Source organism: Massilia sp. DD77 (assembly GCF_036961685.1).
Classification (GTDB): domain Bacteria; phylum Pseudomonadota; class Gammaproteobacteria; order Burkholderiales; family Burkholderiaceae_D; genus Telluria.
In genome coordinates this window covers 1-55,270 of the sequence record NZ_JBAMDH010000039.1, presented here as the reverse complement: position 1 = coordinate 55,270, position 55,270 = coordinate 1, and the positions used below count along the sequence as shown (strand labels likewise).

Sequence of the window (55,270 nt, the reverse complement as noted above, 5' to 3'; positions counted from 1 at the left end):
GCGGTGGCGCCAGCGGAAGCTGGTGTTGCGGTGCACCTCGACCGCCTTCGCGCTTGTCCGTACGCTCTTGGCGTCGAGCATGCTGCCGAGGTAGCCGAGCCACTTGGCGCGGTGGCGCAGCCGCGACAAGGGCGTGCCGCTCAGGGTGTAGGCGGGTCACGGTGCGATGCATGAGCATCTGATTGGACGCGTCGGCAGGAGACCTGCCGACCCTACGATGGTGCGGCTGCGCATGTGCTGCTCACAAGGGCAGGAAGGCGACTTACATGAAACTGTGCACGGGCAAGGCCCCCGCCTCCTTCACGATCTCGTAGCAGGCGCAGGACGCCGCCGCCAGGCCCTTCGGATCGAGGATCTCGATATTCCCCCGGCTGTAGTCGATCAGCCCCTGCTGCTGCAGCGCGCTGGCGGCCTTGGTCACGCCCACCCGCCGCACACCCAGCGCGTGCGCCAGGAACTCGTGGGTCAGGTGGAAGCGGTCGGATTGCAGGCGGTCGCGGGTCACCAGCAGCGAGCGCGCCAGGCGGGCTTCGAGCACGTGGAAGCGGCTGCACACGGCGATCTGGATCGCCTGCGCCAGCAGCTGGTCGGTGTAGCGGTACAGCACCCGCTGCAGGGCAGGATTGCGCGCCACCTCCTCGCGGAAGTGGGCGCTGTCCATGCGGCTGGCGCTGCCGGCGCGCTGCACGATGGCGCGCACCTGGGTGGTGTCGTGGCCCAGCGCGACGGTGGCGCCGAGCATGCCTTCACGTCCCACCTGCCCCACTTCGAGCGTCATGCGGCCCTCGGCCACGCCCAGCAGCGAAATCAGGCAGTCGTGCGGAAAATAGATGTGCCGGATCGGGTCGCCCGCCTCGCACAGCACTTCGCCAACCTCGACCTTGACCGGGTCAAGGGAAGGCAGCATCTGCGCCAGGTCCTGGGGCGGCAAGGCGGCAAGCAGAAGGTTGCTGTGGTGCCCTGCGACCTGCGGGGGCACAGCAAAATTCATCGTGTCCTCGTGATGGGATTTCATGGGCTGGCTGGCACCGGTGTCGGATACATTTGCAAACAATTTAGGCCAGCGTAACGGCCCATCCCGAGCGAGTATGTACGGTGACGCACGGAAGTGCAGTTCGTTCCTAGAGACAATGTTTGCTCGAATAGGCGAGCCGCGCCCCGCCCTCCCGGCGGCGCCGTCTTCTAGATCCATGGAAAGGACAAGACATGAACAACACACCGACCACCCCGGGCGCTCCGGGCTCACCCCTGCGAGGCCGCCACCATCCGCTGATGATCCTGGCCGCGCTCGCTGTCCTGCTGTTCTGCCTGGTCGGCACGGCCGCGATCATGGGCTGGATTCCCTCGTCGGTGGGCGGCACCGCCAACCGCCAGCTGAGCGAGGCGGACCGCATCGCCCTGGCCGCCAGCCTGCCGCAAGGCGCGCCGCAACCGGCGCCGGGCGTGGTGCCGATGGCGCCGGCCCAGCAGGCCGCAGGCGTGGCGCCCCAGCCTGCGCCACAGTATGCGCAAGGCTACGCGCCAGAGACCGGCGCGCTCACTCCGGCCCAGCCCGCGCCGCAAGCCTATGTCCAGCCCCAGCAGGCGCCAACCGTGATCCATCCTGAACCGGTGAGCAAGCCGGCCAGGAAAGCCACCCAGGTGGCCGCCGCGGACAATGGCCGCGAGTGGTGCTCGAATTGCGGCAACGTCGAATCGGTGCGCGCCATCAAGCAGCGCGCCGAAGGCAGTGGCCTGGGCGCAGCCGGCGGCGCCGTGCTGGGCGGCCTGCTCGGCAACCAGGTCGGCAGCGGCAGCGGCCGCCAGATCGCCACGGTGGCCGGCGCGGTCGGCGGCGCGGTGGTCGGCAACCAGGTCGAAGGCAATATGAAGGCCACCACCAGCTACGAGATCCGGGTGCGCCTGGACGACGGCAGCTTGCGCACCTTCCGCCAGACCAGCGCGCCGCAGTGGCGCAGCGGCGACCGCGTGCGCATCGTGAAAGGCCGCCTGCGCTCGGTCGCCTGACACGCCACGGTCATTGACCGCCCCGCGCGCGACCCAGCCCGCATGGCTAGCACATGGCCGGATCTCCGCAAGGAATTCGGCCAAATATTTTCTTAACTGCAATGTGCGGCAGCGCACGGAAGAACTGCTGAGCTACCCCGAAAATGGATCCACGCTGAAACAAAGTGGCGGTGCGGAAACAAAAACAACGGGGAGAGAGCATGAACAGCCTGGCGTGGATCGGCATCATCATTTGGGGAATCGTATTGACCGGCTTCGGCCTCCTGACGGCGACACCGCCGTCCGAGACCGGCGGCCCGGTCCAGGCGCACGATGTGGTGTTCCTGGTCGCGGGCGGCCTGCTGACCTGCCTGATCGGCATTACCGGCCTGATGGGTCTGATGGGATGGATCCCTGGCTTGCGCGAGGAAAAAAGTTGCGTTTAATGTACGCCATCGAACGGTGCTCAAGCACGGCGGCAAGCATACTGGAATCACAGCGCGCACAGCGCAAGACTCTCAGCCGAGGAGGCCATTATGCTTTACACCATTGCCGTTATTCTCATCGTTCTCTGGCTGCTGGGCCTGGTGACTTCGTACACCATCGGCGGCTTCATTCACATCCTGCTGGTGGTCGCGGTCATCATGATCCTGGTTCGCCTGATCAGCGGGCGCGGCATATAGCGCAGCTATAACGCATGCCCGTTTACGCATGCCCGTTTTTGTTAGACCAATCCGTTTCGCGGTCGCGCCTGGAACGGGCGCGACTCCGAAACGGATTTTTATTTGAGGAGACTTCTATGCATACTACCCTGACCAAATCGGCCGTCGCCGCAGCCCTCGTGGCCCTGACCGCTACCGGCTGCGCCGACATGAGCGCCACCCAGCGCGGCACCGCGACCGGCGCCGGCATCGGCGCGGGCCTGGGCGCCATCATCGGCGGCACCACCAGCGGCGGCGGCAGCGGCCGCGCGACCCGCGGCGCCGTCATCGGCGGCGCTGCCGGCGCGGTGATCGGCAACATCTGGTCCAAGCGCATGGAAGCGCAAAAGCAGCAGATGGAACAGGCGACCCGCGGCACCGGCGTGCAGGTGACCCAGACCCAGGACAACCGCCTGAAACTGGAAATCCCGAGCGACGTGTCCTTCGACACCGGCCGCTCCGACATCAAGTCGAACTTCCAGCCGGTGCTGGAGCGTTTCGCCCAGACCCTGCAGGAAAACCCGGCCACCACCGTGACCATCATCGGCCACACGGACAGCACCGGCACGCCGGACATCAACCAGCCGCTGTCGGTGGACCGCGCGGCGCGCACCCGCGACTACCTGGCGGCGCGTGGCGTGAACCCGAACCGGATCACGATCGAAGGCCGTGGCGAGCGCGAGCCGATTGCGTCGAACAACGACAATTCGGGTCGGGCGCGGAATCGCCGCGTGGAGATTTATGTGGCGGAGCGGGCGCAGGGCTGATTGGCCTGTTCGCACCTTCGTTGCATCGGAAGCCGCCGGGTGGAACCGGCGGCTTTTTTATTTCCACCGGCCCCAAAACCGTCGTCGGCGCCAGTGGCGCGTATGACGGTTTCGAGGTTAACGACCGGCGAATGATGGACCTGTGCGCGGTCATCCGGCACGTATCGGTATCCTGATCTGAACGAATCCAGGAGTCCCCCATGCCCGACGATCCCATCCGAATCATCCAGGAAACCACCCTCTCCGATCACCACTTCCCCCTCAAGCAGCTCACCTACGAACAGCGCCGCCGCGACGGCAGCTGGCAGCGCGAGACGCGCGAGGTGTATCTCAACGCCTCGGGCGTGGCCGTGCTGCTGTACGACCCGGAGCGCCGCACGGTGCTGCTGACGCGCCAGTTCCGGCCCGGCGTACGCATGGCGGGCGACGACGGCTTCCTGGTCGAAGTCCCGGCCGGCATGCTCGACGACGCCGACCCCGAAGCGCGCATCCGCGCCGAGCTGATGGAGGAAACGGGCTTCGAGGCGCGCAAGCTGCGCAGAATCATGACCCTGTACGCCAGCCCCGGCACGCTGACCGAGCAGGTCCACTACTTCCTGGGCGAATACGGCCAGGCCGACAAGAAGGAACAAGGCGGCGGAGAGGAAGAGGAAGGCGAGGACATCGAAGTCCTCGAGATGGATGTCGGCGAGGCGCTGCGGCAGGCCGGCACGGGCGGCATCCGCGATGCCAAGACCGTGATCCTGCTGCAGGCCCTGCGCGAAGAACTCAGGACGCTTCGGTGAACGCCAGGTAGAGCTCGCGCGCACGGCGCGCCACCGGGCCCGCTTCGAGCGTGCGGCCCTCGTAGCGGGTGCATGGCGTCACCTTGCCGTAGTTGCCGGTGCTGAAGATCTCGCGTGCGGTCGCCAGTTCCTGTGGCGCGACGATGCGCTCTTCCACTTCCACGCCTTCCTGCGCCAGCAAGGCGATCACGCGGGCGCGGGTGATGCCCGCCAGGAAGGTGCCGTTCAGGGCCGGTGTCACCACCTTGCCGTCCTCGGTGACGATGAACAGGTTCGAGGACGCGAATTCGGCCACGTTGCCGGCCGCGTCCAGCATGATCGCCTGGTCGAAGCCGCGCTCCTTGGCTTCGCGCATGGCGCGCGTCGAGTTGGCGTACAGGGCCGAGGCCTTGGCGTCGGTCGGCGCCATGGTCGGCTGCGGACGGTGCAGGGTCGACAGGCAGCTTGAAAAGCCGGCGAAGGGCGGCAGCGGCGCGTCGAACAGGGTCAGGGCGAACTGGCTCTTCTCCGGCACCGGGATCAGGAAGCCCTCGGAACCGAAGACCAGGGGGCGGATGTAGAGCTCGGCATCGGCCGGGAACTTCGCCACGCCTTCGCGTACCAGCGCCTCCATCTCGTCCACGCTCAGCGGGCAGCGCAGGCCCAGCTTCTCGCTCGATGCGATCACGCGCTCCAGGTGCGGACGCAGGTCCGGCAGCTTGCCGCGGATGGCGCGCGCGCCGTCGAACACCGAAGAGCCCAGCCACAGACTGTGGTCCATCGCGCCGTACAGGGGAGTGTTGCCTTCGGCCCATTGGCCGTTGAAGTAGGTGAGGTACATGTGCTTCCCGCTAAGTAACAAAATCAGCCCAGTGTATCGGCTTCGCGCCCCGTCCGTCCAGTCGGGCCTGGCCGTCAATACTGTTCAGCCGGCTTACTGTTCGTTGCCGAACCATGTCGACCGCCACCCTCGCGTACACTGGGGCTTTCCAACAATGTTGTCTTCCATGCTAGCCATTCTCGAACGGATCGATCCCGACAGCGGAGACATCGGCCTGCTGGTCCAGCTGGTCGAGCGGCTGCGGCCGCGCTCGCGCTGGCTATGGCAGCAGCCGGACGATCCCGTCCAGAACGTCCGCACCCTGACCCAGCTGCTCAAGGGGAATCCGGCCCAGGCCTGGGCCCTGCGGCGCTATGTCACGACCCTGCTCGAACGGCGCCGGCATACCAGCCTGTACAGCGACATCGGCATCCTGTCGAACGACGGTTTCGTCACCGAGCTCAAGCGGCGCGTGACCTACCGCTTCCTGCCGCCCGCGCTCGACGACCTTTACTTGTCGGATGCGCTCGACCAGGTGCTGTACCGCGAAGACGATTACGAATGGATTCGCGAGGTGCCCACCGCCGACTGGCTGGAACTGTTCGACGTGGTGGCTGACGCCCCGCCGCCACACGATGCGGCGCCCGACCGGGCGCGCGAGCTTACCCTGATGGGCCTGCTCGACGCGATCCGCACCCTGTCCTGCCGCATCTGCGCGCTGGGCCTGGAGCCGCGCCTGGTGCACAGCTACAGCCAGATCGAGGACTTCGACTCGCCCTTCCTGATGCAGAACATCGAGGTCAACCGCTACCTCGACGAATACGGCCGCTACCTGGACGGCCAGATCGGGCAGCCCGAGGACGCGCGCCACCTGCTGGTGATGCTGGACCAGTGCGAGGAAGTGGTGCTCAAGATCCGCCGCGGCGCCCTGTCGTCCGGCACCAGCGTCGCCCTCACCTACCTGCTGGTGGCGCTCCAGCAAAGCCTGGACCGCCTGCACAAGCTGCTCTACCTGGTGGACCTCAGCGGCGAGCTGCCCTCGGCCTCCACCATCGACCTCGATGCCCTCGCCACGAATGCGGCACGCCCGGCGGAACCGGTGGTCAGCGACCGCCGCCTGGCCGCGGTCGACCTGGCCCAGGAACTGATCGAAGCCCACAACACCAAGTACCGCATCCGCGGCCTGCTGCGCGACAACATCGACCTGCTGGCGCGCAACGTGACCGAGAACGCCAGCCGCACCGGCGAGCACTACATCGCCGAGAATCGCCGCGAGCTGCGCCAGATGCTCAATGCCGCCGCCGGCGCCGGCTTCATCATCGCCACCATGGCGATGATCAAGATCCTGCTGGGCGGCCTGCACAGCCCGCCGCTGGTCCAGGCCTTCCTGTTCAGCATGAACTATTCGCTCGGCTTCGTGCTGGTGCACATCCTCCACCTGACCATCGCCACCAAGCAGCCGGCCATGACGGCCCAGCGCATCGCGGCTTCGCTGCACCGGGCCGAGAACGGGCGCGGGGTCGACGTCGAGCGCCTGGCCGAACTCGTCAACAAGGTCTTCCGCACCCAGGTCGTCGCGGTGATCGGCAATGTGATCGTGGTCTTCCCGATGGCCCTGGCGATCGCCGAGGCCTGGGTTTACATGACCGGCCATCACCTGGTCGATCCTGCCAAGGCCCGCTTCATGCTGCACGAGGTGGATCCGATCCACAGCCCGGCCGTGTTCTATGCGGCGATCGCCGGCGTGTGGCTGTTCGTGGCCGGCCTGATCTCGGGCTACTACGACAACAAGGCCTTGTACACCCGCATGGGCCAGCGCGTGCGCCAGCTGCGCGGGTTGCGCCGGCTGCTGGGCGCCGAGCGCCAGGCGCGCTTCGCCCAGTATGTCGAGGACAATCTTGGCGGCCTGATGGGTAATTTCTTCTTCGGGATCCTGCTCGGCACTACCGGCACCGTCGGCTACCTGCTGGGCCTGCCCCTCGACATCCGCCACATCACCTTCTCCACCGCCAACGTGGGCATCGCCCTGGTGGGCCTGGGCTACGAGCTGACGCCGGCCCAGCTGGGCAATGCGGCCCTGGGCATCTTCTTGATCGGCACCGCCAACTTGCTGGTGAGCTTCGGCCTGGCGCTGTCGGTGGCGCTCAGGGCGCGCAAGATCCGTTTCAAGCGCGGCATCCTGTTGTTGCAAGCCCTTGGCCGGCGCTTCGCCTATTCGCCTGTCGAGTTTTTCATCGGCCCCAAGTTCCAGACGCTGCCGCCACCCGATCCGCTGACCCTGAGGGGACCGAAATGAACACCACCCGTTTTTCCGCATTGTTCGCCTGCCTCGCCCTCGTCGGCGTCATCGCTTCCTGCAAGAGCCTGCCGGATGCCGAACGCCTGCCCGACCAGCCCGGCAAAACGACCCCGACCGTGGCCACGCCACGCGGCTCCCTCGACAAGAACAAGGCCGCGGCCCTGCTGGCGCGGCGCTGGGCCAATGCCACGTCCGACCTCAAGCAGCTGGCCGTGCTCGAGGAACAGGCGACCGGCGTGCCCCTCATCGCCGGCAACAAGGTCGACCTGCTGTTCGACGGCCCGGCCACCATCCGCGCCATGATGGATGCGGCGCGCACGGCCACCAGCTCGATCAACCTGGAAACCTATATCTTCGACCAGGACCCGGTGGGGCTCGAATTCGCCGACCTCCTGATCGAGAAACGGCGCCAGGGCGTGGTGGTGAACATCATCGCCGACGGCGTCGGCACCCTGGCCACCCCCGGCGAATTCTGGGACAAGCTGCGCGCGGGCGGCCTCAACGTGCTGATCTTCAATCCCGTGAATCCCACCCAGCGCCCCGGCAAATGGCAGCTGAACAACCGCGACCACCGCAAGATCATGGTGGTCGACGGCAAGGTGGCTTTCACGGGCGGCATCAACATCAGCGAGACCTATGCCAACAGCTCGCTGTTCCGCTCGCGCATGAAGGCCAGCACCGCCAATCCCGACAAGGTGGGCTGGCGCGACACGCATATCCGCATCGAGGGTCCTGCGGTGGCGGCCCTGCAGTACGCCTTCATCGACAACTGGGTCAGCCAGGAAGCCGGCGAGCTGCCCAAGGTCGACTACTTCCCGCGCCTGGCGCCGGCCGGCCCCAAGGTGGTGCGGGTGCTGGCCACCACGCCGGACCGCGATTCCGAGATCTACAAGGCGCTGCTGCTGGCCATTAACGAAGCGAAGAAGTCGGTCCACATCACGGCCGCCTATTTCGTGCCGGACCAGCAGACCGTGGACGCCTTGACGAGCGCCGCCAAGCGGGGCGTGGACGTGAAGCTGGTGCTGCCCGGCGTGTCGGACCACGACTTCATCAAGTATGCCGGCCAGTCCTTCTACGACCAGCTGCTCAAGGGCGGCGTGCGCATCTACCAGCTGCAGGTGGCGGTGCTGCACGCGAAGACGGCCGTGATCGACGGCGTGTGGTCGACCATCGGCTCGGCCAATATCGACCGCCGCAGCTTCATCCACAACTACGAAGTCAACGTGGTCGTGCTCGACCCGGCCTTCGGGCGCGACATGGAAGCCGCCTTCAACGAAGACCTGCGCGATTCCAAGGAGGTCACGCTCGAGCAATGGCGCCGCCGGCCGTGGACCGACCGCATCCGCGAAATGCTGTCGCGGCTGACGGAGTACTGGATCTAGGGCCCCTTCGGTCTTGGAGCGCTTGACAAAACCTTCAGGGCAAGGGAGGCCGCCCTCCGACGCGGAGTCGAAGACAGCACGACTGTACGGCGAGACGACGCAACGCAGCCATGGAGGTGTCGTTACGCGCTCTTAGCGCGGATAGACGAAACCGGTGCGGATATCGGTCGGCAGCAGGCGCTGGCCGTCGCGCACCATCAAGCGCTGGGGCGGCTCCTCGCCGGCCAGCGCACGCCATATGACGGGGAGCCCTTCGCCCTTGCGCACCAGCTCGTCGCTCCTTTCGAATACGTTGACGCAGCCGGTCGCCGCCAACAGCGCCTGCACGATGCTCACCTTCCACAGGTCGACGCCGGCGGCGTTGAACTGGCACACCAGGTAGCCGGCCGTCCCGCCGTAGCTGTGCACCAGGAGGCCGGGCAGGCCGTCCTTGTCGCCATCGATCACCAGGGCCAGGGCTTGCGGATCGGCGCCGCGCACCGCGGGGGCACGCCGCGCGACCGCCGCCTGTACGCGCCGCTTCATCATCGCGTGGTCGACCGGCTCGTCCTCGCGCAGGGTCCAGACACGCGCTGCGATCTGCGACCTGGCGTTATAGGCCGCGCGCGCCAGGAACTGGCGCGACGAGGACTGCACGAGCGCGGTCGCGCCGGGCTTGTTGCGCTCCTGTGGCCGGCCTTCGACCCTGTCGATGGCGGAGAGATAGATCCAGGGATCGCCGGACAGCAGGCTTTTTTCCTTGCCTTGTTTGATGGTAATGATGAGCATATGCAGGCTTCGTTTTCAGGAGCCGAATGATACAGCACGGATTTGCCGCCCCGGCCCACCCGGGCTTCGTCCGTCCCCGTTCAGAGTCCCGCGGCCAGCATGCCGTCGATGTGCGGGGTCCAGACGCTCCCGTTGCGCATGAACTTCTCCGTGTTCACCACGTGAAAATCCTTGTGCACGACGTCCCAGCCGTAACGGTCGATTTCGACTTTCTGCGGTTCGACCCGGATCACGTTGAAGGAATTCACTTCGCCGCGTCCGCGGGTCGAGGTCGCGGTGCCGGCCTGGACCACCAGGGCCGCGTATTCGCTGATCTGGTAACGCTCGGCCGTGCTGCCGGCGTGGCTGGCGTGCATGTGCCCGGCCAGCAGGATGTCCACGCCCGATTCCGCGAACACCTTCATCGCCATCGGCGCGCGGTCGACCAGGTCGCGCTCTTCGAAATGATCGGGCAGATCAAAAGGATGGTGGGTCACGACGATGCGCGTGATGCCGGGGTCCAGCCCCGATAGGCACTTTCGGATGCCCTCGATCTGGCGATGGCTGACCCGTCCATCCTTGATGGTCAGCGAGCGCGCCGTGTTCACGCCCAGCACCGCGATCTCGTCGTCGATGAAGACCGGGTCGAGGTCGTCCGTGATGTAGCGCTTGTAGCGGGCCAGCGGCAGCACGAAGCGGCGGAACACGTTGTACAGCGAGATGTCGTGGTTGCCCGGCACGATGATCTGCGGTCCCGGCAAGGTGTCGAGGTAGGCGCGCGCCTCCTCGAACTGCGCGGGCCGCGCGCGCTGGGTCAGGTCGCCGGACACCACCAGCACGTCCGGAGCGATGCGCTCGATCAGCTCGCGCAGCGGCGCCAGCAGCGCGTGATCGACACGGCCGAAATGCAGGTCGGACAGGTGGACGAGGGTGCGCATCGGTTCTCCTTGTTCAAATCTCCTGGGGCGGCGCGCCGCCTTCCAGGCGCCGCCGGCGCGCGGCCCCGCGCCGGTTGAAGGTGGCCGCGGCGCTGATGCAGATCGCCAGCCAGCCGCAGCCCTCGGCCGCGGCCGCCAGCACGTCGGACAGGTAGTGCGCGCCCAGGTACATGCGCGAAAAAGCCACCGTGCAGATCATCATCGCGGCCAGCACGAAGGGCAGCACCCTCCCCGGCCAGCCGCGCGCGTGGCGCGCCGCGTAGCAGGCCAGCAGGCCATACAGGCAGGTGGCGGCCATCGCATGGCCGCTGGGGAAGCTGTAGGTGCTGAGGGTGAGGATGGGCTCGGCGAAGTGCGGCCTGGCGCGCTCGAAGGTGTGTTTCAGCGCCACGTTGAGCAGCATGCCCCCGGGGACGGTGGCCACCAGGGCCACGATCCAGTAGCGGTGGCCGCGCCGGTACAGCCAGAGGCCCGTGATCGCCACCAGCGCGAGCATGCCGGGCGTGCTGTGGACATGGGTGACCAGCATCAGCGCATCGCGCACGAAGCCGCCCTCGCGCGCATGGGCGTGCAGCCAGTTGGCGACCTCGAGGTCGAGCTGGGTGATGGGGGCGCCGGCGACCACCGCGCCGGCCAGGCGGGCGAACATGGCCATCGCGGCCAGCAGCATGGCCACCCCGACGGTGAGGTGGAGGCCGAACTCGCCTTCCGGCGAGAAGCGCGCGGCGGCGAAACGGTGCAGACGGGGGGCGATGTTGTTCAGCATGCTGCGCGATATGGGGCCTATTGGCGAAAAAACCACAAAAATATTTTTTTACTGTATGCCCACACAGTACTGTGGACACATACAGTAGTTGTTGCTATTCTTCACTCATCAACAACACGCAATAAAAAGGAAAAACGCCATGACCACTCTGAACAGCTCCTTCGGCCTGGAATACGCACCTGTCCCTTTTATGGTCCGCCTCGGCCGCCGCGAGATCCTCGTCACCCGTGACTTCCGCAAGCGCTTCTACGCGGTGAACCCGATCATCGAGTGCGACACCGGCATCGAAGCCGGCCACGTCGAGATCCTGCTGTTCCGCCGCTGGCTGCTGATCCTGTCGAAGGCGCACTAAGCAGGCTCTAAGCGGGCATTCGGCACCACACGGTGCCAGATCGCGCCGCCAGGCGGCGCGTATGAAAAAACGCATATTGTTAGGCGAAACTATTCGTTCTCTTCAGGCAGGCCGGGACTCTACTCTAGCGTTTCCGAACCCACCGAAAGACAGAACATGTTTCGCAAAACAATGATCCGCTTGCTGGCAGTCCTGACGCTGCTGGTCCAGCCGGCAGCCTTCGCGGCCGATGTTACCCTGCTCAACGTGTCGTACGACCCGACGCGCGAACTCTACCAGGACTTCGACAGCGCCTTCTCCCGCCACTGGAAGGCGAAGACGGGCGACAGCGTGACGGTCAAGCAGTCGCACGGCGGCTCGGGCAAGCAGGCGCGCGCCGTGATCGACGGCCTGCAGGCCGATGTCGTCACCCTGGCGCTGGCCTATGACATCGATGCTATCAGCGAACGTGGGCTGGTCGCGCCCGGTTGGGAAAAGCGCCTCGCCTACCGCAGCGCGCCCTACACCTCGACCATCGTGTTCCTGGTCCGCAAAGGCAACCCGAAACAGATCCGCGACTGGGGCGACCTGGTCAAGCCGGGCGTGTCGGTGATCACCCCGAACCCGAAGACCTCGGGTGGCGCGCGCTGGAACCACCTGGCGGCCTACGGCTACGCACTGCGCCAGCCGGGCGGCTCCCCGCAGACCGCGCGCGACTACCTGGCCAAGCTGTACAAGAACGTGCCGGTCCTCGACTCGGGCGCCCGCGGCGCCACCACCACCTTCGTCGAGCGCGGTATCGGCGACGTGCTGCTGGCCTGGGAAAACGAAGCCCTGCTGGCCCTGCGCGAGCTGGGTCCGGACAAGTTCGAGATCGTCGCCCCGTCGATCAGCATCCTGGCCGAGCCGCCAGTGGCCGTGATCGACAAGAACGTCGACAAGAAAGGCACGCGCAAGGTCGCCCAGGCCTACCTGGAATACCTGTACAGCGACGAAGGCCAGGAAATCATCGCCAAGAACTACTACCGCCCGTCCGTGGACCGCTTCGCCAAGAAGTACGCGACCCAGTTCCCGAACATCAAGCTGTTCCAGATCGCCGAACTCGGTGGCTGGATGCAGGCCCAGAAGGCGCACTTCGCGGATGGCGGGGTGTTTGACCAGATTTACCAGCCGGGGCGGTGATTTGCTCTGCAACTCTGCGGCTTAAGCTCAACCTGCCAACTAAAAACCGTCGATAAACAGAACGGTAACCCATCGGCCGGACAGGTCGAATCGCGCTCGCCCCCACCAAAGTAAACCTTGAAATCCCCCCATCGGCCACGAAGTGACTAGTTCGTCAACTCATGGCCTGCCCCGCCCACGGCGCCGCGGCAGTCCTTCCACCCCGCAAGGAAAGGATTCCGTCATGTCAGTCAAACTCCGCAAGCTCAACGAACAGGTCATGGTCATCACCGGCGCCACCAGCGGCATCGGCCTGACCACGGCGCGCATGGCCGCCAGCCAGGGCGCCCGGCTGGTGCTGGCCGCGCGCGCCGCCGATGCCCTCGACGAACTGGCAAGCGAACTGCGCGCGCGCGGCAGCGAGGTCGTCACCGTGGCCGCCGACGTCGGCAGCCCAAGTGACGTCGAACGCATCGGCCAGGCCGCGATGGAACGCTTCGGCCGCATCGACACCTGGGTCAACAACGCCGGGATCTCGGTCTTCGGCCGCCTCGAAGAGGTCGCGCCCGAAGACCATCACCGCCTGTTCCAGACGAATTTCTGGGGCGTGGTGAACGGCTCGCTGGAAGCGGTCAAGCGCATGAAGACGCGCGGGGGCGGCGCCATCATCAATGTCGGCAGCGAAGTGTCCGACCGCGCGATCCCGATGCAGGGCATGTACTCGGCCTCCAAGCATGCGGTGAAGGGATTCACCGAGTCGCTGCGCATGGAACTGGAAAAGGAAAACGCCCCGCTGTCGGTCACCCTGATCAAGCCGGCGGCGATCGACACCATGTTCGCGGTGCACGCGAGGAACTACATGGACAAGGAACCCGCCCTGCCGCCGCCGATCTACGCGCCCGAAGTCGTGGCCGAGGCCATCCTGCATGCGGCCCAGCACCCGAAGCGCGACGTGTTCGCGGGCGGCGCCTCGGCGATGATCTCGGCCGGCTCGCGCGCCATGCCGCGCCTGTTCGACCGCTACCTGCGCGCCACCATGTTCAAGCAGCAGAAATCAAGCGTCCCGACCCAGCCGGGCCGGCGCGACTCCCTGCATTCCCCGAACCCGGCGCACGAGCTGCGCCAGCGCCAGGGCATGCCGGGCCACGTCCATGAACGCAGCCTCTACACCTCCGCGAGCATGCACAAGAAGCCGCTGCTCACCGCCCTGCTGGGCGGTGGCGCGCTGTTCGCCGCCTGGTCACTTTCGCGGCGGCTGGCTCGATAGGAAGTCGGTGTCCTCCTCGGTCAGCGGCAGGTCGGGGATGGACTCGATGTGGTCGGTGTCGATGTCGGCGCCGTCCTTGACCACCGTGTCGCGGCCGGCTGCCGCGCGTTCGCCGGTGCCGCCCACGTCGCTGTCGCCCGAGAAATTGGCGTCGCCGACGTCGGGACCGGCGGTGTCGCCGGCGTGGCTCGCTTCCATGTCGGAGGTCGTGCCGCCGTCGAAGTCGAGGATCTGCTCAGGATCGAGATTGCTCGCGAAGCCGGGGCCGCCCACCACGTCGCTGCCGGTGTCGGAAATGTCGCTCGGCCCGAGCGCGTCGATGCCATGGCCCTTGCCCAGGCTGCGGTCTGGGCGTTCCGGGAAGTTGTCCGGATCAAGTGTGCTAGTACCAGTCATGATGCCTCCAGTAGATGATCGTTGAACCATGGAGACAGCGTACTGAAATTCGCACGACAGCGGCGCAGCGCAGGCAAGGGCCGCACATCTGCTGCCCAAGTGAAACGAACGCCTCAGAATGCGCGCCGCATGCCCACGTTGACGGCTATCCCGCTGCCCGCACGCAGGCCGGGCGCCGGCCCGTTCAGGTGCTGGATGCGCGAACACGCGGCATAGAAATCCATCCGGCGCGACACCGCATAGCTGGCTCCCACGGCGATCTGGCGCGCGTCGTTGTTGGCCAGGTCGCGGTCATTCTTGCGGATATAGGAGGCGAGCAAGGTGGTGGCATGGCCGATTGGCACGGCCACGCCGGCCAGCACGTCGCGGCTATTGGTCGAGGGCGTGGTCGCGATGCCGGCGCCGTAGGGATTGTCCGGGTTGAACAGCGGCGAGCTGCCCCAGCCGCGGCTGGCGCTGTAGGCGGCGTAGGCGGTGCCCCAGCCGAAGCGCATGTTGGCGGCAACGATGGAATTCTTGGCGGCCATGCTGATGCCGACCTGGTCGTAGCGCGTGACCTTGGCCACGTTGCGGTTCTGGTGGGCGGCGCGGATGGTCAGCGGACCGGCGCGGAAGCCCAGCGACATGCCCCAGGCCCGGCCCGAGGGCGAACCGTCGATGTCGCCCTTGCCCCAGGAGGAGCCGGTCGACAGGCCGGCGAAGCGGCCCTGGTAGCTCATGCTGTCGTCGGCGCGCGGGCCGACGGGAATGGCGGCGGCGCCGGCCAGGCCCCCATGGAAGGGATCGCCGACGTCGTTGAGCGTCGTGAAGTCGATGCCGTACTGGCGGCCGACGCTGAGCGCCCCGCCCGCGTCCCCATCCTTGCGCGCAGTCGCGCGCTCGTCCGCGGTTTCCACCGTGAAGATCGCCGGCGCGTCCTGGGCCGCACGGGCCTCAGGGCGCACGCCCTCCCTGCACTTGTCGGTGCAGACGTATTCCTTGATCGCCTTGGCGCCGGCAGTTCCCGGGGGAACCACATCACTCTGCGCCGCGGCGCAGGCCGCGCTCCCTCCGAGCACGGCACATGCGACGATTGACATTTTCATGGCGTCATCCCTCTCTGACGTTACTTTCCGTCTGTTTGGCGAGCCGATCTGTCTAATACCTCACATAAAACACAGAATACGCCGAATGGTCCGGACTGGCCAGTTGTCGCGCCCAACTATCAAGCTTGATGTACGTTCGGCACCGTACAATGGGCTGGCGAAAAACCACCACGACAAGGACATCCATGAGAAACGCCGGCCCGCTTTCCCTCCTGATCCCGACCCTGGCCCGGACCCTGACCCTGGCACTGGCCCTGGGCGCCGGGTTCGCGCCGCTCCAGGCGTCGGCCCAGCAGGCGGCCAGCCCGGCCGCGGCCGAGCACGTGGCCTGGTCGCGCAATGCGAATATCTACGAGGTCAACATCCGCCAGTACACGAAGGAAGGGACCTTCCATGCCTTCGCTGCCCACTTGCCGCGCCTGCGCAAGATGGGCGTCGACATCCTGTGGCTGATGCCGGTGCATCCGATCGGCGTGACGAACCGCAAGGGCACGCTCGGCAGCTATTACGCGGTGCGCGACTACAAGGACGTCAATCCCGACTACGGCAGCATGGACGACTTCAAGCGCCTGGTGAAGCAGGCCCACGGCCTGGGCATGCGCGTGATCATCGACTGGGTCGCCAACCACACGGCCTTCGACCACCCCTGGACCGTCGAGCATGCCGACTGGTACCTCAAGAACGAGAAAGGCGAGATCTACCCGGTCACCTACCTGGAAGGCGCCGAACCCGAGTACTGGACCGACGTGACCGGCCTCGACTGGAAGCAGCCGGGCCTGTGGAAAGGCATGGCGGACGCGATGGCCTTCTGGGTGCGCGAGGCCGACATCGACGGCTTCCGCGCCGACGTCTCGGCCAAGGTGCCGCTGGCCTTCTGGGTGCAGGCGCGCGCCGAGCTGGAGAAGATCAAGCCGGTGTTCATGCTGGCCGAGGCCTGGCAGCCGGACCAGCACCAGGCCTTCGACATGACCTACGGCTGGGACACCCTGGGGCTGTTCAAGGACATCGCCAAGGGCAAGGCCGACGCCAGGGCGCTCAAGGACTTCCTGGCCCGGCCGAAGGTGGCCTACCCGGACCATGCTTACCGCATGCGCTTCACCAGCAACCACGACGAGAATTCCTGGCACGGCAGCGATACCGAGCATTACGGCCCGGCCTTCAAGGCGATGGCGGTGCTGGCGGCGACCCTGCCGGGCATGCCGCTGATCTATGGCGGACAGGAGGCGGGGCTCGGCAAGCGCCTTGAATTCTTCGAGAAGGATCCGATCGACTGGAAGAATTATCCGCATGCGGACTTCTATGCCGGGCTGCTGAAACTCAAGCACGGGAACCGGGCGCTGTGGAACGGGCAGTACGGCGGCGGGGTGGAGGTGCTGGAGACGGGGAACGACAAGGTGTTCGCGTTCCGGCGCGAGAAGGACGGGAATGTGGTGGGGGTGACGGTCAACCTGAGTGGGGTGAGGCAGCAGTACAGCTTGCCCGGCAGCGCGGGCAAGCTGGCGCTGGCGGCGTGGGCTTACAAGATCGCCGCGCCGAAGCAATGACGCGTAGGGTTGGCGGCTCTGCCGCCAACCCTACCGGCGCAGCCGGCTGAACGCCACCGGCTCCCATTCCCGCAGCGCCAGCAACAACCCGGTCCCTTTGCGCTGCGCCAGCGGCGCCGCCAGGCTCTCCTCGTGCAACTGGGCGAAGCGCGTCCGCAACTGCCGCAGCTCGGCGCGCAGCTTGGCCTGGGCGCTCTCGGTCAGCATCCCGTGCGCGAAATCGAGCGGCTCCCCCGCCTCCCCGAAGGCCGCGTCGAGGAAGTCCGGCATCCCCTGCTCGCGGAAATAACGCCGGATCGGCCCCTCCGCCAGCCAGTCGAAGTCGCGCGCGACGTTCAGGCGGATACGGTTCCCCGGCAGCAGGGTGATCAGCCGCAGCCGGTCCAGGCGCAGCAGGTATTGCACGCATTCCGCCTCGCTCAGGCGGTACACGGCCTGCATCTCGGCCATGCTCCAGTGGTTCAGCGCGCACACCGACACCAGGAGCAGCTTGGGGTCCGATACCAGCTCGCCCTCCTGCTCGGCGCTCAGGGTGCGCAGGCGGCGCTGGCCGTCCTGGGCTTCCTGGGCCAGCTCGGCCAGGGTAAAACCGAGCAGGTTGCAGACCTCGACCACGCGCTCGAGCGTGAACTGCTCGGTGGCGAACAGGCGCTTGACGCTGGGCTCGGACAGGCTGAGGGCGGCGGCGACGTCGCGGTAGGTCATGCCCTGCAGCTTGAGCTGGCGCTTCAGGGTCTGGACGAGCAGGCTGATTTCGGACATGGGAGCCGCCGCCGGCGGTGGTGGAATCGATGCCAGGATGGTAACAGTCCTGTTTACCCGCCGGCAAGCTGGCGGTTCAGACAGGTACCGCCGCCAGCGCCACCTTGTTCTTGCCCGCGCGCTTGGCCGCGTACATCGCATGGTCGGCGCGCGCCAGCCAGGCGTCCAGATCGGGCTTGTCCTGCGGCTGGTGGATCGCCACGCCGATGCTGGCGCCCACCCGCACCGTGGCCGAGCGCAGGCGGAAGCTTTCCTGCACCCGCTCGAGCAGCTTGCGCGCCGTGTCTTCGGCGTGGGCGGCGTCGGTCAGCATCTCCAGCACCACGACGAATTCGTCGCCCGCCAGGCGCGCCACCATGTCGGTCTTGCGCACGGCCTTGGACAGGCGCGCGCCGAACTGGCGCAGCAGCTCGTCGCCTTCCTCATGGCCGTGGGTGTCGTTGACCGCCTTGAAGCCGTCCATGTCGATGAACAGCAGCGCCGCCGGACGCGTGACGCGCTGGGCGCGCGCCATCGCTTCGGGCAGGGCTTCGAGCAGGGCGCGGCGGTTCGGCAGGCCGGTCAGCACATCACGTAGCAGCAGCGCCTGCAGTTCGGCGGTGCGCTCGGCCACCGCGGTCTCCAGGCTTTCGTTCATGGCCAGCAGCGCGCGCCGGCTGTCGGCTTCGCTGCGCACCAGGTCGCGCAGGGTCGAGGACAGCACCTCCGCTTCGTGGAAGCCGCCGACCAGCGGAATCGGCGGCGCTTCCACACCCTTGGCCGTGGCCTCGGTGGCGCGCTCGATCGCGCGCCCCAGCTCGTCCATGGGCCGGCTCAGGCGGCGCGCCAGCAGGCCGGCCGAGACGGCCAGCGCCAGGGCCAGGGCCGCGCTCCACATCAGCATGCGGCGCTGCAGGTCCTTGGCGCCTTCCATCGCCTTGTCCTCGACCTGGCGCACCAGCACCGACCAGCGCAGCGAGGCCGGATCGTCCAGGTCGCCGGTGCGGCTATAGCCCGTCACATAGGCGCGCCCGTCGGGCCAGGTCTCGCGCAGCGAGCCGGTCCGGCCCTGGCGCGCGGCGTGCAGGCTGTTGGTTTCGAGTTTCTGCTCCACCAGTTCCTGGGGGCCGAGCAGCACGGTGCCGTCGTCGCGCACGACGAGGATCTCGGCGCCGTAGGCGCGCAGGGCCGGCGTGAGCAGCTCGCGCGCGTGGCGGCGCGCCCACTCCCAGCTCAGGTGCATGCCGAGCACGCCCTGCAGCCTGCCGTCGGCGCCGTAGACGGGACCGGACAAGTCGATGAAGCGCCAGGGGTCGGCGCCGGCCGGCAGCAGCTTGTCGAGCAGCTTGGCCGGATGGTAGTCGGTGGCGCGCACGCCGTGCTGGCCGGCCTGGAACCAGGGCCGCGCACTGACGTTGGCGCCTTCGAGCAAGGCCTTGGTGGAGACGGCGACCGTCCCGTCCGGCGCGGCGATGCCGATCCAGGCATAGTCGGGGAAAGTGCGCTGCAGGCTTTCCAAGGCCCCACGGGTGGTCGCCGGGTCCTGCCCCTGCCTGACCGACGACAGCTCGGCCAGCAGGCGGGCGTCGCCGGCGGCCTGCTCCACGATGCGGTTGAGCGAATCGCGCATTTGCCAGGACAGCTGCTGCAGGCGCAGCTCGGCTTCCTGCCCGGCATGGCTGACGGCAAAGTGATTGACCAGCGCGAGCTGCAGCGCGACCGTCAAGGCGACGGTGGCGCACACGGCGAGGGTCATCAGGCTGGACAGCCGCAACTTGGAAAACTTGCCCTGCATAGTATCGGTAAACACGGAGGAAGGGCCCGATCATACCTGCGAACCAGGACAGAAAAGTCATGCAGATCGGAATCTTTTATTACTGAAGAGTTATTTTGGCGCAAAAGCAACACTCTCACCAATATTCACATGGCGAGGATATGCGTTTCCGCCGCTGTGCTAGGCGGGGCAGGCGCGCTCATTGCGGTTCATACAGGATCGATCATTAATCGACATAAAATAATGATACATTAAGCGGGTACATTATTGATGCGACGGGAATAATATGAGCACCCACATGGACCGCTTCCAGGAGATGCACATCTTCGTCCGCATCGTCGAGCGGCGCAGTTTCAGCGCGGCGGCGGAAGATCTGCAGCTGCCGCGCGCCACGGTGACGAACGCCATCAAGCGCCTGGAAAAGCGGCTTGGCGCCCGCCTGCTCGACCGCACCACCCGGGTGGTCGCGCCCACCCTCGACGGCCAAGCCTATTATGAGCGCTGCGTGCGCCTGCTGGGCGATCTGGCCGAGATGGAAAGCGTGTTCTCGCGGGCCGCGCCGGCGGGCCTGCTGCGCGTGAGCGTGCAGTCGACCCTGGCGCGCCACGTGGTCGCGCCCGCCCTGCCCGGTTTCCTGGCGCGCTACCCGGCGGTCGAGCTGCGCATCAGCGAGGGCGACCGCCTGGTCGACCTGGTCCGCGAAGGCATCGACTGCGTACTGCGTGTCGGCAACCTGCAGGATTCCTCGATGGTGGGACAGGCGCTCGCCCAGCTGGACCAGGTGACCTGCGCCAGCCCCGATTACCTGGCCCGCTCCGGCCGTCCCCAGGCGCTGGAAGACCTCGACCGCCACGAAGCGGTGAACTTCGTCTCATCGGCCACCGGCCGTCCCTATCCGCTGGAATTCATGCAGGGCGGCGAACTGCGCCAGCGCACCCTGCCCGGTTCGGTCACCGTGACGGGCGCCGATATGGTCACGGCCTGCGCCGTCGCCGGGCTGGGCATCGTCCAGGTGCCGCGCTACCGGATCGAGGCCGAGCTGCGCTCCGGCGGCCTGGAGGTGCTGCTGCCCGAACTGCCGCCGCCCACCCTGCCGGTCTCGGTGCTGTATCCGCAGAACCGCCAGCTGTCGCCACGCGTGCGCGTCTTCGTCGATTGGCTCAAGACGGTGTTCGCCGGCTTCGACCCGGCCAAGGCTCCGGCGGCAGGCCACCCGCGCCGGCGCCAAGATTTCCATTGACGAGCAGGCAAGCCCTCTTTACGATCCAGCCATCCCCCGCAGACCAAGGACAGGAGACATCCGATGCCCCGACACCGCACCGCGCCCCTTACGATGTTAGCGGTCACAGCCGCGTTCGCCCTGCCCCAGATGGCCCAGGCCGCCAGCGGCCCGGTGGTCGTGATCGACACCGGCAAGCTGGCGGGCGCGGTGCAGGACGGCGTGGCCAGCTGGAAGGGCATTCCTTTCGCCGCGCCCCCGGTCGGCGCCCTGCGCTGGCGCGCGCCCCAGCCGGCCGCGTCCTGGGAAGGCGTGCGCCAGGCGACCGGCTACGGCGCCGACTGCATGCAGCTGCCCTTCTCCAGCGACGCCGCCCCGCTCGGCACCGCGCCCAGCGAGGACTGCCTGTATGCGAACGTGTGGAAGCCTGCCAAGGCAAAAGGGAAACGCCTGCCCGTGATCGTCTGGATCTATGGCGGCGGCTTCGTCAACGGCGGGTCCTCGCCTCCAACCTATGCCGGCGCGGCGCTGGCCAGGCAGGGCGTGGTGCTGGTGAGCTTCAACTACCGCCTGGGCCGCTTCGGCTTCTTCGCCCATCCGCAGCTCACCCGCGAGAACGGCGATGCCCTCCTCGGCAACTACGGCTTCATGGACCAGCTGGCGGCGCTGCGCTGGGTCAAGCGCAACGTGGGCGCCTTCGGCGGCGACGCGGCGAACGTCACCATCATCGGCGAATCGGCCGGCGGCATGGCGGTCAACGCCCTGCTCACCTCGCCGATGTCCGAAGGGCTGTTCGCCAAGGCGGTGGTGATGTCCGGCGGCGAAGGCAAGACCGCCGACCCGGGCCTGGCGAATGTCGAAAAGATCGGCGTGAACTTCGCCGCGGCCAAGGGCATCGCCGCGGACGATCCGCAGGCGCTGGACAAACTGCGCGCCCTGCCCGCCGAGGCGGTGGTCGATGGCCTCAACCTGGCCAACCGTGGGGTTGCGGGCGCGCCGACCTATCACGGGCCTTTCGCCGACGGCAAGCTGGCGGTCGAATCCGGCGCCGCCTTCGCGGCCGGGCGCTTCCACAAGCTGCCGGTGATGATCGGCGCCACCAGCGCCGACATCGGCGGCAAGACCGGCTTCATGGTGGCCGGCGCACGCAGCCTGGCGGCCACCCTGGCCGGACAGGGCGTGCCGGTCTATGCCTACCGCTTCTCGTATGTGGCGGACGCGATCGGCAAGCCGGGCGCGGCGCATGCGACCGACATTCCCTATTTCTTCGACACGGTGGCGGTGAAATACGGCGAGCAAAGCACGCAGAAGGACGTCGGCATGGGCAAGGCGGTCAGCGCCTACCTGGTGAATTTCGCGAAGAAGGGCGATCCCAATGGCCCCCGCCTGCCGGCCTGGCCGCGCTACCGGCCTGACGCCGACCACATCATGGATTTCGCCGAGAGCGGCCAGCCGGAGCCGAAAAAAGATCCGTGGGGCGAAGAGATCGAGGCCGCGAAGCTGGCCTCGGCCGGCAAGGCTCAGCTGCCGAAATAGCGTCCCGCACGGTGCCAGGCCATGACCATGCTGCTCATGGCCACCGCGCTCAGGGCCGACCAGCCCACGCGCTCAGGCTCGACCATTGTCAGCGCTACCATGAGGATCACGCTGTCGATCATCACCTGGGTGCGGCCCGCATTGATCGCGTAGCGCTTCTGCAGCCACAGGGTGACGATGCCGGTGCCGCCAAGGCCTGCGCCATGGCGCGCCAGGGCCAGGATACCCATGCCGCAGAACGTGCCGCCGCCCAGCGCCGCCACCATCGGATCGACGTGGCCGATCACCAGGCCGTTCGGGATCAGCTTGAGCAAGGCCATGATCATGGCGCTGCCGACCAGCGACTTGGCGGTAAAGCGCGCGCCCATGAACAGGTAGCCGAACAGGAAGAAAGGTACGTTGATGAGCAGGAACAGCAGGCCGACCGACTGTTCCGTCATATAGGACCCCAGCAGCGCGATGCCGGCCACGCCGCCCGTGATCAGGCCGGCCGCCTGCAGCAGCAGGACGCCGGTGGCGGCGAACAGCACGCCGACGCAGATGCCATAGACGTCGTCCAGCAGCGAGTGCGGCTTGACCTCGAGACCGCGGCCAGCCGGCGCCGCCTGCGAACGCATCACGCCCTGCGTCATCGCGCCACCTCGGCGCGGACGATCGGGAAACTGCAGCGGCGGACAGTGCGCCCGGCCATGGGCCAGGCAGGCATGAAAGCGTGGATCATGGATTGTACGATGGTCAAAGCGGGAGGCGAGCTCCCAGGCAGTCAAAGCCGTGACAATAAAATACGGGAATCCAAACCGTACGACGGCCAACGGCCCGTATTATCGCTCATGTTGCACTGCAATGTAAGTGCGGAAACCCACAGTTACAACAGCGCCCCCATGCCAGGCGTGCCAGGGCGCCGCCAGCCTAGCTGCGCAGCAGTCTCAGGATGGTCGCGATGTTGTAGGGCTTGGGAGCGAACAGGTAGCGCTTGCGGCGCTCCGCCAGCAGTTCGGGAATCGTGAACCCCGAGGTCAGCACCACCTTGATGTGGGGATAGCTGACATCGATGTGATCGGCGAGATCCAGGCCATTCATACCCGGCATCATGACGTCCGAGAACACCGCATCGATGTCGGGGTGCGCTTCCAGCGCCCGCAGCGCTTCATCGGCCGAATAGGCGACCACCACTTCCAGGCCGTGCGAGCGCAACAGGGCTTCGGCCAGGTCGGCCAGGTCGCGCTGGTCGTCCACCACCAGCACCTTGTGCACCTGTGCGCCCGGTTCGGAATCGAAGGCGTCAGGACGGGCCGCCATGCCGGGCGGTGGGAATTGGTGGTCGTCCGTACTGAAGCGGCGCCGGACTGGGGTGCGAAACACGACTTCTCCTCGATGACATCGGCGTTGTCATTATCGCTCTGATGACCGCGTCTCCACGCACGATTGGACGCGGGGGCTGCGGCGCTTCAGGCGGGCCTATGCAAAGGCACCCGGACAATGAATTCGCTGCCCTTGCCCACCCCTTCGCTGCGCACCTCGACCGTACCCTGGTGCAAGGAAACGATCTCCTTGACCACCGCCAGCCCGATGCCCAGTCCTTCGCCGCGCTGCGCACCGGTGTTCTCCGCCTGGGTGAAGACATCGAAGATCTTCGGCTGCAGTTCCGGCGGGATGCCCTTGCCGTTGTCCTTCAGGTAGCACACGAAGTGGGTCTGGTCCGCCGTCGCCGTCAGCCAGACGTCGCCGCCGGGGTGGTTGTACTTGATCGCGTTGTTGATCAGGTTGACGAAGACCTGGTTGATGCGCCGGCTGTCCACCTCGACCTCGATCGGCACGGCGGGAAAGGACAGGTGGAAGCTGATCTGGTGCGCCTGCGCGGCGGCGCGGCAGCTGTCGACGGCCTCGCTCAGCAGCACCTGCAGGTGGGTCTTTTCGTAGCTGATGCTCAACTTGCCGCTTTGCACCCGGGTCAGGTCGACCAGGTCTTCGATCAGCTTTTCCAGGAAACCCAGCTGGCGGTCCATGACGGCCAGGGGCTGGCGGCTGCGTTCGGCGTCGCCGGAGAACATCTGCAGCAGCTGCTGGGCCGAGCGCAGGGGCGACAGCGGATTGCGCATCTCGTGCGCGATGGTGCCGATGAACACGTCGCGCTCGGCCTGGCGCGTCACGTTGTCTTTCAGCTCGTTCTCGAGGAAGCGCGTGCGGGCGCGCAGATGGGTGGCGTCGCGGAAGATCTTGACGAAGCCGGTGACCTGCCCGTTCTCGTCCCTGTGCAGGGGCACGCTGACCCCGCTGGCCCAGAAGCGGGAGCCGTCGCTACGCAGGTGCCAGCGCTCGTCCTCGCCCACGCCCACCAGGGCCGCCGTGCGCGCCTCGTGCTCGTCGAGCTTGCGCTCGCAGTCTTCCGGGACGAACAGGATGCCGGTCGGCTTGCCCAGGACCTGGTCGGCGGTCCAGCCGGTGATGAAGGCCGCGCCCTGGTTCCAGCCGGTGATGCGCAGCGCGGTGTCGTAGAACATCACGCCGTATTGCCGCGTCTTGACGAGCATGAGCTCGGCGAACGCATCGGCGTCGCGCTGGGTCCAGAAAGTGTCTTTGCGTGTCGAATCGGTGGGCATGAGGTCGCTTGGAACGTCAATCCGCCGCGCGCCGCGGCGGCCCGCCCTGCCCACGGGTAAGGCTTACCCGAATCGGGTGCATGGCCGTACGATTATATTTTTAGAAACAAACTGTCAGCGCACGGGTGAACCGGGCGGGCCGGCTCCCGCCCGCCATGCGCAGGGACGGCCCCGGCCTTCGCCGGGGCGGCGAGTCTCCTACTTGTACAGCACCTCCGGCAGCCACAGGCCGATCGCCGGGAAGGTGTACAACAGCACGATCCCCAGCACCTGCAGCCCCATGAAGGGCAGCATGCCGAGGAAGATCTGGTTCAGGGTCACGTGCGGCGGCGAGACGCCCTTCAGGTAGAACGCCGACATCGCCACCGGCGGCGACAGGAAGGCGGTCTGCAGGTTCATCGCCACCAGCAGCCCGAAGAACAGCGGGTCGATGTTGAAGTGGGCCAGCAGCGGGATGAAGATCGGCATGAAGATAACGATGATCTCGGTCCACTCCAGCGGCCAGCCGAGCAGGAAGATGACCACCTGGGCCAGGATCATGAACTGCACCGGCGTCAGGTCCATGCCCAGCACCCAGGTGTTGATGATCTCCTGCCCGCCCAGCAGGGCGAAGGCGGCCGAGAAGATGCTGGACCCGACGAACAGCCAGCACACCATGGCCGTGGTCTTGGTCGCCAGGTGGGCCGATTCGCGCAGCATGCCGATGTTGAAGCGGCGGTAGGCGATCGCCAGGATCAGGCCGCCCAAGGCCCCCATCGCCGCCGCCTCGGTCGGCGTGGCCAGCCCGAACACGATGCTGCCCAGCACGGCGAGGATCATGATCGCCAGCGGGAACAGGGAGCCGAGCAGCATCTTGAAGATCTCCAGCCGCGCGAAGCTGAAGAACAGGTAGAAGATCAGCAGCGCGACCGCGGCGCCGCCCCACCCCATCCAGAAATTCTTCGATGCCGGCTTGGCTGCGGGTTCCGCCGCTTGCGCGGGCGCGGCGCTCGACTGCGCAGCGGCGGCGGGCGCCGGCGTGGCGGCCGGCGCCTCGGTTGCGCCGCCTTCGACCGGCGGTTCTTCCAGGCCGCCCTCGACCGGCGGCTCTTCCAGGCCGCCCTCGACCGGCGGCTCTTCCAGCCCGCCGCTGTTGTTGCTGGAATCGCTGCTGGACGAGGCATCAAAGTCGTTCTGCGCGCCCATCTCGACCAGCTCGGTGGGGGCGGCGTCCGGCGCCGTGACGACCCTGTAGCTGACGCCCATCAGCGCCGCGAAGACCAGCGCGGGCAGCAGGGCCACGAACAGGTTCGAGACCAGGGTGCGGCTCGGCACCTGCACGGCGCGCTCGCCCTTGAGCGCGCGCACCAAGCCGGACACCGCCATCTTGCTGTAGGCGTTCGGGATCGCCTGGGTGTAGGCCGGCAGCGCGACCACGCGCTCTTCGGGCGGCAGCGGCGGCGCGACGGAAGGCTTGAACTTGGCGAGGATCAGCACATAGCCCACGTACAGGCCGGCCAGCATGATCCCCGGGAAGAAGGCGCCCGCATACAGCTTGACCACCGAGACCCCGGCCGTCGCGCCATACACGATCAGGAGCACCGAAGGCGGAATCAGGATGCCCAGGCAGCCGCCCGCCGTGATGCAGCCGGCCGACAGCTGGGTGCTGTAGCCGGCCTTGAGCATGGCCGGCAGCGCCAGCAGGCCCATCAGCGTGACGACCGCGCCCACGATGCCGGTGGCGGTGGCGAAGATGGCGCAGGTGACGATGGTGGCCACCGCCAGCGATCCCGGCACGCGCGCCATGGCGATGTGCAGGCTCTTGAACAGGCGCTCGATCAGGTTGGCGCGCTCCACCAGGTAGCCCATGAAGATGAACAGCGGGATCGAAATCAGGACGTCGTTGGCCATGACCGAATAGGCGCGCTGCACCATCAGGTCCAGCGTGAGCTGGACCGCCTGGTCGGGGTCCTGGCTGTGAAAGGCGAACCAGGCGAACAGCACCCCCATCCCCATCAGGGTGAATGCGGTGGGGAAGCCGAGCATGATGGCGACCACCACCAGCGCCAGCATCAGCAGGCCCAGGTGGCCGTTGGTCATGTCGGACGGCGCCGGCATCAGGGCGAACAGGGCGATGACGATCGCCACCAGGATCGATAGGCCGAACCATATTTCTTTTCTCATGGCGCTTTCCCTTCGTCGGCCTGGACCGATGCCTTCAGTTTGTCGACGTCGACTTCCTCGACGTCGGCCTCGCGCGCGGGCCATGCGCCGTCGCGCAGGCAGATCACGCAGCGCACGATCTCCACGCAGCCCTGCAGCAGCAGCAAGGCGCCGGCGAAGGGAATCACCATCTTGAAGGGATATAAGGGCGGACCGTTGGCGGTGAGGGTCGAATGCTCGCGGATGGCGAAGGATTCGGCGGCGTAGGTATAGCCGGCCCAGACCAGGGCCACCACGCCGGGGATGAAGAAGACGAAGTACAGGATCAGGTCCAGGCCGGCCTGCAGGCGCGGCGGAAAGAAGGTGTACAGCACGTCGCCGCGCACATGGCCGTTCTTGGCCAGGGTATAGGCGCCGGCCATCATGAAGGCGGCGCCGTACATCATGATCATCAGGTCGAATGCCCAGGGGTTGGGCGTGTTGAGGGCGTAGCGCGCGAACACTTCCCAGGAAATGAGAAAGGTGAGCACCACGATCAGCCAGGAAAACGCCTGTCCTACCCAGCTGCTGACCCGGTCGACGAAAAACAAAACGCTCTGCATGAAACTGCTCCCGGTCGCGACGAATAGCCACCCTGCGAATGCGGGGTGGCGCACAAGGCACTGCTACGGAGGTCGTGAACGACAGTGAACCTATGCCCGTCGTTCCGGCCTGCGCCGGAACGACGGTTTTGAGGCTAACTAATCTTCGTCACCGCCGCGCTGTCTACGCTTTTTTCGCCGCGGGAGCCTTGCGGCCAAAGTAGTGGTTGTAGGCCATGCGGCGCGGATTGTTGGTGTCCATGTCCCACTTCATCGCGCGTTCCGCAAAGGCGCGCATCGATGCCTCGACTTTCTTGAACAGCGGATTGTCGGCGCCCTTCTTGGCCACCACCTCGTCCCACACCGCCAGCTGCGCCTGCAGCAGCGCGTCCGGGGTCTTGTAGAACTTGACCCCGTCCTTGGCCTGCATTTCGCGATAGTCCTTGGAATAGCGGTCGACCGCCTTCCACGACATGTCGGCCGACGCCGCCTCGACGGCGTTCTCGATGATGGCCTTGAGCTTGGCCGGCAGCGCGTCGTACTTGGTCTTGTTGAAGGTGACCTCGAAGGTCTCCGAGCTCTGGTGGAAGCTCTGCAGCATGCAGATCTTGGAGACGTCGGGGAAGCCGAGCAGGCGGTCGGAGCTGGCGTTGTTGAATTCGGCGCCGTCCAGCAGGCCGCGGTCCATGGCGGGCACGATCTCGCCGCCCGGCAGTGCGTTCACCGCCGCGCCCATGGCCGTGAACAGGTCGATGGCCAGGCCGTTGGTGCGGAATTTCAGGCCCTTCAGGTCTTCTTTCTTGGTGACCGGTTTCTTGAACCAGCCCAGCGGCTGGGTCGGCATCGGGCCGGTAAGGAAGGAAACGATGTTGGCGCCGATCCCTTTATACAGTTCGACCAGCAGCTCCTTGCCGCCGCCGTACTTGTGCCAGGCGAGCACCATGTTGGCGTCCATGCCGAAGGCCGGGCCCGAGGTCCACAGGGCGATCGCCGCCTGCTTGCCGTAGTTGTAGCCCATCACCCCGTGGCCGCCGTCGAGCGTGCCCTTGGACACGGCGTCGAGCAGGCCGAAGGCGGGCACCACGGCGCCGGCCGGCAGCACTTCGATCTTCAGTTCGCCGCCGGTCATGTCGTTGACCTTCTTGGCGAAGTCCAGCGCGTATTCGTGGAAGATGTCCTTGCTCGGCCAGGTGCTCTGGAAGCGCATCTGCTTCGGTGTCTGTGCGGTCGCGATACTCGGGAATGCCAGTGCGGCGGCGCCGGTGCCGGCGGCTGCGCTGCCCAGGAATTTCCTGCGGGTTGCTACGGTCTGCTTCGAATCCTTGTCGTCCTTCTTCATCGTATGTCTCCTGTCTAATTATTGATTACGGACTGATACATGAAACGGAAATGCCTGGGACTGAATCGCTCACACACAAATTTGGCCGTCGGGATGCCTCCTGATAAAAAACTGACACTATTTTCTAGAATTCACGCATTTCCTTACAGATTCCTTACTGCAAGGCCACGCAGCGATCTTACCGCTTTGTTGCATTTTGGACCAGCTTGCTCGTATGCATGAGGTTGGGCTCACCGGGCCAGCAGGTGGGGGCCGATCTCCGCGACCGACTTCACGCCCGTAAGGACCATGGTGGTGCGCAAGTCCTTTTCCATGATGGCCAGCAGCTGCTCGACCCCGGCCTGCCCCCCCACCGCCAGCGCATAGACGAAGGCGCGCCCGATCAGCACGCCATCCGCCCCCAGGGCCAGCATGCGGAACACGTCGGCGCCGGTGCGCACCCCGCCGTCGGCGAAGATCGCCAGTTTTCCCTTCACCGCCTCGGCAATGGCCGGCAGCGCCTGCGCCGTCGACATCGCACCGTCCAGCTGGCGGCCGCCATGATTGGACACCACGATGCCGTCTGCGCCGAAGTCCACGGCGGCGCGCGCATCGTCGGCTTCCAGGATGCCCTTGAGGATCAGTTTGCCCTGCCACTCGTCGCGGATCCACTGCAGGTCTTGCCAGCTGATGTCGGGGTCGAAGTTCTCGCCCAGCCAGCCGATGTAGTCGGCCAGGCCGGTGGCGTGGCCGCGGTAGGCGGAGATGTTGCCGAGGTCGTGGGGACGGCCATGCAGGCCGACGTCCCAGGCCCAGCGCGGACACAGCATCGACTGCAGTACCCGGCGCAGCGGGCCCTTGGCGCCGCTCATGCCGCTGTGGGCATCGCGGTAGCGGGCGCCGGGGACCGGCATGTCGACCGTGAACACCAGGTTGCGCGCACCCAGGTCCCAGGCGCGGCGCATCACGTCGCGCATGAAGGCGCGGTCCTTCAGCACATAGAGCTGGAACCACAGCGGGCGCGAGGCCTGGGCGGCCACTTCGGACAGGGAACAGACCGACACCGTGGACTGGATGAAGGGGATGTGCCGCTGGCAGGCCGCCCTCGCCGCCTGCACCTCGCCGCGGCGGGCGTACATGCCGGCCAGGCCGATCGGGGCCAGCGCAATCGGGAGGCTGTAGCGCTCGCCGAACCAGTCGCAGGCCAGGTCGAGCCGGGCGGAGCCGCGCAGGACCCGCTGGCGCAGCTTCACCAGCTGCAAATCATCGACATTGGCGCGCAGGGTCTGCTCGGCGCCGGCGCCGCCGTCGAGATAATGAAACAGGAAGGGCGGCAGCTTGCGCCGCGCCGCTTCGCGAAAATCGGTGGCTGAGGAAATGATCATGAAGGTCGCGCTGGATGAAGCCTCATTTCAATGAGCAGAAAATTCAGCTTGAGTTTGCCGCATTTCCAAGAAACAATCTAAATTATTTATGACGGCTCTTTCCGATGAGGTCGGTGGCGATCACTTTGTAGTTTTTGGAAGCGCCCAGGTGTGGCGCTTAAGCCAAAAGTATTTTTATCGCTGATTTTTGCGTGAAAAGAGACTAGGATATTCTTATTCAGACGATGGAAAGCGACGAAAGGAGGCCCAACTGGTGCGCAGCCTATCGGAGTTCATCCTTGCTTTCTTGTTTGACGGATAGAAGGCGTTCACGGCCATTCCTATCCCAGTGCTGCTTTCCAGTTAGCGGTATGCGCTGTCGAGATCAACGGCAGCCAGTCTCCTTTGTATTGTTGCAGTCTCGGACGATGATGTCGCGCCCACCGGGCTGGATGATCCTGAGCTTCAGGCCAATAACAAACACTGGGGAGCACAATCATGCCGTCACATCCTGCCGCCGGCGCGCGGTCACGCACATCCTCCGTCACCATTCCCCCGCCCGGCGCCCTCAAGGCGAAAAAGAAAGTAACGCGAGAGAGCAAGGCGCCGGACAAAAAGCCGGCGAAATCGCTGCGCAGCGAAGGCAGGCCAAAGGGGAATGGCTCGGCCGAAGCCGATATCGAGCTATCCGGCAAGGCGCAAATCATGCGTCCCAAAGCGGGCGCAGAATACCGCTGCAATGCGCGCGCCGACACCCTCGATTTTCGCGACCGCATGTACGAGCCCACCTTGATCGAGGTGCCGTCGACGATCCCGTTGGAACAGTACCTGGATTATCGAGTCCCGGTGCTCGACCAGGGAAAGGAAGGCGCTTGCACCGGTTTCGGCCTGGCGACGGTGGCCAATTGCCTCCTGATGCGGCGCAAGCAAAAGCCGGACACGACGCCGGTGAGCGCGCGCATGTTCTACGAACTGGCGCGCCGTTACGACGAATGGCCCGGCGAGGACTACGAAGGTTCGAGCGCGCGCGGAGCGATGAAAGGCTGGCACAAGCACGGGGTGTGCGCGGACGAGGACTGGCCCTATAAGGTGACCGACAACGATTACGGCTTCACCGACGCCCGCATGTGCGCCGCGCGCGCGCGCCCTCTTGGCTCCTACTTCCGGGTGAATCACAAGGACCTGATCTCGATGCACGCGGCCATCGCCGAAGTGGGCGTGCTGTATGCGACCTGCGCGGTCCACACCGGCTGGCAAGAGGTCGGCGAGGACGGGATCATCCGCCAGTCGGACAGCATGATCGGCGGCCACGCGTTCGCGATCGTCGCCTACGACCGGGACGGGCTGTGGATCCAGAACTCGTGGGGCGACGACTGGGGCAAGGAAGGCATGTGCCACTTGTCCTACGACGACTGGCTCGCGAACGGCACCGACGTCTGGGTGGCGCGCCTGGGCGCCCCGGTGAACATCGACAAGCCGCTCTCCTTCGCCACGGCGCACGCGAGCACCTCCGGGCACTCCGTGGCCTACGCCTACGCCAACCTGCGGCCGCACGTCATCAGCGTCGGCAATGACGGCAGGCTCCAGCCCGGGGGCGACTACGGGACCAGCGAGCGCGAGGTGAAGGCCATCTTCGAGGCCGACCTCGAGCCCAAGGTCAAGGCCGGGCAGATCACGCGCCTGGTGCTGTACGCCCACGGCGGCCTGGTGGGCGAAGACGCCGCGGTGCAGCGCGTGGCGGAATACCGCGGCTCGCTGCTCGACGCCGGCGCCTATCCGCTGGCCTTCATCTGGCACAGCGACTATTGGACGACGATTACCAACATCCTGCAGGATGCGATCCGTCGCCGTCGTCCGGAGGGCGTGCTGGACAAGGCGAAAGACTTCATGCTGGACCGGCTGGACGATGGTCTCGAACCGGTCGCCCGGCTGCTGTCCGGTAAGGCGGCCTGGGACGAGATGAAGGAAAACGCACTGCGCGCCAGTGCGACGGGCGGCGCGGCGGACGTGGTGGTCAAGTACATCGCCAAGCTCAAGAGCCTGCATCCGCAGCTCGAAGTCCACCTGGTGGGGCATAGCGCGGGGTCGATCTTCCTCGCTCCGCTGGCCCAGCTGCTCGCCACCAAGGGCAAGATCGTGGGCGGCCCCATTGCTGGACGCAGCGGCGCCAACCTCGGCATCGCAAGCATGACGCTGTGGGCGCCGGCATGCACGGTGGACCTGTTCAACGCCTGCTACCGGCCGCTCATCGACGCCGGCGCGATTGCGCGCAGCGCCATGTTCTACCTGACCGACAAGGCGGAACAGGACGACAATTGCGCCAGGATCTATAACAAGTCCCTGCTCTACCTGGTCGCGCATGCGTTCGAAGCGCGGCCCCGTATCCCGGTCGTGTTCAACGAAGGGGTTCCGATACTCGGCATGGACAGAACGCTGAGGCACGATCCGGATCTGGCGCAGTGGATACGCGGCGGCAAGATGGATCTGGTTCCCTCACCCAATGATGTGGCAGTCGGGACGCAAGCGGCGGCGAGGGCTACCCACCACGGGGATTTCGACGACGACATCGCGACGGTGAGCGCGACCTTCTTGCGGATTCTGGCAGCGTCGGCCGGCAAAGCACCCGCGAAGTCTGCGCGGGCCGAGGCGAAGCCCAAGCCGCCTGTACCGGGCCAAGTGGACAAGGACCTGGATAAGGAGCGGATGCCAGCCGCCGTCCGCAATCTCGTGTTCGAGAAATCGGCCAGCCGCTTGCGTGGCCGAAGGCTGGAAATCGATGCCCAGACAAAAGTCGGTGCTTAGAACCTATCCCGGTAGGCGGGAGGAAGCTCATGGCGATGCATGGGAAGTGCAGGCAAGGCGCGAGGAGGCAGTGTGGCTGGCCACACAAGGACGAGCAACGCCGGCTGCGCTTGCCAGGCGCGCCAGGAGCGACTCTTGCCTACTGGGATAGGTTCTTAGTCCAGGCTGCCTCCAGCATGCGGTAATGATGTTCGGTTGGCGATGTTCAGTTAGCTGAAACACCGTCACCCCGGCGAAGGCCGGGGTCCAAGCTGAGCGTCTCGACAGCTCATGCAAACTTGGGCTCCGGCGGGGCCGCCCGGGCCTCCGCCGGAGCGACGCGCGGAGGCTGTCGGTCGGACTTGTCTAACCTTATTGCTTACGGCGACGGCGGGACGCGGCGACGCCGAGCACGCCAAGTCCCAGCAGTGCGAGGGAAGCAGGTTCCGGCACCTTGGCGATCGGTGCATCGACGTATTCGATGTAGACGAGACCGTTGGCGCCGTTGCCGCCCGCGAAGCGGGTGGAATAGTCGACAGTGAAGTTGTAGCCCCCTGCTCCGCCACCAGCGCCGTAGCCGATGCCGCCCTTGCCGCTGAAGCTCTGGCTGCCGTTGCCAGCCGCCGCGCCGGCGCCATTGATCAGGATTCCGCCGGCGCCGCCGCCGCCCGCATGCGAACCGCTACCGCCCGCACCGCCAGCGCCGGCAGTGATCTGGTTCTGGGTGAACAGCGCCAGCAAGGCGGCGTAGCTGCCCTGGCCATTACCGATCGGCATGGCGCCCCAACCGAGGCAAGCCGTGCCATCGCTACCGCCCGAACCACCTGCGCCGCCCTGGGAACCGGCGTTGCACGCGCCACCGCCGCCGGAGCTGCCGTGCTGGCCGGATGCGTTGACGCCGGAGACGACACCGCCGCCGTTCGCGCTCAGGTAGTTGCCAAACATGGACATGCCGCCTGCCGTCAGGCCGGTGATGTCGTTATCCGGACGGCCGAGTGCACCGGAGCCGCCGGCGCCGACTTTCACGAGAATGGTGTCGCCGCCGGTGACCGAGACGGTGCCGGCGGTGAGATAGCCCGCGCCGCCGCCGCCCTGGTGGCCATTCGCACCGCCGCCGCCGCCGCCCATGACCAGGACGTTGATGGCGCTGACGTGGACTGGCACGACGAAGGAATAGGCGGCAGCCGGGTCGGTGAAGCTGATGAAGGCGGCGTTGGCGTTACTGACGGTGACGGTGGCGAGGGCGGCGAGCGCCAGGGCGGTACGGAGCATGGGATTTCCCTAGTTGTAATTTGAACTAAATTACAATAAGCAACTTCCGGACCAGGAAACATTGTCTTTTGAAAACAGATATTTACAAGAGTCAACCACTCAAAACTTTATGCGCTGTAAATTTTTCCGACAGGCTCCAGAAAGTACTTCATAGAAAGTCTGGGTGGGGATGTAGTGGCTCATCCATGCGATGTGGGGCGATTCGATCTAAAAGGTCTCGCTCTGCCTACAACGCACGTGATTCGTGTACCTCGTAGCGACCAGTAAGACATGCTCTGTTGACCAGTCTCACTTTCGAGCTTGATCGCTGCCGGCCATCCGAGCGGTAGAACGCCGGACAATTGCTCCCTCCCCTACCGCGAATGTAAAGCGTCCCTTAAACGCAGACATTCCCCGGGCTTCTCTAATCATGAGGAAATCAATGAGGGATTCCGTTTCACTGCTTGCGGCGGGCGCTCTGCTTGCTGTTTTCGGATGGGCCTTTTGGCACTATCTGGGGGCCGACGCACCGTGCGCGCTCGTTACCGTGGCGCTCGTCGCTACGACGGCAGACAATGCTCGCCTTCGCCGGCAACTGCACAAGAAGAATAACGGGTAATCGGTGCGGCGCGTCCACGCCCTAAGCCAAGTGCGGGTCCCGGCTTAATGCAGCGGTACGTGGATGAGGAAATGGCCAGGACGAATACTGGCGGAAGCGGTGAGATTCGAACTCACGAACGGGTTCCCCCGTCGGCAGTTTTCAAGACTGCTGCCTTCAACCACTCGGCCACGCTTCCTGTGAGGAACCGGCATTATACATAAATCATCGGTGCTGGGCAGGCTCGTTGGCTACGCCCGCTGGTACGCGGCGAACTTGGGCCCCGGCCTTCGCCGGGGTGACGGTCTTGAGGGTGGTGGCCATCAACGCCGCTTAGGTATGCGACGAACTTGGGCGCCGGCCTTCCCCGGGCGACGGTCTTTAGGGTGGTGGCCATCAACGCCGCTTAGTACGCGGCGAACTTCGGCCCCGGCCTTCGCCGGGGTGACGGTCTTGAGGGTGGTGGCTATCGGCGCCAGACAGGCCAGGCTGCTCAGGCGATCAGCAACCAGTTGTCCCGCAAGCTCCGCTCGAAATCATGCGCCGGCAGCGGCTTGCTGTATAAGTAGCCCTGCACCTCATCGCAGCCCGACGCGCGCAGGAAATCCAGCTGGTCCACGGTCTCCACCCCTTCCGCAATCACGCGCAGTCCCAGCTGGCGGGCCATGCTGATGATGGTCCCCGCAATCGCGCAGTCGCTGGCATCGGCCGGAATCCCGGTCGTGAACGAGCGGTCGATCTTCAAGGTATGGATCGGGAAGCGCTTCAGGTAGGACAAGCTCGAATACCCGGTCCCGAAATCGTCCAACGACAAGGCCACGCCCAGCGCGGTGAGGCGGTCCATAATCCCCGTCACCCGCCCGATGTCGTGCATCAGCGTGCTCTCGGTGATCTCCAGCTCCAGCCACGAGGGATCGAGCTGGTAGCGCCGCAGCGTGTCCGCCACGCGCGCCGGCAGCGACTGGGTGAATTCGCGCGCCGATACGTTCACGGCCAGGCGGAACGGCGGCAGCCCGGCCTTTTGCCAGACGGCCGCCTGTGCGCAGGCCTGCTCCAGCACCCACTCGCCGACCTGCACGATCAGGCCCGTGCTCTCGGCCAGCGGAATGAAGTCGCCCGGCGGCACCAGGCCGCGCTGCGGATGGATCCAGCGCACCAGCGCTTCGGCGCCGACGATGCGGTCGCTGCCGATCTCGAACTTCGGCTGGTAGTACAAGGTCAGTTCGCCGTTGCCCAGCGCATGGCGCAGGCCGGTCTCGATGCGCATGCGTTCCTGCATGCCCTGGTTCATGTCGTCGCTGTAGAAGGCGACGCTGCGGTCCGGGTTGGCGTCGTCCTTCTTGGCACGCTCCATCGCGATGTCGGCCAGGCCCAGCAGGGTCTCGGCGTCGTTGCCGTTCTGCGGATAGACGCTGATGCCGATACTGGCGCCCACGCGCAGGTCGTGGCCGGCGATGTAGAACGGCGCGTCCAGCACGTTCTGCAGCTTCTGCGCCACCGTGGTCGCCTCGAAGTGCTGGCGGATGTCGAACAGGCCGACCGCGAATTCGTCGCCGGACAGGCGCGCCACCACGTCTTCGTCGCGCAGGGTGTCGCGGAAGCGCTGGGCCACCTGGCGCAGCAGTTCGTCGCCAATGCGGCGGCCCAGGGTGTCGTTGATGCGCTTGAAGCGGTTCAAATCGATGAACAGCAGGCAGCCGTGGGCCTCGTTGCGCTGGGCGACCATCAGGGCCTGGTCGACCAGGCGCGCGAACAGGGTGCGGTTCGGCAGGCCGGTCAGCTCGTCGTAATAGGCCAGGTGGTGCAGCTGTTCCTCGGCCTGCTTGCGCTCGGTGATGTCGGTCAGGTAGGCGATCAGGCCGATCGGGCGTTCCGCCAGGTCGCGCAGCGGCGACAGCGACAGGCTGGCCCAGAATACTTCGCCGGACTTCTTGCGGCGCCGGACTTCCATCATGCGCCCGCCCTGCTCCGCGAACACGTCGTGGAAGCCTTCTTCCTCGTCGGCGTACAGGAACAGGATGTTGCGGCCGATGGCTTCCAGCGCGGAATAGCCGAACAGCTCCTCGGCGCCGCGGTTCCAGCTGGTGATGTAGCCCATCTGGTCCATGGTCAGCACCGACTCGTGGATCTGGTCCAGGATCTGCGACTGGTGCGCCAGCTGCGCTTCCATCTGCGCATAGGCGTGGGTGGAGCGCTGGGCCAGCGCCTGCATCTGCATCAGGTTGGCGGTCAGCTGCGCCAGCGCGGCCAGCTGGCGGTAGTCGCTGTCGAAGTAGCCGCGGCCCGCCACTTCGTAGTAGCCGAACTGCTCGGTGCCGGCGAAGACCGGATGGCGCAGCGCGCCGCCGATGATGCCGGTCTCGAAGCTGCCCGCGCCCTGCACGAAGCGTCCCGTCGGGCTGCTCATCAGTTCGCGCGCGACCCGGCCCAGTTCGTGGGCCAGGGCCTCGCCGCGCAGGCGCATGACGGCTTCGCACACGGCGCTCGTGCCGCCGACGAAGTCCACCGCGATCACTTCCTGCAGTTCAGACATTGCGGCCCACCTGGATCGCCCAGTGATAGGCGTTCAGCTGGCTGCTCCACCAGATTCCGGGGTCGACCTCGGCCTCTTCCAGGTCCTGCCCGGTGGGCGCGGTCTCGGTCAGGCGCAGCCAGGCGCCCAGCCTGCCTGCGCGCTCCAGCAGCGCGCCCGCCACGTGCTCGGGCAGGCAGAGGTCGGCGGCGATGTCGCGCATCGGCATGCGCAGCAGGCGGTCGAGCAGCGAGAACACGCCGGTCATGAAGGCCAGGTCCTGCTCGTCGCGGTCGCCGCCGGCCTCCTTGCAGAGGGCTTCGAGCTGGGCGCCGCGCCGTGCCGCCAGCGGCAGCAGCAGGTTCGGCGGGCCGTCCGGCTGCTGGCGCGCGTACAGCAGCAGCTGCAGCCAGCGCTGCAGCTGGCGCCGGCCCAGCAGGTTGATCGCCTGGTTGAAGCTGGTGATCTGGGTGCTCACCGCGAAGGCGGCCGAGTTGACCAGCTTGAGCAGGTGGTAGGACAGGGTCGGATCCTGCTTGAGCTGCAGTTCCAGCTCGCGCGAATCGGCGTCGCGCGCCAGCAGGCCCAATAAGGTCAGCAGGCGGCGGCGCGAGCTGCCGTCGTCGCTGGCCGACGGGAAGCTGGCCGGGTCGAGCGGATAGTCGCCGCTGAACCAGTCGAAGCCGGCGTTCTCGCATTCGGAAAAACGCAGCGCGCTGTTCACGCCACGCGCCAGGTGGGGGCCGAACAGCGCGGCCAGGCGGCCGGGCGGCGGAACGTCCTGGCTGCAGTCGCGCGCCACCGAACGCAGTGCGGCCGGGGCCTTGACGCCTTCCGGGGCCTGGCCGTCGAGCCAGACGCGGTAGCCGAATTCATGCAGCTCGGCCAGGCGGCGCGGCGCGCCCTCCTCCTCCAATGCCGCGGCCGAGACCACGAAGCCGATGCGGTTGGCCGGCAGCAGGGCCAGCACGGGCGGCGTCAGGGCGGCGGGAGAATCGAGCATGAGCAGGCCGTCGAGCGGCGCGATCGCTGCCAGCAGGTCGGGCGTGCCGAACACGGCTTGCAGGCGCGCCGGCAGGTCCTCGCCGGGCTGCAGGCGCAGGCATAGCGCCACCCACTCGTTCTGCGCATTGGCGACCGGGTCGAATGCAACGGGCGGGATGATCACGGGTTCCTGCGCAGCCATGTAATGTTTCAAAGGAGATATTCAGATGATCTTAGTGCACGGATTATCAGAAAGCAACACCCCTTGTTTCCATACAGATACATATCTGCATGCGCGGCGGGTTAATTACAGATTTATGACAAATTTTTTATGGGTTTTCTTCGAATCCGGCGCGTTGTACCGCAAAACGGATCAATTCGGCCTGCCCTTCGATGCCCAGCTTGCGCTTGATGTTCAGGCGGTGGGTTTCCACGGTCCGCACCGACAGGTCGAGGTCGCGGGCGATCTGCTTGTTCGACTGCCCGGCGGCGATGTGGCGCAGCACTTCCTGCTCGCGCGAGGTCAGCTGGTTGTCGGCCGCGTGCGGGCTGGCCAGCTGGCGCGCCAGCGCGGCGCTGTAGTAGATGCCGCCGCCCATCACGGTCTCGATGGCAAGCACGATGTCCTTGCCCGGCGCGTCCTTGAGCACATAGCCGCGCGCGCCGGCCTGCATGGCCTGGCTCACGTATTCGGGCTTGTCGTGCATCGACAGGATCAGCACCGCGATGCCGGGATAGCGCGCCGTCAGCTGGGCGGTGGCCTCGATGCCGCTGCCGCCGCGCATGTTCACGTCCATCAGCACCAGGTCGGGCTGGCAGCGGCCGGCCTGCTCCAGCGCTTCCTGGCTCGATCCGGCCTCGCCCACCACGCGCAGGTGCGGGGCCGCTTCGAGGCGCGCGCGCAGGCCGTCGCGCACCAGGGGGTGGTCGTCCACCAGCAGGATCTTGACGTCGTCTTGGCTCATGCCCGTTCCTCCAGGTCGATGCTGGCCACCACGCGGGTGCCCAGCGGCGAGGAATCGATCGCGAGCCTTCCGCCGATCGCTTCCATCCTTTCCATCATGTTGCGCAGGCCGATGCCGCGCTGCGGGTGCACGGCCACGCCGTCGGCGTCGAAGCCGGTGCCGTCGTCCTCGACCGCCAGGGTCAAGCAACGCCCCGCCCGCACCAGGGCGATGTCGATGCGGGTGGCGCCCGCGTGGCGCTCGACATTGGTCAGGGCTTCCTGGGCCACGCGGAACAGCACCGTGCCCACCATGTCGGGCAGGCCGTCAAGCGGGCCTTCGCTGCGGAAGCGCACCGGCATGCCGGCATGCTCGCCGAATTCGCTGGCCAGGTGGTCGAGCGCGGGCGCCAGGCCCAGGTCGTCCAGCAGGGTCGGACGCAGGTCGTGCGAGATGCGGCGCACTTCGCCCAGCACCGACTTCACCTGTTCCACCGTACGCTCCAGGCCCGCCTTGGCCTGCCGGCGCTGGGCCTCGTCGCCGCCCAGGCGGATGATGCCGGCCTCGAGCTGCAGTTTCACCGACACCAGGGCCTGGCTGATGCCGTCGTGCAGGTCGCGCGACAGGCGCGCCCGTTCTTCTTCCTGCGAGTCGACCACGCGCTGGGCCAGGGCCTTCAATTTGGCGTCGGCCACGCGGTGCTCGCTGATGTTCAGGGCCAGGCCGCCCATGGCCACCGTCAGCGCCGCCAGAATCGCCAGGCCCGCGATCCACAGCAGGGTCGCTTCGATGTTGCGCGACTGCTGGGCGTCGATCTGCGCCAGCGCGGCCTCGACGTCGTCGAGGTAGATGCCGGTGCCCATCATCCAGCCCCAGTGCGGCACCGGCACCACATAGCCCAGCTTGGGCGCCTGCTGGTTCGACGAGGGCTTGACCCAGCGGTAGCGCTGGAAGCCGCCGCCGGCCTTGGCGCGCCCGATCAGTCGCTGGATAGTGGGCTCGCCCAGGTCGTCGCGCCACTCCCACATGTCGGTGCCCACCAGCTCGGGCTGGCGCGGGTGCATCAGGTTCCTGCCCTGCATGTCGTACAGGAAGAAGTAGCCGTCGTCGCCGTAGCTGAGCGAGGCCAGGATGCGCTTGGCTTCCGCCAGGGTGGCGGGGTCGCTGCGGCCGGACCTGGTGAGGTGGGCGATCGAGCGCGTGGCCAGCGCCACGTAATGGCGCAGCTCCGCTTCCTTGCTGTCGAGGTAGGCGCGCTGGATGGTGGCGCGCTGCTGCTGCGCCAGGGTCACGGCCTGCTGGCGCACGAACAGCGCGATCGCCACCATGGCCACGATCAGCGGTGCGATCGCCAGGACGATGACTTTTTGCCTCAGCTGCATGGAGCGCTCGCATTAGAAAATTGCATGCGCGCATTCTACGCCCGCAGCCCGGCCGTGGCCTACGTAGTAGTGCGTAGCGCCTGCGTAATCATGCGCTTGCGACGCTATGAAGAGTGCAAGATACTCGCCGGTAGCAGTGAATAAGAGCGCCGGTTCCCGCCGGCGCATAAAGCACCAATTCCTTACCGGAGGAGTCACAATGAATCGTTCATCGGCAAGTCCAGCGAGCAAGCTCGGCTGGATTGCGCTATCGCTCCTGGGCGCGTTTTCGCTCGGGGTCGTCGCGGTCAAGCGCGGCGAAACCATCAACGCCATCTGGGTCGTCGCGGCGGCAGTCTGCGTCTACCTGATCGCCTACCGCTTCTACTCGCTCTTCATCGCCAGCAAGGTGATGCAGCTCGACCCCAAGCGCCAGACCCCGGCCTACAAGTACAACGACGGCCTGGACTACGTCCCGACCAACAAGTACGTGCTGTTCGGCCACCACTTCGCCGCGATCGCCGGCGCCGGCCCCCTGGTCGGCCCCGTGCTGGCGGCCCAGATGGGCTACCTTCCCAGCATGATGTGGATCCTGGCCGGCGTCGTGTTCGCCGGCGCGGTGCAGGACTTCCTGGTGCTGTTCCTGTCCACCCGCCGCGACGGCCGCTCGCTGGGCGACCTGATCAAGTCGGAGATGGGCGAGGTCCCGGGCATGATCGCCCTGCTCGGCACCTTCATGATCATGGTGATCATCCTGGCGGTGCTGGCCCTGATCGTGGTGAAGGCGCTGACCGGTTCCCCATGGGGCACCTTCACCGTGATGGCGACGATCCCGATCGCGCTGTTCATGGGCCTGTATACGCGCTACGTGCGCGTGGGCCGCATCGGTGAAGTCTCCCTGATCGGCTTCGTGCTGCTGATGCTGGCCATTATCGGCGGCCAGTGGGTGCACGATTCGCCGGTCCTGGGCCCGATGTTCACCTTCACCGGCACCGAGCTGACCTGGATGCTGATCGGCTACGGCTTCGTCGCCGCCGTGATCCCCGTGTGGCTGCTGCTGGCGCCGCGCGACTACCTGTCGACCTTCCTGAAGATCGGCACCATCGTCGGCCTGGCGATCGGCATCCTGGTGGTGGCGCCGGACCTGCGCATGCCGGCCGTGACCAAGTTCATCGACGGCACCGGCCCGGTGTGGTCGGGCAACCTGTTCCCCTTCCTGTTCATCACCATCGCCTGCGGCGCGGTGTCGGGCTTCCACGCCCTGATCTCGTCGGGCACCACACCGAAGATGATCGAGAACGAATCGCACGCCCGCTTCATCGGCTACGGCGGCATGCTGATGGAATCGTTTGTGGCCATCATGGCCCTGGTGGCCGCGGCGACCATCGACCCGGGCGTCTACTTCGCGATGAACAGCCCGGCCGCGGTGCTGGGCACGACGGCGCAGTCGGCCGCGGCCGCGGTGACGAACATGGGCTTCGTGATCACGCCTGAAGCGCTGGAGCAGATGGCCAAGGACGTCGGCGAGCACACCATCATCTCGCGTGCCGGTGGCGCGCCGACCCTGGCGGTGGGCATGGCCCACATCCTGTCGAACGTGATCGGCGGCCAGGCCATGATGGCATTCTGGTACCACTTCGCGATCCTGTTCGAAGCCTTGTTCATCCTGACCGCGGTGGACGCCGGCACCCGCGCCGGCCGCTTCATGCTGCAAGACCTGCTGGGCGCCTTCGCACCGTCGCTCAAGCGCACCGAGTCGCTGCCGGCCAACCTGCTGGCGACCGGCCTGTGCGTGGCGGCCTGGGGCTACTTCCTGTACCAGGGCGTGGTCGATCCGCTGGGCGGCATCAACACCCTGTGGCCGCTGTTCGGCATCGCCAACCAGATGCTGGCCGGTATCGCGCTGATGCTGGGCACCTGCGTGCTGTTCAAGATGAAGCGCGCGCAGTACGCCTGGGTCACCATCGTGCCGACCCTGTGGCTGCTGGCCTGCACCCTGACCGCCGGCTGGCAGAAGATCTTCGACGCCAACCCGAAGGTCGGCTTCATCGCCCACGCCAACAAGTTCCAGGCCGCGCACGACGCCGGCCAGGTGCTGGCCCCGGCCAAGTCGGTGGAGCAGATGGAACGCATCATCTTCAACGACTATGTCGATGCGACCCTGGCGGGCTTCTTCATGTTCGTGGTGGTGGCGGTGCTGTTCTACGGCGTGCGCACCGTGCTGGCGGCCCGTTCGGCCGGCGGCCCGACCGCGAAGGAGACCGCGTACGTCGCCATGCCCAACCCGCAGGTGCAATGATGTTCGGCTCGCTGGCACAGGCAGGCAAGTACCTCGGACAGAGTCTGCGCCTGATGGTCGGCCTGCCCGAGTACGACACCTACCTGGCGCACATGGAGCGTACCCATCCGGACCAGACGCCGATGAGCTACGAGGAGTTCTTCCGTGAGCGGCAGGAGGCGAGGTATAACGGGTCGAGGGCCGGCTGCTGTTGAGAAGTGACGGAGGGGACGCGAAAGCGTCCCCTTCTTTTTTGTTTCACACCTTCCGCCAATCCGCTCACCACCAGCCATAAGGCCGTCATCCCCGCGCAGGCGGGGACCCAAGTTTGCCTGCGTACATCCTACGGCACACTCGGCCGGTGCGCGACGAACTTGGCCCCTCCTTCGCGGGGATGACGTATTGAGGTGCGTAACCATCCTCGACACTAAAAGCTAATCGGCGCTTCACCCGTACCCACCCCATTGCGTTCCCTCAAAGTCCCCTCCCCCCGCTAACCGTATATTTTTTTCTTGCGGGAATTTGCATTCCGCAAAGGAGGACCAGCTACGTCCCTTGCCGGTCCGCTTCGCCGTCCGCCTGCGGGAACCGCAATGCCGAACTTCGAGCGCTCGAGCCTGAACCAGAAGCTGACCATCATCTCGCTGCTCTCCACGGCGACCGCCCTCCTGTTCGTGTTCGCCGCCTTCGCCGTGACCTCGGTCATCAACCACCGCCAGCACGAAGCGATGCAGCTGGCCTCCTTCGCGCGCGTGATCGGGGCGGCCAGCGCCAGCGACCTGCTGCTGGTCGACCGCGACCAGGCCCGGGCCACCCTGGCCGCCCTCGAAGCCCAGCGCGGGATCTCGGCCGCGGTGCTGTTCGATCGCCTGGGCCGGCCGCTGGCGCGCTACCAGGCCGCCGGCCGCCTCGACGCCGGGCTGGAGGAACTCGATGGGGTCGACGCCGCCACCCTGGCCCAGGCCAACCAGGACGGCCGCGCCCTGCTGTCGCGCCACATGCGCCACTACCACGAGGTGCGCCTTGGCCAGATGGCGGTCGGCGTCGTCATGGTCGAAGCCGACCTGCTGCCGATGTGGCTCGACATCCTCGCCAGCCTGGCCGTGATCGGCCTGGCCATGGGCGCCTCGCTGCCCGTGGCCCTGGTGCTGGCCGGACGCTTCAAGCGCAGCATCCTGGAGCCGGTCACCAAGCTGATCCAGGCTGCGCAGAAGGTCTCCACCAGCCAGAACTACGGCCTGCGCATCAGCCACGGCCGCAGCGACGAACTGGGCGCCCTGATCGACAGCTTCAACACCATGATGGCCCAGATCGAGGACCGCGGCGCCGCGCTGCTGCACCACCGCGACGAGCTGGAACGCCAGGTCGGCGTGCGCACCGAGCAGCTGGAAAAAGCGAAGAACGCGGCCGAAGCGGCCAGCCGCGCCAAGAGCGCCTTCCTCGCCACCATGAGCCACGAGATCCGCACGCCCATGAACGGGGTGCTGGGCATGACCGAGATGCTGCTGGCCACCCAGCTCACCGAAGCCCAGCGCAGCTACACCACCCTGGTCAAGCGCTCGGGCGAGCACCTCCTGGTGATCATCAACGACATCCTCGACTTTTCGAAGATCGAGGCCGGCAAGCTGACCATCGAATACATCAACTTCAATCTCTGGGACCTGCTGGACGACATCCACAACGTCTACACCCCGCAGGCCGCCGCCAAGGGCATCGGCTTCGACTTCGACATCGCCAACGACATCCCGGTGGCGATCTGCGGCGATCCGAACCGGCTGCGCCAGATCATGGCCAACCTGCTCGGCAACGCGATCAAGTTCACCGAGCAGGGCCGCATCCTGGCGCGCGTGCGCGTCGCCGGCGAGGACACGCAGCAGGTACAGCTGCGCTTCGAGGTGCACGATACCGGTATCGGCATCTCGCGCGAGGCGCGCGCCCGCATTTTCAACGCCTTCTCCCAGGCCGACGATTCCACCACCCGCAAGTACGGCGGCACCGGGCTGGGGCTGGCGATCTCGAAGCAGCTGGTGGAGCTGATGGGTGGGACGATCGGCGTCGACAACGCGGCCCAGCGCGGTTCGATCTTCTGGTTCACGGTCGGCTTCGACAAGCGCCGCGTCGATCCGGACGCTCCCGGCCACCGCCAGCACACCCTGGAGAACCTGCGCGTGCTGGTGATCGACGAGCAGGACGAGAGCCGCGAAGACCTGGTGCAGCAGCTCGTGGCCTGGCGCGCCAGCTGCGAGGGCGCGGCCAGCGCGGCGGCCGGCTACGAACGTTTGCTGGGCGCGGCCCGTGCCGGCCGTCCCTTCGATGCCGCGGTGCTCGACATGGAACTGGCGCAAACCAGCGGCCTGGCGCTGGCCGCGGCGATCCACGCCGAGCCGGCGGCGCGCGCCACCCAGCTGGTGCTGCTCAGTCCCGAACGGCAGGCGGCCGACCCGGTGCAGCGGCGCGAGGCCGGCGTGGCCTACCAGCTCGTCAAGCCGGCGCGCGCGGCCGACCTGTATGCCTGCCTGGCCGCACGCGCGGCGCGGCTGCATGGGGCGCCGGCCGACACCAAGGCCCAGCATCACGCCGCGCACGCCGGCCTGCCGATCGCGCCGGCCGCGCGCCCGTCCTCGGGACGGCGCGCGCGCCGCGTGCTGCTGGCCGAGGACAATCCGGTCAACGTCGAGGTGGCCAGGGCCATGCTGGAAAGCCTGGGGCTGGAAGCGCATTGCGCCCGCAACGGCGAGGAAGCGCTGCATGCGGTGCGCGACGGCGGCTGGGACGCGGTGCTGATGGATTGCCAGATGCCGGTGATGGACGGCTTCGCCGCCACCTCGGCGATCCGGCGCCACGAGCGCGAGGCGGGCCGTGCCCGCAAGCTGCCGGTCATCGCCATCACCGCCAACGCCCTGCAGGGCGACCGCGAAGCCTGCCTGGCGGCGGGAATGGACGACTACCTGTCCAAGCCCTTCAGCCAGCAGCAGCTGGCCGGCGTGATCGGACGCTGGGTGGCGCTGCCGCTGAGCGCGACGCAGCACCACGGCGACACGCCCGCCCCCGCGCCTGCGCCTGCGCCGGCGCGTCCCGCCGCACCTTCGCCGCCGCGCCACGACGCGGTGAACCTGGCCGCGCTGGAATACATCCGCGCCCTCAGCCGCGACGGCGGCGACGCGCTGGTGCAGAAGGTGGTGGCGGCCTTCGTGGCCGACACGCCGCGCCACCTGGCTTCGCTGCGCCAGTCGCTGGCCGGCAGCGACCCCGAAGGACTGCGCCGCGTCGCCCACAGCCTCAAGTCGGCCAGCGCCAACATCGGCGCCGCGCGCATGGCGGCGCTGTGCCGCGATCTCGAGCAATTGGGGCGCGCCGGCAGCGTCGCCGGCGCCGCTCCCGTCTTCACCGACATGGAAAGCGAATTCCTGTCGGTACGCGAATCGCTTCACGCTCTCCTAGAAAAGGAAACCTAGCATGCCAGCCACTGCCCAACCCCAGCGCGGGACGGTCCTGGTCGCCGACGACGATCCGGTGATGCGCCTGCTGATGCTCGAGATGCTGGCCCAGGTCGGGCTCGACGCCATCGAGGCGGCGGACGGACTCGAAGCGGTCGACCTGGCGCGCTCGCGCAGCCCGGACCTGATCCTGATGGATGTCGACATGCCGCGCATGGACGGCTTCGCGGCCTGCAGCGCCATCCGCGCCCGGGAACGCGACGGCGCCGGCGTGCCGATCGTGATGGTCACCGGCGGCGACGACGTCGAGGCGGTCACCCACGCCTACGAGGCCGGCGCCACCGACTTCGTCTCCAAGCCGATCAACTGGCCCATCCTCGGCCACCGGGTGCTGTATGTGCTGCGCGCCAGCGACGCCATCGCGCGCCTGCGCATCGCCGACGCCCACAACCGCGCGGTGCTGGCGGCGATCCCCGACACCTTCTTCCGCATGAATGCCGACGGCTTCTATCTGGACTATGAGCCGGGCCATGAGCGCAGCGGGCGCGGACGCAGCGTGCAGGCGGCCGGTATCGAGCGCGGCGTCTCCGGCCGGCAGATGGTCGGGACTTACATCGGCGACGTGCTGCCGGCCGACATCGCGCACCGCATGCTGGAGCAGATCAAGACCGTGCTGGCCACCCAGCAGGTGCGCTCGGTCGAATACGAAGTCACGGAATGCGGCGAGGTACGCCATGTCGAGGCGCGCCTGGTCGCCACCGGCGCCTCGCAGGTCCTGGGCCTGGTGCGCGACATCAGCGAACGCAAGCGAGCCGAGGAGCAGATCCGGCGCCTGGCCTATTGCGACGGCCTGACCGGCATCCCGAACCGCCAGGCCTTCCTCGAGACGCTGGAGCGCGAGCTGCAGCGCTCCAAGATGGGCAACAAGAAGTTCGCGGTGCTGTTCATGGACCTGGACGCCTTCAAGCGCATCAACGACACGCTCGGCCACAATGCGGGCGACGCGCTGCTCAAGATGGTCTCCGAACGCCTGCGCGACACCACGCGCCCCAGCGACCTGGTGTCGCGGGGCGACAACGCGACCAACCTGGCGCGCCTGGGCGGCGACGAGTTCACCATCCTGATCCCCGACCTGGAGCGGGTCGAGCACGCGCTCAACGTCGCGCACCGGGTCAAGGAGGCGATGCGCCGGCCCTTCCTCATCGAGGGCAACGAGATCTTCGTCACGGCCAGCATCGGCATCTCGCTGTTCCCGGAAGACGGCGACGACTGCGGCTCGCTGCTCAAGTACGCCGACACCGCCATGTACCACGCCAAGAACTGCGGCAAGAACAACGCCAAGCTGTACAGCTCTTCGCTGACGATGCAGATCATGAGCCACGTGAAGCTCGAGGTCGGCCTGCGCAAGGCGTTGCAGAACGACGAGCTGTACCTGCTTTACCAGCCGCAGCGCGACGTAGCAAGTGCCGAGATCGTGGGCGTCGAGGCCCTGGTGCGCTGGCGCCATCCGGAACGCGGGCTGGTGCCGCCCACCGAGTTCATCCCGCTGGCCGAGGAGACCGGCCTGATCGTCCCGATCGGCGAATGGGTGCTGCGCACCGCCTGCCGCCAGGCGCGCGCCTGGCAGCGCCAGACCGGGCGCACGATGCGCATGGCGGTCAACCTCTCGGCCAAGCAGTTCAAGGACGAGAACCTGTCGCAGATCGTGGTCTCGGCCCTGCACGACACCGGGCTCGACCCGCGCCTGCTGGAGCTGGAGCTGACCGAAGGCACCCTGATGGACGACGCGCGCGCCACGCTCGCCACGCTGGAGCAGTTGCGCGGCATTGGCGTCTACCTGTCGATCGACGACTTCGGCACCGGCTACTCGTCGATGAACTACCTCAAGCGCTTCGACGTGCGGGCCCTGAAGATCGACCGCAGCTTCATCTGCGGGCTGCCGCAGGATTCCGAGAACGCGGCCATCACCCGCGCCATCATCGCGATGGCGCACGGACTCAAGATGGTGGTGGTGGCGGAAGGGGTCGAGACCGGCGAGCAGCTGCTGCTGCTCGAGGAGTATGGCTGCGACATGGTGCAGGGCTACTTCCTGGGGCGGCCGTCGAATGCCGAGGCGATCACGGAGATGCTGGGACCCATGACGCTGGCGCTACCCGCAAAGTAGGGTTGGCGGCGGAGCCGCCAACCCTACCTTGAGCTTCGCCCTTATCGGACGAAGCGCAAGGTATGCTGGATCTTCCCCGGCAGCAGCGGCAGCGGCCTGCCTTCTGCCCAGGCGTCATGCCCGGCCAGGAAGTAAGGCGACAGCGGATGCCCGCTCTGCCCACCCGGCATGTTGTACAAGCCTTCTTCCTCGCGCCCCGGCGACAGGGTCATGCGCTCTGACTGGCCGAACTTCGGCCCCGCCACGCGCGGCATGTGGGCGTCGCCCGGCAGGCGGTCGCCAGGTGCGGCCAGCAGGAAGCGCAGCGCCGGCACCGCCATGCTGATCGGATGGGCCACGTTGGCGGTATTGCGCGCGCCCCAGCTGGCGTCGGCCAGGTTCTTGCCCTCGTCCTCGATGGCTGCGATGACGCGGTCGATCGCCGCCAGCTGCACCGCCTGCCAGCTCGGGTAGCCGCCCGGCAGCCAGCCCGGCGGCTGCTCGTCGAGCAGGCGCGCCAGCACCAGCGGCCAGCGGCTGCCGGCCAGCGCGGCGGTGGCCTTGGGGTCGCGTTCCTTGAGCGCCGCGTTGGCCTGACCGTACAGCAGGTCGTACAGCGCCCACATGAAGTCGCGCGCCAGCCGGTAGCCGCTTGAATCGACACTGGCGCGGCCGTCCCAGCTGGTCTCCAGCAGGCGGCGAAATTCGGCGCGCTGCGGCTTGCCGTTCAGGGCGCTGGCATCGAGGGCCGCCAGGGCGCGCCGGCGCCACTCGGCGATGAACAGGGCGCGGTCGTCGAGCGAAGCGCCGAAGGCCTGGCGCACGTCCATCCGGCCGCCCAGCGCCAGCAGGCCGTCGTGCAGCTGGCGGTTGCGCGCGCCCAGGTCGAAGCCGCCGTCGCCGATGCGCTCGGCCCCGGCGCCCATCAGCTGGCGGCTGTTGGCGGTGGTGATCTGGCCGTCGCCCGGGTTCAGCACGCGCGGGTAGTCCGCGGCGGGCAGCACGCCCTGCCAGGTCGGCGCCCGGCCGTCCGGATCGAGCGGGAAGGTGGCGACCTCCGGCGGGGTGCTACGCCGGGGCAGCACGCCGGCGATGGTCCAGCCGATGTTGCCGCGCGCGTCGCCGGCCACGAAGTTCTGGGCCGGGATGCCGTCGATGGCGGCCACCGCCAGCGCCTCGTCGACGCTGCGCGCGCTTTCCAGCTTGAGGTGGTTCAGGTTCAGGGCCTGCGGGTCGTGGGCGATCCAGTGGACGGCATAGTCGCGTCCGCCCACCGTGCGGATCGGCCCGAGCGAGGTCTCGCGCACCACGAAGCGTTCGGCGGGCGCGCCCTTCACGGCGATCAGTTCGACGTGCTCGCGCGGGGTCTCCCAGCCGTTCGGCGTGCGCACCTGGCCGGCCTTGGCCGCATCCGTGCCCAGCTCGACCAGGTCGAGCAGGTCGGCGTAGCTGTTGGTGAAGCTCCAGGCCACCTGGCCGTTGCTGCCGACGATGATCGAAGGCGGCGCGCCCGGCAGGGTCACGCCCACCAGGCGGCGCTGGCCGACGGCCGGGTCGGGGAAGCGCAGCACCATCCGGAACCAGGTATTGGGCAACTGCAGGCCCAGGTGCATGTCGTCCGAGACGATCGCCGCGCCGCTGGCGGTGCGGGCGCCAGCCACCGCGTAATTGTTGCTGCCGACGGCATCGGCGAAGTCCGCGCCGGCCAGCTTGATGGGCGCCTGGGCGTTGGTTCCCAGCGCGCCTCCCCACCAGTCAGGCGCATGCGCGGGCAGCGGAGCCGGCGCGGGCGGCGCGCCGCCGTCGAGGGTGGCGTCGATGGCGCTGGCGGCGGGCAGCAGGAAGGCCAGCTGGGCGGGGTCGCTATGCTCGCGCATCCAGCCGCGCGCGATCTCGCGCGGCGCCACATTGTTCTGCAGGTCGATGTACATCGCCCACACGACCAGCAGCGAATCCTGGGCGGTCCAGGGACGCGGCGCGGCGCCGGTCAGGGCGTATTCGAAGGGCCGCGCGCGCAGCGCGTCGAGGCCGTCGTTGACGCCGGCGACATAACGGTCCAGCAGGACGCGTTCGGGACCAGCCAGACGGGCAAGCATGGCCTCGGCGCGGGCGCGGAAGCGGTGCAGGCGGTGCTCGCGGTCGAGCGGCAGCGCCTTGGGACCGAACAGCTCGGCCAGCTCGCCGGCCGCGGTGCGGCGCAGCAGGTCCATCTGGAAGAAGCGCTCCTGGGCGTGCACGAAGCCGGTCGCATAGGCGACGTCGGCGCGGCTGGCTCCCTGGATCACCGGCACCCCGGCCTGGTCGCGTCCCACCGTCACCTCGGCCGCCAGGCCCGGCGCCTTGCGCTCGCCGTCGAGCTGGGCCAGGCTGCCGCGCAGGTACAGCCAGGCGCCGAGCAGGGCCAGCAGTACCAGTCCCAGCACCGCGGTGATCGCCCGCAGCGTCCAGGTTTTCCATCCACGCTTGCGCATGTCTCCTCCTTGTTTTTAGGGGGCGTATCTTGCCAGAAAATTTGGCGAATGGGCGTACGGTCGTGCGAAAAATGCCGGATGGGCGCCCACTGGAGCGTGGCGCCCTCACACCCAGCGGCGCGCACTATTGATATGGTCCATGAAAATGCGCGGCGGCGGCCCTATGCTATGCTGTCCTGGCGCCATCCACGGCGCAAAGGGAGGACCCATGCGCACATCCACGTGTACATCCATGCGTATTCCTGCTCGTGTTCCTGTCGCTGCAGCCGTCCTGGCCTGTCTCGCGCCACTGTTGACCGCCTGCGCCGTCACCCCGGAGGAACGCGCCGCCCGCATGCAAGCCGACATGGCGCAGATGATCGCCGTCTACGGTCCGGCCTGCACCCGCCTCGGCTATGCGGCCGACGGCGATCCCTGGCGCCAGTGCGTCCTGCAGCTCAGCACGAAGGACGAACTCCATCGTCTCGGCAACGCTTCGTACCACGGAGGCTGGGGTCCGCCGTACTGGCGTGGCCGGGGCTACTGGGGACCGTACTGGTGAGCAGGCGCGCAAAGGCGGCCTTGGTCATCGGCGTGCGGCGCGCCAGCAGGCGCTCCACCGTCTGTTGCGCATGGCGCAGCAGGCGCGGATAGCGCACGTCCGGCGGATGCAAGCTCAGGCGGATGAGCGGCGCCCGCGCCAGCCAGGCGGCGGTGAGGTCGGCCGCCAGCGGCGAGACGATGCGGCCGCTGCGGTTGCGCGCGGTATACACCAGCGAGGGTGAAAACGGCGACAGGCGCGGATCCGGCCCCTGTCCCGCCGCGCCGCCGCCGAGCGCGTGAAAGCGGGTGAAGGTGGTGGTGTAGGCGAAACCAAAGCGGCGCAGGGCGCGCCAGGCGCCCTCGCCCATCAGCCAGGCCGGCGGCACGAAGCCGCTGACCGGCCAGCCCTGGGCCGCGAACCAGTCCAGCCCGAGCCGCAGCCGGCGCGCGGCTTCTTCTTCCGCCAGGGCCGCGAATTCTCCTTCGCGGCTGTAGGTGCCGCGCAGGAAGCGCTCGCGCCAGCCCCGCCCGCGCGGCGCGGTGTCGAGATGGGTATGGCCGTGCAGGCACAGCTCGTCGCCGCGCGCCAGCATCGCGTCCAGGCCGGCGCGCATCGCGGCGAAGTCGCCGCCGGCGCGGTGGTAGGCCGGCACCACCAGCCAGGTCAACGGAATGTCGGCCACTTCACGGATGGCCTGGGCCAGGCGCCGGCACTCGTCCCAGGTGGCCGGGGCCACGTCGTGGATCGAGACGCACAGCGCAAGCTTAGTCGGTGACACAGATGCGCTCCAGCGCCGGCTGCGCCGCCTGCCCCGCGCCCAGCAGGCTGTGATAACGGCGCAGGATCTGCGGGAAGATCTGCTTCCAGTCGAAGTATTCGCTGGTCTTGTGGCGGGCATGCCGGCCAAGCGCGGCCAGGTCGCGCTGGTAGATGGCCTCGATGGCGCCGGCCAGGCTGTCGGCGCAGTTCGGGCGGGCCAGGATCCCGGAGCGTTCGTCCACCAGCTCGGCCACTCCCCCGCCGCCCGTGCCCACCACCGGCAGGCCGCACGCCATCGCTTCCAGTACGATCAGGCCGAAGGTTTCGCAGTCGCCCGGGTGCACCAGCACGTCGCAGCTGGCCAGCAGGCGCGCCAGTGCGCGCTGGTCGCGCTGGAAAGGCAGCACGCTGATGCGCTCGTGCGAGGGCGGCGCGTCGCCGCCGCCCACCATCAGCAGGTGGTAAGGCGCGCCCAGCTTGCGCACGGCCTCGCCCAGCAGCGACAGCTTCTTGTCGGGCGTGAAGCGGCCCGCGTAGACCAGCAGGCGCGCGCCTGGTGGCAGGCCCAGCTCGGCGCGCAGGCCGGGGTCGCGCCGGTCCGGCCGGAACACCTCGCTGTCGATGCCGAGCGGCTGCTGCAACGCGCCGCGCACGCCCATGGCGTCGAGCTGCTCGACCATCAGGCGGCTGGGCGCCAGCACCAGGTCGAACTCGCGGTACAGGTGGGCCAGGTATTTGTGGGTGGCCTGGCGCGCGGCCTGGCCGAAGCGGTTCTCGACCAGGCGCGGCAGGTCGGAATGGTAGAAGGCGATGGCCGGCACGCCGCAGCGCTCGCGCAAGCGCAGGGCGGCCCAGGCGCTGTGGCCGGCATCGCCGACCTCGACCAGGTCGGGGCCGGCGGCGCGCAGGCGGCGCTCCAGGGCCGCGACCGAGACCGGCATGCGGTAGCCGTTGATGCCGGGCAGCGGCACGCCCGGCACGCGCACCAGCGAAGGAAGTTCGCCGCCGTCGTCCACATTGGGGCTGAGAATGGTGTGGCGCATCTGCCCGGTGCGGGCCAGCCATTGGGATTTTGCGTTCAGGTAGGTGCTGACGCCGCCGCCTTCCGCGGCATAGAACATCGTGATATCGACGAGGTGCATGTCGGGTCCGCTGAAAGTGCCAACGATAGCAGCGGCCGGCGCAAGCGGTTTGTGCGCACGCACACGGAGTTGCACACGCAGCCGCGCTTGTTTCCTGCCTGCTGACTGCGGTCTGCTACCGGAAGTCGTTACGGACAATTATGCGCTGCGGCGATCGATCATGGCGCGCGCAATGGTGCCGGCGTCGACGTATTCGAGCTCGCCGCCCACGGGCACGCCGCGCGCCAGACGGCTGACCCTGAGGCCGCGCGCCTTCAGCATTTCACTGATGTAATGGGCGGTCGCTTCGCCCTCGTTGGTGAAGTTGGTGGCCAGCACCACCTCCTGGACCACGCCGTCTGCGGCGCGGTTGACCAGCTTGTCCAGGTGCAGGTCCTTGGGGCCGATGCCGTCCAGCGGCGACAGCCTGCCCATCAACACGAAATACAGACCCTTGTAGGTCAGGGTCTGCTCGATCATCAACTGGTCGGCCGGGGTTTCCACCACGCACAGCAAGGCGCGCTCGCGCGCCTCGTCGGCGCACAGGTCGCAGACCTCGGTGTCCGAGAAGGTATTACACATGGCGCAGTGGTGCACCGTGTCCACTGCCTGGTAGAGCGCGCGCGACAGCTGGGCCGCGCCTTCGCGGTCGTGCTGCAGCAGGTGGAAGGCCATGCGCTGGGCCGACTTGGGACCCACGCCCGGCAGGCGGCGCAGGCTTTCAGTGAGGAATTCGAGGGACTTGGACATCTCAGCCCCCGCTCGGGCGCTGGCGCCAGGCGTCCAGGGCCGGTGCGGTCATGAGGGGCGCGAACTCGGTGATCTCGTAGCGCGCCACGCCGGCCTGGCGAAACGGATCCTCGCCCAGCACCGCTTCCAGGGCCGCGCGGCTGGGCGCGTCGGCGAGGATGATGCCGCCCTCGCGCGGCACCTTGGGCCCGGACATCAGGAAGCGCCCGGCCGCGTACTGCGCGGCGAGGAATTCCCGGTGGGCGGCCAGGTGCGCGTCGATGCGTTCGAGCGGCGCGGTGTAGCTGAGCGAGACGATGAACATGCGGCCTTGGCCTCAGAACGGCATCTTGAAGCCAGGCGGCAGCGGCATGCCGGCGGTCAGGCCGCTCATCTTCTCGGCGGAAGTCGCCTCGGCCTTGCGCACGGCGTCGTTGAAGGCGGCCGCCACCAGGTCTTCCAGCATGTCGCGGTCGTCGCCCAGCAGCGACGGGTCGATGGTGACGCGCTTGACGTCGTTCTTGCAGGTCATCACGACCTTGACCAGGCCGGCGCCCGACTGGCCTTCGACTTCGATCTGAGCCAGCTGCTCCTGCGCCTTCTTCATGTTGTCCTGCATGGCCTGCGCCTGCTTCATCAGGCCTGCGAGCTGGTTTTTCATCATGGTGGATTCTCCAAAAAGTCCGTATGGGTAAATAGGTTCGGAAGATGCTCAGGCGGCCGGCGGCTTGACCGAGCCGGGCACGATGAAGGCGTCGAACATGCGCTCCATCTCCTGCACGAAGGCGTCGGCGCCCACCGTGGCTTCGGCCTGGCGCTGGCGCTCCTCGCGCGCCGCCTTCTGCTCGGCGCCGGCGGTGTACCACACGGGGCCGATCTCGGTGTCGACGGTGACGCGCACATTCGGGAAGTGGTCCTGCAGGGCCGCGGCCAGCTTCTCGCTGTTGCCGCTGGCGCGCAGGGTATCGACCGGGACGCGCAGGCGGAAGCTCACGGCGCGCTCGGCCGCCACGCAGGCGATCAATTCGGTCTGCAGGGCCAGCTGCTGGGCCACGCCGCGCAGCGGCAGGCTGCCGGCCAGGGCCGGCCAGTTGCCGTCCCAGCCGATTTCCGGCACGGGCGTAACGACATAGGGGTGCGGCGGCGCGG

The 55,270-nt window shown here is 67.2% G+C and carries 45 protein-coding genes, 1 tRNA gene and 2 pseudogenes; 18 read left to right on the top strand and 30 right to left on the bottom strand.

The window, feature by feature from the left end:
• Nucleotides 1-144, bottom strand: a pseudogene (locus V7778_RS21045) (IS1595 family transposase); the annotation flags it as partial.
• 118 nt (nt 145-262) lie between these two features.
• The gene (locus V7778_RS21040; protein WP_335558838.1) at nt 263-991 is read right to left on the bottom strand and encodes a Crp/Fnr family transcriptional regulator; all 729 of its coding nucleotides are present in this window, start codon (nt 989-991) and stop codon (nt 263-265) included.
• Nucleotides 992-1,206: 215 nt separating this feature from the next.
• Here V7778_RS21040 and V7778_RS21035 point away from each other — a divergent pair, with 215 nt between their 5' ends.
• The 5 genes from V7778_RS21035 to V7778_RS21015 all read left to right on the top strand — a co-directional run bounded on the left by V7778_RS21035 (nt 1,207) and on the right by V7778_RS21015 (nt 4,239).
• A complete protein-coding gene (locus V7778_RS21035) occupies nt 1,207-2,007 on the top strand; it encodes a glycine zipper 2TM domain-containing protein (RefSeq protein WP_442920743.1) in 801 nt (266 codons plus the stop codon).
• Between the two features lie 200 nt (nt 2,008-2,207).
• The gene (locus V7778_RS21030; protein WP_335558836.1) at nt 2,208-2,432 is read left to right on the top strand and encodes a hypothetical protein; all 225 of its coding nucleotides are present in this window, start codon (nt 2,208-2,210) and stop codon (nt 2,430-2,432) included.
• A gap of 90 nt (nt 2,433-2,522) precedes the next feature.
• Nucleotides 2,523-2,669 carry a lmo0937 family membrane protein gene (locus tag V7778_RS21025; RefSeq protein WP_020652694.1) on the top strand — a complete coding sequence of 49 codons (147 nt, stop codon included), beginning with the start codon at nt 2,523-2,525 and terminating at the stop codon, nt 2,667-2,669.
• 116 nt (nt 2,670-2,785) lie between these two features.
• The gene (locus V7778_RS21020; RefSeq protein WP_335558829.1) at nt 2,786-3,454 is read left to right on the top strand and encodes an OmpA family protein; all 669 of its coding nucleotides are present in this window, start codon (nt 2,786-2,788) and stop codon (nt 3,452-3,454) included.
• A 200-nt stretch (nt 3,455-3,654) separates the two neighbouring features.
• The gene (locus V7778_RS21015; protein ID WP_335558826.1) at nt 3,655-4,239 is read left to right on the top strand and encodes an NUDIX domain-containing protein; all 585 of its coding nucleotides are present in this window, start codon (nt 3,655-3,657) and stop codon (nt 4,237-4,239) included.
• Here V7778_RS21015 and V7778_RS21010 read toward each other — a convergent pair.
• Complete coding sequence (locus V7778_RS21010) at nt 4,223-5,059, bottom strand: branched-chain amino acid aminotransferase (RefSeq protein WP_335558823.1); 837 nt, start codon at nt 5,057-5,059, stop codon at nt 4,223-4,225. The genes V7778_RS21015 and V7778_RS21010 overlap by 17 nt on opposite strands.
• Before the next feature lie 166 nt (nt 5,060-5,225).
• Here V7778_RS21010 and V7778_RS21005 point away from each other — a divergent pair, with 166 nt between their 5' ends.
• The gene (locus V7778_RS21005; RefSeq protein ID WP_335558821.1) at nt 5,226-7,334 is read left to right on the top strand and encodes a site-specific recombinase; all 2,109 of its coding nucleotides are present in this window, start codon (nt 5,226-5,228) and stop codon (nt 7,332-7,334) included.
• Complete coding sequence (gene cls / locus V7778_RS21000; RefSeq protein WP_335558819.1) at nt 7,331-8,719, top strand: cardiolipin synthase; 1,389 nt, start codon at nt 7,331-7,333, stop codon at nt 8,717-8,719. The genes V7778_RS21005 and cls overlap by 4 nt, the downstream gene beginning before the upstream one ends.
• A gap of 132 nt (nt 8,720-8,851) precedes the next feature.
• Here cls and V7778_RS20995 read toward each other — a convergent pair whose 3' ends face one another.
• The 3 genes from V7778_RS20995 to V7778_RS20985 form a co-directional block, all read right to left on the bottom strand.
• Nucleotides 8,852-9,487 carry an SAM-dependent methyltransferase gene (locus V7778_RS20995; protein ID WP_335558817.1) on the bottom strand — a complete coding sequence of 212 codons (636 nt, stop codon included), beginning with the start codon at nt 9,485-9,487 and terminating at the stop codon, nt 8,852-8,854.
• An 80-nt stretch (nt 9,488-9,567) separates the two neighbouring features.
• A complete protein-coding gene (locus V7778_RS20990) occupies nt 9,568-10,404 on the bottom strand; it encodes a metallophosphoesterase family protein (protein WP_335558815.1) in 837 nt (278 codons plus the stop codon).
• Nucleotides 10,405-10,417: 13 nt separating this feature from the next.
• On the bottom strand, nt 10,418-11,170 hold the full coding sequence (locus V7778_RS20985; protein WP_335558813.1) for a phosphatase PAP2 family protein: 753 nt from the start codon (nt 11,168-11,170) through the stop codon (nt 10,418-10,420).
• A gap of 139 nt (nt 11,171-11,309) precedes the next feature.
• On the opposite strand from V7778_RS20985, the gene V7778_RS20980 reads away from it, so the two are divergent.
• From V7778_RS20980 to V7778_RS20970, 3 genes are all read left to right on the top strand, one after another.
• Nucleotides 11,310-11,522, top strand: coding sequence for a hypothetical protein (locus V7778_RS20980; protein ID WP_211520414.1), 213 nt, complete (start codon nt 11,310-11,312; stop codon nt 11,520-11,522).
• 156 nt (nt 11,523-11,678) lie between these two features.
• The gene (locus V7778_RS20975) at nt 11,679-12,683 is read left to right on the top strand and encodes a sulfate ABC transporter substrate-binding protein (protein ID WP_335558809.1); all 1,005 of its coding nucleotides are present in this window, start codon (nt 11,679-11,681) and stop codon (nt 12,681-12,683) included.
• A gap of 223 nt (nt 12,684-12,906) precedes the next feature.
• Nucleotides 12,907-13,929 (top strand): SDR family oxidoreductase, encoded by a 1,023-nt coding sequence (locus tag V7778_RS20970; protein ID WP_335558806.1) that lies wholly within the window; start codon nt 12,907-12,909, stop codon nt 13,927-13,929.
• Here the strand turns inward: V7778_RS20970 and V7778_RS20965 are convergent.
• Both V7778_RS20965 and V7778_RS20960 read right to left on the bottom strand, forming a co-directional pair.
• Nucleotides 13,903-14,325, bottom strand: coding sequence for a hypothetical protein (locus V7778_RS20965; protein ID WP_335558805.1), 423 nt, complete (start codon nt 14,323-14,325; stop codon nt 13,903-13,905). The two genes, V7778_RS20970 and V7778_RS20965, sit on opposite strands and share 27 nt — an antisense overlap.
• A 113-nt stretch (nt 14,326-14,438) precedes the next feature.
• Nucleotides 14,439-15,410, bottom strand: a complete 972-nt coding sequence (locus tag V7778_RS20960) for a porin (protein ID WP_335558803.1) — start codon at nt 15,408-15,410, stop codon at nt 14,439-14,441.
• 185 nt (nt 15,411-15,595) lie between these two features.
• Between V7778_RS20960 and V7778_RS20955 the strand changes: the two genes are divergently transcribed.
• Nucleotides 15,596-16,954: an alpha-amylase family glycosyl hydrolase gene (locus tag V7778_RS20955; RefSeq protein ID WP_335558801.1), complete on the top strand. Its 1,359-nt coding sequence runs from the start codon at nt 15,596-15,598 to the stop codon at nt 16,952-16,954.
• Between the two features lie 30 nt (nt 16,955-16,984).
• Here the strand turns inward: V7778_RS20955 and V7778_RS20950 are convergent, their stop codons facing one another.
• Nucleotides 16,985-17,716 carry a helix-turn-helix domain-containing protein gene (locus V7778_RS20950; RefSeq protein ID WP_335558799.1) on the bottom strand — a complete coding sequence of 244 codons (732 nt, stop codon included), beginning with the start codon at nt 17,714-17,716 and terminating at the stop codon, nt 16,985-16,987.
• 76 nt (nt 17,717-17,792) lie between these two features.
• On the bottom strand, nt 17,793-19,505 hold the full coding sequence (locus tag V7778_RS20945) for a sensor domain-containing diguanylate cyclase (RefSeq protein ID WP_335558798.1): 1,713 nt from the start codon (nt 19,503-19,505) through the stop codon (nt 17,793-17,795).
• Nucleotides 19,506-19,767: 262 nt separating this feature from the next.
• Between V7778_RS20945 and V7778_RS20940 the strand changes: the two genes are divergently transcribed.
• Together V7778_RS20940 and V7778_RS20935 are read left to right on the top strand one after the other, a co-directional pair.
• Nucleotides 19,768-20,709, top strand: a complete 942-nt coding sequence (locus tag V7778_RS20940; protein ID WP_335558843.1) for a LysR family transcriptional regulator — start codon at nt 19,768-19,770, stop codon at nt 20,707-20,709.
• Between the two features lie 93 nt (nt 20,710-20,802).
• A complete protein-coding gene (locus V7778_RS20935) occupies nt 20,803-22,224 on the top strand; it encodes a carboxylesterase/lipase family protein (RefSeq protein WP_335558797.1) in 1,422 nt (473 codons plus the stop codon).
• Here V7778_RS20935 and V7778_RS20930 read toward each other — a convergent pair.
• From V7778_RS20930 to lldD, 7 genes are all read right to left on the bottom strand, one after another.
• A complete protein-coding gene (locus V7778_RS20930; protein WP_335558795.1) occupies nt 22,209-22,856 on the bottom strand; it encodes a YitT family protein in 648 nt (215 codons plus the stop codon). The two genes, V7778_RS20935 and V7778_RS20930, sit on opposite strands and share 16 nt — an antisense overlap.
• A 277-nt stretch (nt 22,857-23,133) precedes the next feature.
• A complete protein-coding gene (locus tag V7778_RS20925; RefSeq protein ID WP_335558794.1) occupies nt 23,134-23,586 on the bottom strand; it encodes a response regulator in 453 nt (150 codons plus the stop codon).
• A gap of 86 nt (nt 23,587-23,672) precedes the next feature.
• Complete coding sequence (locus V7778_RS20920; RefSeq protein ID WP_335558792.1) at nt 23,673-24,824, bottom strand: PAS domain-containing sensor histidine kinase; 1,152 nt, start codon at nt 24,822-24,824, stop codon at nt 23,673-23,675.
• A gap of 198 nt (nt 24,825-25,022) precedes the next feature.
• Nucleotides 25,023-26,987: a TRAP transporter large permease gene (locus V7778_RS20915; protein WP_335558789.1), complete on the bottom strand. Its 1,965-nt coding sequence runs from the start codon at nt 26,985-26,987 to the stop codon at nt 25,023-25,025.
• Nucleotides 26,984-27,568: a TRAP transporter small permease subunit gene (locus tag V7778_RS20910; RefSeq protein ID WP_335558788.1), complete on the bottom strand. Its 585-nt coding sequence runs from the start codon at nt 27,566-27,568 to the stop codon at nt 26,984-26,986. Before V7778_RS20910 ends, V7778_RS20915 begins: the two co-directional genes overlap by 4 nt.
• A 163-nt stretch (nt 27,569-27,731) precedes the next feature.
• Complete coding sequence (locus tag V7778_RS20905) at nt 27,732-28,886, bottom strand: TRAP transporter substrate-binding protein (RefSeq protein ID WP_335558786.1); 1,155 nt, start codon at nt 28,884-28,886, stop codon at nt 27,732-27,734.
• A gap of 230 nt (nt 28,887-29,116) precedes the next feature.
• The gene (lldD, locus tag V7778_RS20900) at nt 29,117-30,250 is read right to left on the bottom strand and encodes an FMN-dependent L-lactate dehydrogenase LldD (protein ID WP_335558784.1); all 1,134 of its coding nucleotides are present in this window, start codon (nt 30,248-30,250) and stop codon (nt 29,117-29,119) included.
• Between the two features lie 477 nt (nt 30,251-30,727).
• On the opposite strand from lldD, the gene V7778_RS20895 reads away from it, so the two are divergent.
• Nucleotides 30,728-33,031 (top strand): C1 family peptidase, encoded by a 2,304-nt coding sequence (locus V7778_RS20895; RefSeq protein WP_335558783.1) that lies wholly within the window; start codon nt 30,728-30,730, stop codon nt 33,029-33,031.
• A gap of 351 nt (nt 33,032-33,382) precedes the next feature.
• On the opposite strand, the gene V7778_RS20890 is transcribed toward V7778_RS20895, so the two are convergent.
• The 6 genes from V7778_RS20890 to V7778_RS20865 form a co-directional block, all read right to left on the bottom strand.
• Nucleotides 33,383-34,282 carry a glycine-rich domain-containing protein gene (locus V7778_RS20890; protein ID WP_335558781.1) on the bottom strand — a complete coding sequence of 300 codons (900 nt, stop codon included), beginning with the start codon at nt 34,280-34,282 and terminating at the stop codon, nt 33,383-33,385.
• Between the two features lie 686 nt (nt 34,283-34,968).
• Nucleotides 34,969-35,058: transfer RNA gene (locus V7778_RS20885), tRNA-Ser, on the bottom strand.
• Between the two features lie 294 nt (nt 35,059-35,352).
• Nucleotides 35,353-37,392 carry a putative bifunctional diguanylate cyclase/phosphodiesterase gene (locus tag V7778_RS20880; protein ID WP_335558779.1) on the bottom strand — a complete coding sequence of 680 codons (2,040 nt, stop codon included), beginning with the start codon at nt 37,390-37,392 and terminating at the stop codon, nt 35,353-35,355.
• The gene (locus V7778_RS20875; protein ID WP_335558777.1) at nt 37,385-38,557 is read right to left on the bottom strand and encodes an HDOD domain-containing protein; all 1,173 of its coding nucleotides are present in this window, start codon (nt 38,555-38,557) and stop codon (nt 37,385-37,387) included. Before V7778_RS20875 ends, V7778_RS20880 begins: the two co-directional genes overlap by 8 nt.
• A 127-nt stretch (nt 38,558-38,684) precedes the next feature.
• Nucleotides 38,685-39,320: a response regulator transcription factor gene (locus V7778_RS20870; RefSeq protein ID WP_335558775.1), complete on the bottom strand. Its 636-nt coding sequence runs from the start codon at nt 39,318-39,320 to the stop codon at nt 38,685-38,687.
• Nucleotides 39,317-40,681: a cache domain-containing protein gene (locus V7778_RS20865; RefSeq protein WP_335558773.1), complete on the bottom strand. Its 1,365-nt coding sequence runs from the start codon at nt 40,679-40,681 to the stop codon at nt 39,317-39,319. The genes V7778_RS20870 and V7778_RS20865 overlap by 4 nt, the downstream gene beginning before the upstream one ends.
• A 199-nt stretch (nt 40,682-40,880) precedes the next feature.
• Here V7778_RS20865 and V7778_RS20860 point away from each other — a divergent pair, with 199 nt between their 5' ends.
• The 4 genes from V7778_RS20860 to V7778_RS20845 all read left to right on the top strand — a co-directional run bounded on the left by V7778_RS20860 (nt 40,881) and on the right by V7778_RS20845 (nt 48,539).
• Nucleotides 40,881-42,959: a carbon starvation CstA family protein gene (locus V7778_RS20860; protein WP_335558772.1), complete on the top strand. Its 2,079-nt coding sequence runs from the start codon at nt 40,881-40,883 to the stop codon at nt 42,957-42,959.
• A complete protein-coding gene (locus tag V7778_RS20855) occupies nt 42,959-43,153 on the top strand; it encodes a YbdD/YjiX family protein (protein WP_335558840.1) in 195 nt (64 codons plus the stop codon). Before V7778_RS20860 ends, V7778_RS20855 begins: the two co-directional genes overlap by 1 nt.
• A 378-nt stretch (nt 43,154-43,531) precedes the next feature.
• Nucleotides 43,532-46,393: a hybrid sensor histidine kinase/response regulator gene (locus V7778_RS20850; protein WP_335558771.1), complete on the top strand. Its 2,862-nt coding sequence runs from the start codon at nt 43,532-43,534 to the stop codon at nt 46,391-46,393.
• A gap of 1 nt (nt 46,394) precedes the next feature.
• Nucleotides 46,395-48,539, top strand: a complete 2,145-nt coding sequence (locus V7778_RS20845; RefSeq protein ID WP_335558769.1) for a putative bifunctional diguanylate cyclase/phosphodiesterase — start codon at nt 46,395-46,397, stop codon at nt 48,537-48,539.
• A 41-nt stretch (nt 48,540-48,580) separates the two neighbouring features.
• Here V7778_RS20845 and V7778_RS20840 read toward each other — a convergent pair whose 3' ends face one another.
• From V7778_RS20840 to V7778_RS20810, 7 genes and pseudogenes are all read right to left on the bottom strand, one after another.
• The gene (locus V7778_RS20840) at nt 48,581-50,989 is read right to left on the bottom strand and encodes a penicillin acylase family protein (protein WP_335558768.1); all 2,409 of its coding nucleotides are present in this window, start codon (nt 50,987-50,989) and stop codon (nt 48,581-48,583) included.
• A 437-nt stretch (nt 50,990-51,426) separates the two neighbouring features.
• Entirely contained in the window at nt 51,427-52,290 is an 864-nt protein-coding gene (locus V7778_RS20835; RefSeq protein WP_335558766.1) for a polysaccharide deacetylase family protein, read from the bottom strand.
• Nucleotides 52,277-53,413 carry a glycosyltransferase gene (locus tag V7778_RS20830; protein ID WP_335558765.1) on the bottom strand — a complete coding sequence of 379 codons (1,137 nt, stop codon included), beginning with the start codon at nt 53,411-53,413 and terminating at the stop codon, nt 52,277-52,279. The genes V7778_RS20835 and V7778_RS20830 overlap by 14 nt, the downstream gene beginning before the upstream one ends.
• A 138-nt stretch (nt 53,414-53,551) precedes the next feature.
• The gene (recR, locus tag V7778_RS20825) at nt 53,552-54,142 is read right to left on the bottom strand and encodes a recombination mediator RecR (protein WP_335558763.1); all 591 of its coding nucleotides are present in this window, start codon (nt 54,140-54,142) and stop codon (nt 53,552-53,554) included.
• Nucleotide 54,143: 1 nt separating this feature from the next.
• Entirely contained in the window at nt 54,144-54,446 is a 303-nt protein-coding gene (locus V7778_RS20820; RefSeq protein WP_335558761.1) for a YciI family protein, read from the bottom strand.
• Nucleotides 54,447-54,458: 12 nt separating this feature from the next.
• Nucleotides 54,459-54,785, bottom strand: coding sequence for a YbaB/EbfC family nucleoid-associated protein (locus tag V7778_RS20815; RefSeq protein ID WP_027866165.1), 327 nt, complete (start codon nt 54,783-54,785; stop codon nt 54,459-54,461).
• Nucleotides 54,786-54,833: 48 nt separating this feature from the next.
• Nucleotides 54,834-55,270, bottom strand: a pseudogene (locus V7778_RS20810) (DNA polymerase III subunit gamma/tau); the annotation flags it as partial.

Excerpts from the sequence above, each read along its gene's own strand:
- V7778_RS20845 (WP_335558769.1), top strand. The coding sequence starts at position 46,395 with ATGCCAGCCACTGCCCAACCCCAGCGCGGGACGGTCCTGGTCGCCGAC.
- V7778_RS20935 (WP_335558797.1), top strand. The coding sequence starts at position 20,803 with ATGTTAGCGGTCACAGCCGCGTTCGCCCTGCCCCAGATGGCCCAGGCC.
- cls (WP_335558819.1), top strand. The coding sequence starts at position 7,331 with ATGAACACCACCCGTTTTTCCGCATTGTTCGCCTGCCTCGCCCTCGTC.
- V7778_RS20955 (WP_335558801.1), top strand. The coding sequence starts at position 15,596 with ATGAGAAACGCCGGCCCGCTTTCCCTCCTGATCCCGACCCTGGCCCGG.
- V7778_RS20975 (WP_335558809.1), top strand. The coding sequence starts at position 11,679 with ATGTTTCGCAAAACAATGATCCGCTTGCTGGCAGTCCTGACGCTGCTG.
- lldD (WP_335558784.1), bottom strand. The coding sequence starts at position 30,250 with ATGATCATTTCCTCAGCCACCGATTTTCGCGAAGCGGCGCGGCGCAAG.
- V7778_RS20865 (WP_335558773.1), bottom strand. The coding sequence starts at position 40,681 with ATGCAGCTGAGGCAAAAAGTCATCGTCCTGGCGATCGCACCGCTGATC.
- V7778_RS20820 (WP_335558761.1), bottom strand. The coding sequence starts at position 54,446 with ATGTTCATCGTCTCGCTCAGCTACACCGCGCCGCTCGAACGCATCGAC.
- V7778_RS20910 (WP_335558788.1), bottom strand. The coding sequence starts at position 27,568 with ATGCAGAGCGTTTTGTTTTTCGTCGACCGGGTCAGCAGCTGGGTAGGA.
- V7778_RS20850 (WP_335558771.1), top strand. The coding sequence starts at position 43,532 with ATGCCGAACTTCGAGCGCTCGAGCCTGAACCAGAAGCTGACCATCATC.
- V7778_RS20920 (WP_335558792.1), bottom strand. The coding sequence starts at position 24,824 with ATGCCCACCGATTCGACACGCAAAGACACTTTCTGGACCCAGCGCGAC.
- V7778_RS20890 (WP_335558781.1), bottom strand. The coding sequence starts at position 34,282 with ATGCTCCGTACCGCCCTGGCGCTCGCCGCCCTCGCCACCGTCACCGTC.
- V7778_RS20895 (WP_335558783.1), top strand. The coding sequence starts at position 30,728 with ATGCCGTCACATCCTGCCGCCGGCGCGCGGTCACGCACATCCTCCGTC.
- V7778_RS20915 (WP_335558789.1), bottom strand. The coding sequence starts at position 26,987 with ATGAGAAAAGAAATATGGTTCGGCCTATCGATCCTGGTGGCGATCGTC.
- V7778_RS21025 (WP_020652694.1), top strand. The coding sequence starts at position 2,523 with ATGCTTTACACCATTGCCGTTATTCTCATCGTTCTCTGGCTGCTGGGC.
- V7778_RS21030 (WP_335558836.1), top strand. The coding sequence starts at position 2,208 with ATGAACAGCCTGGCGTGGATCGGCATCATCATTTGGGGAATCGTATTG.
- V7778_RS21020 (WP_335558829.1), top strand. The coding sequence starts at position 2,786 with ATGCATACTACCCTGACCAAATCGGCCGTCGCCGCAGCCCTCGTGGCC.
- V7778_RS20880 (WP_335558779.1), bottom strand. The coding sequence starts at position 37,392 with ATGTCTGAACTGCAGGAAGTGATCGCGGTGGACTTCGTCGGCGGCACG.
- V7778_RS20860 (WP_335558772.1), top strand. The coding sequence starts at position 40,881 with ATGAATCGTTCATCGGCAAGTCCAGCGAGCAAGCTCGGCTGGATTGCG.
- V7778_RS20960 (WP_335558803.1), bottom strand. The coding sequence starts at position 15,410 with ATGAAAATGTCAATCGTCGCATGTGCCGTGCTCGGAGGGAGCGCGGCC.
- V7778_RS20840 (WP_335558768.1), bottom strand. The coding sequence starts at position 50,989 with ATGCGCAAGCGTGGATGGAAAACCTGGACGCTGCGGGCGATCACCGCG.
- V7778_RS20870 (WP_335558775.1), bottom strand. The coding sequence starts at position 39,320 with ATGAGCCAAGACGACGTCAAGATCCTGCTGGTGGACGACCACCCCCTG.
- V7778_RS21035 (WP_442920743.1), top strand. The coding sequence starts at position 1,207 with ATGAACAACACACCGACCACCCCGGGCGCTCCGGGCTCACCCCTGCGA.
- V7778_RS20995 (WP_335558817.1), bottom strand. The coding sequence starts at position 9,487 with ATGCTCATCATTACCATCAAACAAGGCAAGGAAAAAAGCCTGCTGTCC.
- V7778_RS20830 (WP_335558765.1), bottom strand. The coding sequence starts at position 53,413 with ATGCACCTCGTCGATATCACGATGTTCTATGCCGCGGAAGGCGGCGGC.
- V7778_RS20930 (WP_335558795.1), bottom strand. The coding sequence starts at position 22,856 with ATGACGCAGGGCGTGATGCGTTCGCAGGCGGCGCCGGCTGGCCGCGGT.
- V7778_RS21015 (WP_335558826.1), top strand. The coding sequence starts at position 3,655 with ATGCCCGACGATCCCATCCGAATCATCCAGGAAACCACCCTCTCCGAT.
- V7778_RS20950 (WP_335558799.1), bottom strand. The coding sequence starts at position 17,716 with ATGTCCGAAATCAGCCTGCTCGTCCAGACCCTGAAGCGCCAGCTCAAG.
- V7778_RS20980 (WP_211520414.1), top strand. The coding sequence starts at position 11,310 with ATGACCACTCTGAACAGCTCCTTCGGCCTGGAATACGCACCTGTCCCT.
- V7778_RS20965 (WP_335558805.1), bottom strand. The coding sequence starts at position 14,325 with ATGACTGGTACTAGCACACTTGATCCGGACAACTTCCCGGAACGCCCA.
- V7778_RS21040 (WP_335558838.1), bottom strand. The coding sequence starts at position 991 with ATGAATTTTGCTGTGCCCCCGCAGGTCGCAGGGCACCACAGCAACCTT.
- V7778_RS20875 (WP_335558777.1), bottom strand. The coding sequence starts at position 38,557 with ATGGCTGCGCAGGAACCCGTGATCATCCCGCCCGTTGCATTCGACCCG.
- V7778_RS20970 (WP_335558806.1), top strand. The coding sequence starts at position 12,907 with ATGTCAGTCAAACTCCGCAAGCTCAACGAACAGGTCATGGTCATCACC.
- V7778_RS21005 (WP_335558821.1), top strand. The coding sequence starts at position 5,226 with ATGCTAGCCATTCTCGAACGGATCGATCCCGACAGCGGAGACATCGGC.
- V7778_RS20985 (WP_335558813.1), bottom strand. The coding sequence starts at position 11,170 with ATGCTGAACAACATCGCCCCCCGTCTGCACCGTTTCGCCGCCGCGCGC.
- V7778_RS21010 (WP_335558823.1), bottom strand. The coding sequence starts at position 5,059 with ATGTACCTCACCTACTTCAACGGCCAATGGGCCGAAGGCAACACTCCC.
- V7778_RS20990 (WP_335558815.1), bottom strand. The coding sequence starts at position 10,404 with ATGCGCACCCTCGTCCACCTGTCCGACCTGCATTTCGGCCGTGTCGAT.
- recR (WP_335558763.1), bottom strand. The coding sequence starts at position 54,142 with ATGTCCAAGTCCCTCGAATTCCTCACTGAAAGCCTGCGCCGCCTGCCG.
- V7778_RS20855 (WP_335558840.1), top strand. The coding sequence starts at position 42,959 with ATGTTCGGCTCGCTGGCACAGGCAGGCAAGTACCTCGGACAGAGTCTG.
- V7778_RS20815 (WP_027866165.1), bottom strand. The coding sequence starts at position 54,785 with ATGATGAAAAACCAGCTCGCAGGCCTGATGAAGCAGGCGCAGGCCATG.
- V7778_RS20905 (WP_335558786.1), bottom strand. The coding sequence starts at position 28,886 with ATGAAGAAGGACGACAAGGATTCGAAGCAGACCGTAGCAACCCGCAGG.
- V7778_RS20940 (WP_335558843.1), top strand. The coding sequence starts at position 19,768 with ATGGACCGCTTCCAGGAGATGCACATCTTCGTCCGCATCGTCGAGCGG.